Origin of the sequence: Streptomyces sp. NPDC053542, assembly GCF_044544685.1 — a bacterium.
Lineage (GTDB): Bacteria > Actinomycetota > Actinomycetes > Streptomycetales > Streptomycetaceae > Streptomyces.
Genome location: NZ_JBITXL010000003.1, coordinates 772,506 through 825,486, shown reverse-complemented (window position 1 = coordinate 825,486; position 52,981 = coordinate 772,506). Strand labels below are relative to the sequence as shown.

The following is a 52,981-nucleotide window of genomic DNA, read 5'->3' as shown; positions in this document are numbered from 1 at the left end:
GCCCGCGCGGTGCGGGGCCGGGGGGGGGGGCCGGGGGGCCGCCCCCCCCCCCCCCCCCCCCGCCGCGGCGCCGGGCGGGGGGGGGGGGCCCCCCCCGCCCCCCCCCCCCCCCCCCACCACGGCGTTTACCGGTCAGCGCGGCCAGAAGCTGGTCCGCCAGGCGCGCGGGCCCGGGTGCGGAATCCGTCGCGGCACGAGGGACGCCGGGTCGGACCACTCCTCGCCCTGGTCCGGGCCGCCGGGCGCGGCGGCAGCGGCGGCCGCCGCGCGGGCTTGCACCACCGCGACTGCGGCGGCCAGCTCCTCAGGTGTCGGGTTGCCCCGCAGGACCTTGATCACCGTCAGCCTCCTTACAGCAGTCGATCCTGACGTCTTTACAGCGGGATGTTGCCGTGCTTCTTCGGGGGCAGCTGTTCGCGCTTGTTGCGCAGGGTGCGCAGGCCGCGGACGATGTGGCGGCGGGTCTCGGACGGCATGATCACCGCGTCGACGTAGCCGCGTTCGGCCGCCGCGTAGGGGTTGAGGAGGGCCTCCTCGTACTCGGCGATCAGTTCCTGGCGGCGGGCCTCCTGGGCGGCCGGGTCCTCGATGGCGGCCAGCGTGCGGCGGTGCAGGATGTTGACCGCGCCCTGCGCGCCCATCACCGCGATCTGGGCGGTGGGCCAGGCCAGGTTGAGGTCGGCGCCCAGGTGCTTGGAGCCCATGACGTCATACGCGCCGCCGAACGCCTTGCGGGTGATGACGGTGATCAGGGGGACGGTGGCCTCGGCGTAGGCGTAGATCAGCTTGGCGCCGCGGCGGATGATGCCGTCCCACTCCTGGTCGGTGCCGGGCAGGAAGCCGGGCACGTCCACGAAGGTCAGGACGGGGATGTTGTAGGCGTCGCAGGTGCGCACGAAGCGGGCGGCCTTCTCGGACGCCTTGATGTCCAGGGTGCCGGCGAACTGCATCGGCTGGTTGGCGACGATGCCCACCGAGTGGCCCTCCACCCGGCCGTAGCCGGTGACCATGTTCGGCGCGTACAGCGCCTGGACCTCCAGGAACTCCCCGTCGTCCAGCACGTGCTCGATGACGGAGAGCATGTCGTAGGGCTGGTTGGCGGAGTCCGGGATGAGCGCATCCAGCTCGCGGTCGTAGTCGCTGGTCTCCAGGTCGGCCTCCTCGGGGAAGGCGGGCGGCTCGGAGAGGTTGTTGGAGGGCAGGTAGGACAGCAGCGCCTTGATGTACTCCACCGCGTCCTTCTCATCGCCCGCCATGTGGTGGGCGACGCCGGAGGTGGCGTTGTGGGTGCGCGCCCCGCCCAGCTCCTCGAAGCCCACGTCCTCGCCGGTGACGGTCTTGATGACGTCGGGTCCGGTGATGAACATGTGCGAGGTCTGGTCGACCATGACCGTGAAGTCGGTGATGGCGGGGGAGTAGACCGCGCCGCCCGCGCACGGGCCGACGATCAGGGAGATCTGCGGGATGACACCGGAGGCGTGGGTGTTGCGGCGGAAGATCTCCCCGTAGGCGCCGAGGGAGACCACGCCCTCTTGGATGCGGGCGCCGCCGGAGTCGTTGATGCCGATGACCGGGCAGCCGTTCTTCAGCGCGAAGTCCATCACCTTGACGATCTTCTCGCCGAACACGCCGCCCAGCGCCCCGCCGAAGACGGTGAAGTCCTGGGAGAAGACGGCGACGGGGCGGCCGTCGACGGTGCCGTAGCCGGTGACGACGCCGTCGCCGTAGGGGCGGTTGGCCGCCATGCCGAAGTCGGTGGAGCGGTGCCGGGCGAACTCGTCCAGTTCGACGAAGGATCCTTCGTCCAGCAGCAGGTCGATCCGCTCACGGGCGGTCAACTTGCCCTTGGCGTGCTGCTTTTCCACGGCGCGTGCGGAGCCGGCATGCGTGGCTTCCTCGATGCGTCGCTGAAGATCCGCCAGCTTGCCCGCGGTGGTGTGGCTGGCTGAATTGTCAAACGTGGGTGCTTCCGGCTCGGACATCGGGATGCGGCTCCTGCTCGTCCTGGACTGGTGCTCGTACGTGGGGCGCTTCGCTCAGGGGTTGGCTACCGATTCGTAGCGTATCCGCGGCACTGCTCACCGGCACTGCGTCGTTGGCCACACTCCGGCGCCCGGAAGCCTCATAGGCTGGGCATCATGACGCCTCAACCTCCCGTAAACCCCGACAACCCCGAAAACCCCGGCAAAGACCGTGGCGGCCGGTGGGCCGATCTCGACCGGCCCCCGCTGAACGAGACGGCGCTGCGCAAGGCCCTCGTACGCGACGGCTCCCTGTGGACCTCTCTGGACGTGGTCCAGGTCACCGGCTCCACCAACACCGACCTGGCGGCCCGCGCGGCCAAGGGTGAGGCGGCGGCGGGCAGCGTGCTCGTCGCGGAGGAGCAGTCGGCCGGCCGCGGCCGGCTGGACCGCCAGTGGTCGGCACCGCCCCGCTCCGGGCTCTTCTTCTCCGTCCTCCTCAAGCCCGAGGTGCCCACGGAGCGGTGGGGCTGGCTGCCGCTGCTGGCCGGCGTCGCCACCGCCACCGCGCTCTCCCGCGCGGCCGGCGTGGACACCGCCCTGAAGTGGCCCAACGACCTCCTCCTCACGGTGGACGGCGAGGAACGCAAGGCGGGCGGCATCCTCGCCGAGGCGGCCGCCGGCGGCGTCGTCCTCGGCATCGGCCTGAACGTCTCGCTGCGCGCCGACGAGCTCCCGGTGCCCGGCGCCGGCTCGCTCGCCCTGGCCGGCGCGCAGGGCACCGACCGCGACCCGCTGCTCCGTGCCGTACTGCGTTCGCTGGAGCAGTGGTACGGCGACTGGCAGGCGGCCGGCGGCGACCCGGCGGCCTGCGGGTTGCAGGAGGCGTACGCGGCGGGCTGCGCGACGCTCGGCCGCACGGTCCGCGCGCTGCTCCCCGGCGACCGGGAGATCCGCGGCGAGGCGGTGGCCCTGGACGGCGACGGGCGGCTGGTTCTGGCCACCGCCGACGGCGTACAGCTGCCGGTGGCGGCGGGTGACATCGTCCATCTGCGGCCGGCCGAGGACCAGGGCTGACCGGGCGGGGCGCCGCGGAACCGGGTGACGGGAGACGGCAAGTGGTTCTTGACGACATTCCACACCTGCGAATGATGCGTTATGTGTGGAATGTGAGAGTGAGCCAGAGCACACCTGCCGTATCGTTGACGCGATCGGTCCGGCAGCGGGCCGCGGGCGAACAGTGATCGGAAGGGCAGTGCGCAGGGATCGGAAGAGGAGGGCGCGGTGACCCTCGACGACTCGGGCGCATCGCCGCGCGACGCGGAAGCGGTGCCGCGCACCGCCGACACCGCCGACGACGGCTCCGACGGGGAGTCCGGCGACGACACCATCGCCCTCCGCCTGGAGCAGCTGATCCTCGGCTCCGAGCGGCGCTACACACCGTTCCAGGCGGCCCGCAGCGCCGGCGTCTCCATGGACCTGGCCTCCCGTTTCTGGCGGGCCATGGGCTTCGCCGACATCGGCCAGGTCAAGGCGCTCACCGAGGCCGACGTGCTGGCGCTGCGCCGGCTCTCGGGCCTGGTGGAGGCCGGACTGCTCAGCGAGGCGATGGCGGTCCAGGTGGCCCGCTCCACGGGCCAGACCACGGCCCGCCTCGCCGACTGGCAGATCGACTCCTTCCTGGAGGGCCTGACCGAGCCGCAGGACTCCGGGCTGACCCGTACGGAAATCACGTACCCCCTGGTCGAGCTGCTCCTCCCCGAGCTGGAGGAGTTCCTCGTCTACGTCTGGCGCCGCCAGCTCGCCGCCGCGACCGGCCGGGTCGTCCAGGCCCAGGACGACGCCGAGATGGTCGACCGGCGGCTCGCCGTCGGCTTCGCCGACCTGGTCGGCTTCACCCGCCTCACCCGCCGCCTGGAGGAGGAGGAACTGGGCGAGCTGGTCGAGGCGTTCGAGACCACGGCCGCCGACCTGGTCGCCGCGCACGGCGGCCGGCTCATCAAGACCCTGGGCGACGAGGTGCTGTACGCCGCGGACGACGCGGGCACCGCCGCCGAGATCGGGCTGCGCCTCATCGAGACCATGGCCAATGACGAGACCATGCCCGAGCTGCGGGTGGGCATCGCCTTCGGCACGGTCACGACCCGCATGGGCGATGTCTTCGGCACCACGGTGAATCTGGCCAGCCGGCTCACCTCCATAGCGCCGAAGGACACCGTCCTGGTCGACGAGGCGTTCGCCGAGGAGCTGAGCCGGACCGGCGAGGCCCCGGTCTCCGAGGCGGAGGCGGCAGCGGCGGAAAAGGAGGGCGACGGCCCGGTCCCCGCGTACCGCTTCGCCCTCCAGCCGATGTGGCAACGCCCGGTCCGCGGCCTGGGCGTCGTCGAACCATGGCTGCTGACCCGGCGCCAGCCGAAGTCCTGACGGCGGGCCGCCGCCCCCGCCCGGCTACGATCGCTCCCGTAAGCGATCGTTAACCGGGAGGGGCGGTACCCATGGCCGACCAGGACGAGCAGCGGTACGGCGAGCACGTAGCAGTCAAGCGGCACGGCGACCACGTCGCCGAACTCGCCATGGACCGCCCCAAGGCGATGAACGCCGTCTCCACGGCCATGGCCCAGGCGCTCACCGCCGCCTGCGAAGCCCTCGCCGCGGACCGGTCCGTCAGGACCACCGTCCTCACCTCCACGCACGACCGCGCGTTCTGCGTCGGCGCCGACCTCAAGGAGCGCAACTCCTTCACCGACGCCGACCTGATGCGCCAGCGCCCGTACACCCGCGCCGCCTACACCGGCGTGCTGGAGCTGCCGATGCCCACCATCGCCGCCGTGCACGGCTTCGCGCTCGGCGGCGGCTTCGAGCTGGCGCTCTCCTGCGACCTGATCGTGGCCGATGCCACCGCCGTCGTCGGCCTCCCCGAGGTCTCCGTCGGCGTGATCCCCGGCGGCGGCGGTACGCAGCTGCTGCCGCGCCGGGTCGGCGCGGCCCGCGCGGCCGAGCTGGTCTTCACCGCGCGCCGCGTCGAGGCCGCGGAGGCCGCCGAGTTGGGCCTGGTCGACCAGCTCGTCGGCGCGGGCGAGGACCGTACGCAGGCGCTGGAGCTGGCCGCGCGGATCGCCCGCAACTCCCCGGTCGGACTGCGCGCCGCCAAGCGCGCCATGCGCCTCGGGCACGGCCTGGACCTGCGGACCGGCCTGGACCTGGAGGACGGCGCCTGGCGCAGCGTCGCGTTCTCCGGCGACCGGGCCGAGGGCGTGGCCGCCTTCAACGAGAAGCGGACGCCGGACTGGCCGGGCGAGTGACCCCGGCCGTACTCGCCCCCGTACCCCGGTAGCCGGCCGCGACTCCGTAGCCGTCCGCGACTCCGTAGCCGTCCGTGCCCGTAGCCGTCCGTGACCCCATAAGGGGCGAACCGTGGCAAACCTTCCTACTCTGTAAGGTCAAGGCGCGCCTACGGTGACGGATTGTGAGGGCCGGTGACGGGCGAAGCGGTGGGCGGGAGCGAAAACGGGTGCGACGCCCGGCTGCGGGCCGTCGTGGCGCTCGCGCAGGCCATGGCCGCCGCCCACCACCCCAAGGAATCGGCGCGTGCCGCGGCGCACGGCGCGTGCCGGGCGCTGGGCGGCTCCTTCGCCGCGGTCTCCGTCTGGGAGCGCCAGCTCGGCCGGCTGCGGGTCCTGGTGAACGTCGGCGACCTGGCCGACGGCGAGCAGGAGTACCCGGACGACGAGTCCTACCCGGTGCACGAGTTCCCCGAGATCGTCGGCTTCCTGCACGAGCGGTGGGCGGGCGGCGGCGAGCCCGAAGCCTGGGTGGAGACCGCCGACGGGCCGCACGAGGAGGGCTCGTACTGCCATCAGCGCGTGGCCGCGCTGCGCCGCCGCGGCCGGGGCAGCTGCGTGGTCGCGCCGATCGTGCTGCACGGCCGGGCCTGGGGCGAGCTGTACGTGGCCCGGCCGCGCGGCGCGCCGGTCTTCGCCCGGGACGACGCGGACTTCGCCACGGTCCTCGCGGCCGTGGCGGCGGCCGGCATCGCGCAGACCGAGCGGCTGGCCGAGGCCCGCAGGCTGGCCTTCACCGACGCGCTGACCGGCCTGGCCAACCGGCGCGCGGTCGACATGCGGCTGGACGAGGCGCTGGAGCGGCACCGTGCCGAGGGCGCCGTCGTCAGCCTGATGATCTGCGACCTCAACGGGCTGAAGCGGGTGAACGACACCCAGGGCCACGCGGCGGGCGACCGGCTGCTGGAGCGGTTCGGGTCGGTGCTGTCGCTGTGCGGCGCGATACTGCCGGGCACCCTCGCGGCCCGCCTCGGCGGCGACGAGTTCTGCCTGCTCGCGGTCGGTCACCCGGCCGACGACGTGGTGCGGGTGGCGGCGGAACTGTGCCGCCGTGCGGGCGCGTTGGACCTCGGTGAGGGCGTGGCGGTCGGGGTGGCCTCCACCGGTGACCCGGTCGGTGAGGTGCGGTCGGCGCGCCGCCTCTTCCGGCTCGCGGACGCCGCGCAGTACCGGGCCAAGGAGGCGCGTGCGCGGGGCCCGGTGGTGGCGGGCCGGGAGGGCGGCGAGGACGACCCGGTCGTCCGGATGGCCGATGCGCCGGACAGCGGCCCGGCGGCACCGCACGGGGAGCGCCGCCGGTTCCGCCGCTGAGGCCGGCAGCGGCCGGCAGCGGCCGGACCGCGCCGCGGACGCCTGCGTCCTGCGAGGTAAGGGGTGCAGCCGCACCCCACTGATGACATCTGCGCTTTCACTCTCTAGGGTGACTGAATATGGATATGCACACCGTGGTGCTGGGGACGACCGGCACGACCGCTCAGGACGTCATCGACGTGGCCCGTGGCGCCGCCCGGGTCGAGGTCTCAGCGGGCGCGCGCGAGGCCGTCGCCGCCTCCCGCGCCTTCATCGACGACCTCGCCGCCAAGCCGGACCCCGTCTACGGCGTCTCCACCGGCTTCGGCGCGCTCGCCGTCCGGCACATCAGCCCCGAGCTCCGCGCCCAGCTGCAGCGCAACATCGTCCGCTCGCACGCGGCCGGCATGGGCCCGCGCGTGGAGCGCGAGGTGGTCCGCGCGCTGATGTTCCTGCGCCTGAAGACCCTGGCCTCGGGCCGTACGGGCGTCCGCCCCCTCGTGGTCGACACGATGGCGGAGCTGCTGAACGCGGGCATCACCCCCGTCGTCCACGAGTACGGCTCGCTCGGCTGCTCCGGCGACCTGGCGCCGCTCTCGCACTGCGCGCTGACCCTGATGGGCGAGGGCGAGGCCGAGGGCCCCGACGGCGTCGTACGGCCCTCGGGCGAGCTGCTGGCCCAGTACGGCATCGAGCCCGTCGAACTGCGCGAGAAGGAGGGCCTGGCCCTCCTGAACGGCACCGACGGCATGCTCGGCATGCTCGTGATGGCCTGTGCCGACCTGGCCCGCCTGTTCACCTCTGCCGACATCACCGCCGCGCTCTCCTTGGAAGCGCTGCTCGGCACGGACAAGGTCCTCGCGCCCGAGCTGCACGCCATCCGCCCGCACCCGGGCCAGGCCGCCGCGGCCGCCAACATGCTCAAGGTGCTGACCGGCTCCGAGCTCACCGGCCACCACCAGGACGACGCCCCGCGCGTCCAGGACGCCTACTCCGTGCGCTGTGCCCCGCAGGTCTCGGGCGCGGGCCGGGACACCCTCGCGCACGCCCGCCTCGTCGCCGAGCGCGAGCTGGCGGCCGCCGTGGACAACCCCGTCGTCCTGGAGGACGGCCGGGTGGAGTCCAACGGCAACTTCCACGGCGCCCCGGTCGCCTATGTCCTGGACTTCCTCGCCATCGCCGCCGCCGACCTCGGCTCGGTCGCCGAGCGCCGCACCGACCGGCTGCTGGACAAGAACCGCTCCCACGGCCTGCCCGCCTTCCTGGCCGGCGACCCGGGCGTGGACTCCGGCCTGATGATCGCCCAGTACACGCAGGCCGCGCTGGTCAGCGAGATGAAGCGGCTCGCGGCCCCGGCCTCGGTGGACTCCATCCCGTCCTCCGCCATGCAGGAGGACCATGTCTCGATGGGCTGGTCGGCGGCGCGCAAGCTGCGGACCGCGGTCGACAACCTGACCCGCGTCGTCGCCGTCGAGATGTACGCGGCGACGCGCGCGGTGGAGATGCGCGAGGGGCTGGCCCCGTCGCCCGCGACCCGCGCGGTGCTGGACGCCGTACGGGCCGAGGGCGTGCAGGGGCCGGGGGAGGATCGTTTCCTCGCGCCCGACCTGGCGGCGGCGTACGACTTCGTACGGAGCGGCAAGCTGGTCGCGGCCGTGGAGTCGGTCACGGGGAAGCTGGACTGAGGTGCGTGGTCCGGCGCGCGGCGCGGACGGCCGGGAAGTCCCGCGGAGCCCCGCGGGCTCTCAGGCCGTCTCGCCGCGCGAGCGGCGCACGGCGAGGGTGACCAGGGCGGCCCCGATGCCGAGGAAGGCCGTGCCGCCGACGGCGTACGGCGTGGTGTCGAGGGAGCCGGAGTCGGCGAGCCGGACCTCGCCGGTGCCCTGCGCGCCGTCCGTGCCCGCGGCGACCTGCGTACCGGGGGCGACCCGCCCCTGCTGACCGGCGTCCGCGGCCGTGTCCCCACTGGCGTCGGCGGCCGTGTCCGTACCGGCCCGTACGTCCTGGCCCACGGCCGGGGCGGCGGCGGAGTGCCGCATTCCGTCGTCGTGCTCGGCCGTGGCGTTCGCCGACGGTACGAAACAGAGCGCGATCAGCACCGAACCGGCCGCAGCGGCAGTCACCAGTGGTCGGCGTGCGGTCACGGAACGATCCCCCTTCACGGCTCGGCGCGTTGGCCGTTACCCAGATGTTAGTAACAGCCGCGGGTCGCGGGGAAGCCAGGGGCCCTACGTGCTTACGCTCCGTGGCATGAGCAACGGTGACACATCACGGTTTGTCCGCCTGCGCGTCGACCTGGTCATGGAGATCACGGATCCCGACCTGCTGACCGGCGCGGCCCTCGACGGGGTCAGCGACGAGGATCATCTCTCCGATCAGGAGCGCAGCTACGCGCGGCAAGCGGTCCAGGCGGAGCCGGCGGAGGCCGTCGCGCACCTCGTCGACCCCTTCGACCTCGTCAACGACGTCCCCGGCGTCGAACTCACCCAGGCGTCCTGGACCAGCGAGGAGACCGAGTACGACCCCGAGGCCGAGGAGTGGGATCTCGGGGACGCGGGGGACGACGAAGAGCTCGTCTGAGGCCCGCTTCTCCGTCGCGGAGCCTGGGTGTCCTTTCCCACACTTTCCCGTGCATGGAACGGCAAAACGGGAACAGGCGTTCATCATGGGAGCGACTGGGACCAAGTGTGCCCAGATGGCTCGGGGAGGACCTCAGGTTCCGTAGCAATGGAGAAGTGACTGATGACGTACGGCAAGCACCGCAAGGGCTTCATAGCCACCGCCGGGCTGCTGGGCGGCGCACTGGCGCTCGCGGCCTGCGGCGGCGGTGCTGACAAGGCCAGCGGTGACAGCGGCGGCTCCGGGCCGCCAGAGAAGCATCAGAAGCAGGAACAGGTCGACAGGGCGGCCGCCGAGGACGCCTCGGACGCCACGATCAAGATCGTGCCGAAGAGCGGCACGGACGACGCGGGCATCAACAGCGACACCAAGGTCGGCGTCACGGACGGCAAGCTGACCGACGTCACCATGACCTCCCTGGACACCAAGGAGCAGGTGCCCGGCACGCTCGCGCCCGACGGCAAGTCCTGGCAGCCGCAGTCCCCGCTGAAGCGCTCCACGCAGTACCGGATCACCGCGCACGCCGAGGACGCCAAGGGCCGCACGGCGGTCGAGCACTCCACGTTCAGCACGGTCTCGCCCAGCAACAGCTTCATCGGCAACTTCACCCCTGAAGACGGCTCGACCGTCGGCGTCGGCATGCCGGTGTCGCTCAACTTCGACAAGCCGGTCAAGAACAAGGCCGCCGTCGAGTCGAAGATCAAGGTCGCGGCGAGCAGCAACCAGAAGGTCGTCGGCCACTGGTTCAGCGACACCCGCCTGGACTTCCGCCCGCAGGAGTACTGGAAGCCCGGCTCCAAGGTCACCATGGACCTCGACCTGGACGGCGTCGAGGCGTCGCCCGGCGTGCAGGGCATCCAGGACAAGACCGTCAGCTTCGACGTGGGCCGCTCCCAGGTGAGCACCGTCGACGCCAAGACGCATCAGATGACCGTGGTGCGCGACGGCAGGACCGTCAAGCAGATCCCGATCTCGGCCGGCGGCCAGGAGAACCCGACCTACAACGGTCAGCTGGTGATCTCCGAGAAGTTCAAGCAGACCCGCATGGACGGCTCGACGGTCGGCTTCAAGAAGAAGAACGGCAAGGGCGAGTACGACATCCCCGACGTCCCGCACGCCATGCGGCTGTCGGACTCCGGCACCTTCATCCACGGCAACTACTGGGGCAAGGGCATCTTCGGCAAGGCCAACACCAGCCACGGCTGCATCGGCCTGGAGGACGCCAAGGGCGCCAAGGACGACAAGACCGACGGCGCCTGGTTCTACGACCACTCCCTGCTCGGTGACGTCGTGGTCATGAAGAACTCCCCGGACAAGACCATCCAGCCCGACAACGGCCTGAACGGCTGGAACATGGACTGGTCCCAGTGGACGGCGGGCAGCGCCCTGCAGTGACCCGGGCGGCCTGACCTGACCCGACAGCTCACCGATACCTGACGGCTTCCCCGAGCCGCGCGCGGGCGGCGCCCCGGACACCGGTCCGGAGCGCCGCCCGCCGCCGTTTCCGGCCGTACCGTACGCGTCCGTACAGTGACCCGGTGGGCAACAAGGGCGAGGGGCGCGGCGGGCGCCGGGAGAGCGGGGCCGCGCACGGCGCCGAGGAGACCGTGGCACGCGTACTGGGCGCGGTCCGGTACGCCGCGGACGGCAGGCCCGCCGAGGACGCCGTCGAGGCCGGCGCGTCGGCGCTGAGCGCGGACCCGGCCGGCCCCGAGGCGGTGGGCCGGGCCCTGCTGACCGCCGCGGCGGCCACCGTGCGCGGCTGCTGGGAGGGCGGCTGGCACCCCGCCGACCTGGTACGCCTCGTACGGCGCGCGGGCGCTCCGCCCGAGGTCGCCGCCGACCTCGTCGCCGCCGAGCTCCGCCGGTACCCCGCCGAGGAGCTCCCGCCGCGCTGGCCCGCACAGCTGCGCGAGGCGGGCGCCGAGGTCTGGTGGCCGGACGACGGCGGTTACCCGGACGCGCTGGCCCGGCGCCGCCGCACCACCCGCTTCGAGGCGCTCTGCGCCGTCCTGGAGGTGCTGCGGGTCCTCGGGCGGCTGCCCCGGGTCACGCCGACCGGGCCGCTCCCGGGCGTACGGACGGCCGGTACGGCTTCTTCGGGTTTTTCGCGGACCGGCACCCCGTCCGATGAGCCGCGCGTCCTCGGCCGCATCCGCGGCCTGCTCGCCAAGGCCGAGTCCACCGCCTTCCCCGAGGAGGCCGAGGCGCTCTCCGCGAAGGCCCAGGAGCTGATGGCCCGGCACAGCGTCTCCGAGGCGCTGCTCGCGGGCGCCGCCTCCGCCGGCGGTCCCGAGACCCTGCGCATCGGCGTCGAGGGCCCGTACGAGAGTGCCAAGGCGCTGCTGCTGGACGCGGTGGCCGCCGCCAACCGCTGCCAGGCCGTCTGGTCCCCGGACGCCGCCTTCACCACCCTCGTCGGCTTCGCGCCGGACCTGGACGCCGCCGAACTGCTCTACACCTCCCTCCTCGTGCAGGCCACCACGGCCATGAACCGGGCCGCCGACGCGCACCACGGCCGCGGGAAGTCCCGCCGCACGAAGGACTTCCGCCAGTCCTTCCTCGCCGGCTACGCCTCCCGCATCCGCGACCGCCTCACCGACGCCGCCGACCACGTCACCGCGGAGGCGGCCGAGGGGACGCCGGACCTGCTGCCGGTACTGGCCGCCCGCGACCTCGCGGTCCAGGAGCGGACCGGCGCGCTCTTCCCCGAGACCACGGCGGTACGGATGCGGGGTGTACGGGACGCGGAGGGGCTGCACCAGGGGGTGGCGGCCGCGGACAGGGCCCGGCTGGACCGCGGCGGGCGGTAGGTCCGCCGCTCCCGGGGCGGCGCGGGATCGCCGCCTCCGGGCCGCGGGTCGCGGTCAGCCGGGCCGCAGGGCCGCCGCCTCCGGGCCGCGAGGTCGACGCCCCACAGGACCCAACTCCCCCACTGGTACCGTCACTTACCGGTGGCGCGGTATGCGCCGGTACCGGCCGGAAGGGGAACGGGCATGGCCGACGGCCACGGACGCACGGAGTCGAAGCCGAGGTCCCGGATCGACACCGGGACCGCGCACAACGCCCGGGTCTGGAACCACTGGCTCGGCGGCAAGGACAACTACGCCGTCGACCGCGAGGTCGGTGACCACATCGCCGGCCTGTATCCGAGCATCGGCGAAGTGGCCCGCGCCGACCGGGCGTTCCTCGGCCGGGCCGTGCGATACCTCGCGGGCGAGGCGGGCGCCCGCCAGTTCCTGGACATCGGCACCGGCCTGCCCACCGCCGACAACACCCACGAGGTCGCCCAGCGCGTCGCGCCCGACTGCCACGTGGTCTACGTCGACAACGACCCCACCGTCCTCACCCACGCCCGCGCGCTGCTGACCAGCGCCCCGGGCGGCGCCACCGACTACATCGACGCGGACGCGCACGACCCGGACGCGATCCTGCACGCGGCCGCCCGCACCCTCGACTTCGGCCGCCCCGTCGTGATCATGCTCCTCGGCATCCTCAACTTCATGCCCGACACCGAGCGGGCGCGGCGGACCGTGGACCGGCTGCTCGCCGCCGTACCGTCCGGCAGCCACCTCGTCCTCACCCACCCCACCCTCGAACTGGGCGGTGAGGGCAACGCCGAGGCGATGCGCTTCTGGAACGAGCACGCCACCCCGCCGATCACCGCCCGCAGCGGCGCGGAGATCGCCCGCTTCGCCGCGGGCCTGGAGCTGCTCCCGCCCGGCCTGGTCTCCTGCACCCGCTGGCGCCCGGACCCCACCCCCGACGGCAGCCCCGCCGAACCCCCGCAGGTCGCCCAGTACGCCCTGGTGGCCCGCAAGCCCTGAGGGCTTCCTTCTCCCATTTGACCCCGGGCGTTGACGGCCTGGTGTCACCGGGCGTGGAGCGGGCACACCAAGGAAACGCACCCGACAAGTGATCAAGTGATCAGCCGGCGCGGCCGCGGCAGTACGGGCCCGCCGGCGCGGAGAGGAGCAGCGGTGGCCAAGACGCTCGTGGTGGTCGGTGCCGGTCCGGGGCGGGGCATGGGGGTGGCCCGCGCGTTCGGGCGCCACGGTTACCGGGTCGGGCTCGTCGCCCGTACGAAGGACCGGCTGGACTCCCAGGTCGCCGAGCTGGCCGGGCTGGACATCCCCGCCGCCGCGTTCCCCGCGGACATCCGCGACCGCGACGCCCTGGCCGCCGCGCTGGCGCAGGCGACCGAAGCCCTGGGCCCGGTGGACGTCCTCGACTACGCCCCGGGCCCGTCAGGCCCGGTCACCCACGCCACCCAGACCACCGCCGCCGCGGCCACCGCCCAGTTCGATCTCTACGTCCTGGGTGCCATCACCGCCGTGGGCCAAGTCCTCCCCGACATGCTCAACCGCGCCTCGGGCACCCTTCTCCTCACCACGGGCCCGGCGGCGACGGTCCCCGCCCCGGCCCTCGCCAACGCCGGCCTGGCCATGGCAGCCCTCCGTAACTACGCCCAGACCCTGCACGCCGAACTCGCCCCGCACGGCATCCACGCCGCCACGGTCACGGTGACGTCCCCGCCGGCGTCCGCGGCCGCGGCGGACACCATCGGCGCGGCCTACTACGCCCTGCACGAGGACCGCGGCCCGGCCGAAGCCTTCATCGGCCCCACGGGAGCACTCGGCCCCCAGCCGCCTCAGTCGTCCGCCTGAGCCACGCCCACCGGGCAGCTCACGCCCGTGCCGCCGATGCCGCAGTAGCCTGCCGGGTTCTTGTCGAGGTACTGCTGGTGGTAGGGCTCGGCGGGGTAGAAGGGGCCCGCGGGGAGGAGTTCGGTGGTGATGTCGGCGTAGCCGGAGGCGGAGAGGACCTTCTGGTAGGCGTCGCGGGACGCCTCGGCCGTCGCGGCCTGCTCGGGGGAGTGGGTGTAGATCGCGGAGCGGTACTGCGTGCCGACGTCGTTGCCCTGGCGGAAGCCCTGGGTGGGGTCGTGGGACTCCCAGAAGACCTTGAGCAGGGTGGCGTAGGAGACCTTCGCGGGGTCGAAGACGACGCGGACCGCTTCCGTGTGGCCGGTGTGGCCGCTGCAGACCTCTTCGTACGTGGGGTTCGGGGTGTGGCCGCCCTGGTAGCCGACGAGGGTCGTCCATACGCCGTCCGTCTGCCAGAACTTGCGCTCGGCGCCCCAGAAGCAGCCCAGCCCGAAGTCGGCGATCTCCAGGCCCTCCGGGTACGGGCCGAGCAGGGCGTTGCCGAGGACGGTGTGGCGCTCGGGGACCGTGAACTCCGGCTCGGGGCGGCCCTTCAGCGCCTCGTCGGCGGTGGGGAGGTGGTTCTTGAAGCGGGAGAACAGCATCGTGATCAGGCTCCGGAGGGACGAGGAGACGAAAAGGGGTCGGGGGCGGGCGGTGACTCGGTGTCGGGGGAACGTCCCGCGGGGGCGGGGAATTCCGTTCAGAACGGGGGGCGGTCCGGCGGGAGCGTTGCCGGGGTGCCGCCCTGGGACTCCCAGCCGGCGACGGCGAGGGCGCGGTAGGTGGCGTACGCGGCGGCCGGCTGCGGGTGGTACGACCAGGGCACCGCGCCGACATGACCGTCCACCAGGCGCAGCTGCTCCATGGCCTCGGCGTACCGCTCCGCCTGGACGAGGAACCAGATGAGGAGGTGGCGGACGTGCGGCGCCACCGGATGGTCGGCCGGGGCCTGGCGCAGCGCGAAATGCGCGCCCTCGATGGCGCGCTCCACGACCGCGCTCTGGAAGAGGCTGCGGACCATGTTCGCCTCGGGGAGGTGGTCGTACACGGAGAAGAGCGGGAGGGCGGGGAGGAGCGACTTCGCGGGGGCGCCCGCGGCCGCGCGCTCGGTGAACGCGTCGGCGTCCTCCTTGGAGCCGTGCCACTTCTCCGACCAGTACGGCAGGGCGGCCAGATGCGCGCCCATGTGATGCGGGGCGCGCTGGACGACCTTGGACCAGAGCTCTTCGTAATCGGGGCGGCGGTCACCGAGCCCGCGGGCCGCGGCCAGCTCGATGATGTACGGGACCGGGCTGCCGGGGGCCAGCAGCCGCGCCTCGTGGCAGACCGTACGGGCCTCTTCCAGGATCATGCGGAAGTCCTGCGAGCCGGGGTCGCGCAGGGCCTGGACCACCAGGAACTGGGCGTGCGTCTGGGCGCCGCCGGAGTCCTTGGGCTTCTCGGAGCGCCAGGTGCGCAGCCAGATGCCGCCGCGGGAGCCGCCCGGTGTCTCGGAGTGCGGACCCGGCGCGCCGTCCTGGCCGGGCGCCGACGCGAACGCCGCGGCGCCCGCCAGCGACTGGACGCGCTGCCAGCGCCGCTCGTCGCCCTCGGGGGTGCGGGCCAGCAGCTGGGAGGCCGGCCGCCAGTCCTGCGTGCGGGCGATCTCCGCCAGCGCCTCCGCCAGCTCCGGGTCGGGCCCGGGCAGCCGCGCGTCCAGCTGCTCGGCGGGGACGAAGCCGTACCCGGCCATGGGGTCGGCGACCGACGCCAGGCCCCGGCCGGCCTGCTGGAGCGTGCGCCGGCGCCGCGCCAGGGGATAGCCGATCAGCCCCGCGATCGCGAGGAGGGCGATAAGGGCGAGCAGTGCTTCCATGAGCAGTCAGTCGTTTCCAGGTCGGTAGGGCCGGTTGCGTGCGTCGGGTCGGCCGGGTCGGCCGGGTCGGTCGGATGTCGCACGGTGTCTTGTTCTCTTTCCACTCTCCAGCGAAGCAGAAAGTTCCTGACTGCGTGCGAGCCTGTGGACGACTACCCTCGTCAGCCATGAGTGATCAGCGCGGACAGCGCCACCAGCACTTCGAAACTCTCGCCATTCACGCAGGTCAGGAGGCTGACCTGGCGACCGGCGCGGTATCGGTGCCCATTTACCAGGTGTCCACCTACAAGCAGGACGGGGTGGGCGGGCTGCGCGGCGGCTACGAGTACAGCCGCAGCGCCAACCCGACCCGTACGGCCCTGGAGGAGAACCTCGCTGCCCTGGACGGCGGCCGCCGCGGCCTCGCCTTCGCCTCCGGCCTCGCCGCCGAGGACTGCCTGCTGCGGACCCTCCTCGTCCCCGGTGACCACGTCGTCATCCCCGACGACGCGTACGGCGGCACGTTCCGCCTCTTCGCGAAGGTCGCCGAGCGCTGGGGCGTGGAGTGGTCGGTCGCCTCCTCCTCCGACCCGCGGGCCGTACGGGAAGCGGTCCGGCCGCGTACGAAGGCGATCTGGGTCGAGACGCCCAGCAACCCGCTGCTCGGCATCACCGACATCGCCGCCCTCGCCGACGTCGCGCGCACCGCGGGCGCCAGGCTCGTCGTCGACAACACCTTCGCCAGCCCCTACCTCCAGCAGCCGCTCGCGCTCGGCGCCGACGTGGTCGTGTACTCGACGACCAAGTACATGGGCGGCCACTCGGACGTGGTGGGCGGCGCGCTGGTCGTCGACGACGACGCGCTGGGCGAGGAGCTGGCCTTCCACCAGAACGCGATGGGCGCGATCGCCGGGCCGTTCGACGCCTGGCTGGTGATGCGCGGCATCAAGACGCTCGCCGTACGGATGGACCGGCACAGCGCCAACGCGGCGCGGGTCGCGGAGCTGCTGGCCGCGCACCCGAAGGTGACCAAGGTGTACTACCCGGGGCTGCCCGACCACCCCGGCCACGAGACCGCCGCCAAGCAGATGCGGTCTTTCGGAGGCATGGTGTCCTTCCAGGTCGCGGGCGGGGAGCAGGCCGCGGTGGACGTCTGCGACCGGGCGAAGCTGTTCACGCTGGGCGAGTCGCTGGGCGGCGTGGAGTCGCTGATCGAGCACCCCGGCCGGATGACGCACGCCTCGGCGGCGGGCTCCGCGCTGGAGGTACCGGCCGACCTCGTACGGCTCTCGGTCGGCATCGAGTCCGTCGACGACCTGCTCGCGGACCTGACGCAGGCGCTGGGCTAGGACGGCGACGGGCCGGGACGGCGCTGGATCAGGACGGAGCTGGGCCAGGACGCGGGTTCGCGTCACCGGCGGTACGCGTCACCAGCCCTCGAGCGGGGGCGTCGTGCGGGTCGGCGGCGGCATCCACGGCTGCTGGGTGACCGCCCAGACCGTGAACGCCACGGCTGCCAGGAACAGCAGCAGCCAGCCGGCCCGCTCCAGCCGGCGCCGCCGCAGCAGCAGCCGGCGGCCGCGCGCGGCGGCCCGCAGCGCGAGGTCGGGCGGGACGAGGGGGTGCGGCCCGTCGAGCATCCGCCGCACCTCGGCCTCCTTGCGGTCGGGCGGATTCACGACGCCGCCGCCCCGGCCGCGGCGCGCGGGCTCACGACGCCGCCGCCCCGGTCCCCGCGGCGGCGGGCGGCGGCCCGGCGCCGCGTCCGGTGCTGCGCAGCTCCGCGATCGCGTGCAGGCACAGTGCGTGCACGCGCTCGGCGGGCAGGCCCAGCAGGGCCGCGGTCTGCTCCTCGGCGACGCCCTCGTACAGCCGCAGGACGAGAACCAGCCGTTCCTGCGGGGTGAGCCGGTCCAGCAGGCCGCCGCGCGGCCGCCGGTGGCGCCACGCCGTACGGGCGAACTGCCCGGCCAGCTCCTGGCGGGTGCGGTCGTAGGGGTCCTCGCCGCGCAGCCGGTCCCAGGACGCGTACGTACGGGCCAGCGCGACGGTCAGCAGTTCTTCGGCGGCGGGCGCGGGGGCGCCGGACGGTTCGGCCGTCAGCAGCGTGGCCGTGCGCAGCAGCCGGCCCGCCGCGCCCGCCACGAAGGCTTCGAATTCCTGGGCGCGGCGGTGCTCCAGTGCTGCCCGCCGCTCTCGCACAGCGCCTCCCGGCTCGCGGGCCCGGCGGCCCGGCCATGGCTCCATGGCACGGCAGCGCGGGGCAGGAGGTCAAGAGCCGTGCGGCAGGCGGTGCGTCCCGTGCAGCCGTGCCCGGGCTTCGCGGGCTCCGTTCAGGAGGCCGGCGTCCCCGGGGACAGCGAGGCCGTGACCGTCGAGAGCGAGGTGTTGAAGCGGGTCAGGAGCGTGGTGAAGGCGTTGCGCTCCTCCTCGCTCCACTCCTCCGTGACCAGCGCCATCAGCTCGCGGCGCGAGGCGCGTACCTCCTCCAGGCGGGCCCGGCCGCGCTCGGAGAGCTGCAGGACGACCGCGCGCCCGTCCTCCGGGTGCGAGGCGCGGGTGACCAGGCCCGCGTCGACCAGCGGCGCGACCTGGCGGGTGACCGTGGAGGAGTCGATGCCCATGCCGGCGGCCAGGGCCTTGACGCCCATCGCGCCCTCCTGGTCGAGACGGTTGAGCAGCAGGTAGGCGGCGCGGTCCATGGAGTTGCGCGCCTGCCCGACCCCGCCGAGCCGGCTCTGCTCGGCGCGGCGGGCGAAGACGGCCACTTGATGTTGCAGCGCGTCAAGAAGAGCGGGGTCGGTGTGGGTCGTCATGTCCGAAGAGGTGGGCATGGCCGGTTGCTCGCTTCATGGGGGTGCGTACGGATTGGGGGACAGAGTACGCGGCCCGCGCGGGGACCGTACCGGCGCTGACCAAAGATGTACGGCCGCGGGGCGGCTCTCCGGGCCGCGGGCGCCCGCGGCGGCGCGAGCTGTAAGACTGGCGCCATGGCCGATCACACGCCGCAGACGCCCGCTTCCGCCGCATCCGGGGCCACCGGTCCCGCGGCGGCCGCCGCCGTTCCGCGGGCCACCGCAGACACAGGGGTGCTTCCCGCCGTCACGCTTGACGACATCATGGGAGCGCAGAAGCTGCTGTCCGGGGTGAGCCGGTCCACCGCCATGGAGGGCAGCCGTTACCTGTCCGGGCTGGTGGGCGCGCCGGTGCACTTCAAGTGCGAGAACCTCCAGCGCACCGGCTCGTTCAAGATCCGCGGCGCGTATGTGCGGATCGCCGGGCTCTCCGCGGAGGAACGTTCCTGTGGAGTGGTGGCGGCGAGCGCCGGCAACCACGCGCAGGGCGTGGCGCTCGCCGCCTCCCTGCTGGGCGTCCGCTCCACCGTCTTCATGCCGGAAGGGGCACCGCTGCCCAAGGTCGCCGCGACCCGCGACTACGGCGCCGAGGTGCGGCTGCACGGTCAGGTCGTCGACGAGACGCTGGCCGCCGCGCAGGAGTACGCCCGCGAGACGGGGGCGGTCTTCATCCACCCCTTCGACCACCGCGACATCATCGCGGGGCAGGGCACGGTCGGCCTGGAGATCCTGGAGCAGTGCCCCGAGGTCCGCACGATCGTGGTCGGCATCGGGGGCGGCGGGCTCGCCGCGGGCGTCGCGGTCGCCGTGAAGGCGGTACGGCCCGACGTACGGATCGTCGGCGTGCAGGCGGCGGGCGCCGCCGCGTACCCGCCCTCGCTCGCTGCCGGGCGCCCCGTCTCGATCGAATCCCCGGCCACGATGGCGGACGGCATCAAGGTCGGGCGGCCGGGCGACGTGCCCTTCGGGATCATCGGCGAGCTGGTCGACGAGGTCCGTACGGTCTCCGAGGACGCGCTCTCCAGCGCCCTGCTGCTCTGCCTGGAGCGGGCGAAGATGGTCGTGGAGCCGGCCGGCGCGAGCCCGGTCGCCGCGCTGCTGTCGGAGCCGGCGGCGTTCCAGGGGCCGGTGGTCGCGGTGCTCTCCGGCGGCAATGTCGACCCGCTGCTCACCCAGCGCATCCTGCGGCACGGCATGGCCGCGGCCGGCCGCTACCTGTCGCTGCGGCTGCGCCTGACGGACCGCCCGGGCGCGCTGGCGACGCTGCTGGGCGTGCTGTCCGAGGCGGACGCCAATGTGCTCGACGTGAGCCATGTACGGACCGATCCGCGGCTCGGCATCACGGAGGCCGAGGTCGAACTGCACCTGGAGACGCAGGGTCCGGAGCACTGCACGGAGGTCGGCACGGCGCTCCACGAGGCGGGGTACACGGTGATCGCCTGACCGCGCGCGTCCGGGCACTGTCCGGGCGCGCACGCCAGAACACGACATATATCGCTGCGGCCGATGCCCCCCTGGGGCATCGGCCGTTGGCATGTGTCCGAGAGCGCACACGGAGCCACGGGTATCGCGATGTATCGCGTCTGGGTGTAACATCCGTGGAACGGTCGCTGAAAGGCATGCCGGAACGGTCCCGTTCTGTGGCGCAATCGTGGCGTCCCGTGACGCCGGTCGTCCGCTGAGCGGGTGAAGTCCGGCAAACGTAAGATTTCCCTCGAAACCCAACCCCGGGAGTGCCTAGATGCCAGGCGCTATTCACGCCGAGGGTCTCGTGAAGACCTTCGGCGAAGTCAGGGCTCTGGACGGCGTCGACCTCGACGTCCCCGAAGGAACCGTCCTCGGTCTGCTCGGCCCGAACGGCGCCGGCAAGACCACCGCCGTCCGGGTCCTGACGACCCTGCTGCGGCCCGACCGCGGCACCGCGGAGGTGGCCGGGATCGACGTACTGAAACACCCCGACGAAGTGCGGCGCGCGATCGGCCTGTCCGGCCAGTTCGCCGCCGTGGACGAGTACCTGACCGGCCGCGAGAACCTCACCATGGTCGGCCGGCTGTACCAGATGGGCGCGAAGGCGGCGAAGGCCCGGGCCGGCGAGCTGCTCGACCGCTTCCACCTCGCCGACGCGGGCGACCGGCCCGCGAAGACCTACTCCGGCGGCATGCGGCGCCGCCTCGACCTGGCCGCCGCGCTGGTCGTCAGCCCGCCCGTGATGTTCATGGACGAGCCGACCACCGGCCTGGACCCGCGCAACCGCCAGCAGCTGTGGGACGTCATCCAGGAGCTGGTCGCGGGCGGTACGACGCTGCTGCTCACCACCCAGTACCTCGAAGAGGCCGACCATCTCGCGCACGACATCTGCGTGGTCGACCACGGCCGGGTCATCGCACGCGGCACGTCCGACGAGCTCAAGGCGCGGACCGGCGGCGAACGCGTCGAGGTCGTCGTGCACACGCCCGAGCAGCTGAGCACCGCCGACGAGGTGCTGCGCGGCTTCGGCAAGGGCGGCACCAAGGTCGAGCCGCACACCCGCAGGATCACCGTGCCGGTCAGCGGCGGCGCGAAGCTGCTCGCCGAGGTCATCCGCGAGCTGGACGCCCGGGCCGTCGAGATCGACGACATCGGGCTCCGCCGGCCGACCCTGGACGACGTCTTCATCTCGCTGACCGGCCACGCGGCCGAGACGCCGGCCGAAGAGGAGGAGGCCGCATGAGCGTCATGACGGAGGCGTCCCGGCGGGCCGGTGCGCCGCAGCCGGGCGGCTTCGGGCGGTCCGTACGGGACTCGCTCGAGGTCGCCCAGCGCAACCTCATCAGAATGCTGCGCATCCCGGAGGTGGTGATCTTCGGGCTGGTGCAGCCGATCATGTTCGTGGTGCTGTTCAGCTATGTCTTCGGCGGCGCGATCCAGCTGCCGGGGCAGCAGGGGCCGATCGACCCCGCGCAGTACCGTGCCTTCCTGATGGCGGGCATCTTCGCGCAGACCGTCACCTTCGCCACGGCGGGCGCGGGCGCGGGCATCGCCGACGACATGCACAAGGGCCTGATCGACCGCTTCCGGTCGCTGCCGATGGCCCGCGGCGCGGTCCTTACGGGGCGCACGCTCGCCGACCTCGTACAGACCGCGCTCACCCTCGTCGTCATCGCGGGCGTCGCGCTGATCATCGGCTGGCGCACGCACGAGAACCTCGGCAAGGTACTGGCCGGATTCGGTCTGCTGCTGCTCCTCGGGTACGCCTTCTCGTGGATCGGCGCGCTGATCGGGCTGTCCGTGCGGACCCCGGAGGCGGCCACCTCCGGCGGCCTGATCTGGCTGTTCCCGCTGACCTTCGTCTCGAACGCGTTCGTGCCCTCGGACTCCATGCCGGCGTTCCTGCAGCACCTCGCGGAGTGGAACCCCTTCAGCGCCACGGTGCAGGCCACGCGCGAGCTCTTCGGCAATCTGCCGCCCGGCTATCCGGTGCCGGACGCCTGGCCCATGCAGCACCCGGTCCTGGCCTCGGTGCTGTGGTCGGTCGTCATCATCGCGGTCTTCCGCACGCTGGCGGTACGGAAGTACCGGTCGGCGACGGCGTGAGCGGGCGCGGCGCGCTGGAGCGTCCGGGCGCGCCGCGGGGCGCGTGCGGGCACGCCGGGCGCGGCGCGCGGGCACGCAGAAGGGCCCGGGTCTGCCGACCCGGGCCCTCGTTGGTGTGCGGTGCGACCGCCGCGTGTCGCGGGCGCTGCCGTGGTCCGCGGGCTCAGCCCGAGTAGGGCTTGGCCTCCAGGATCTTCACGGCCGCCTTCTTGCCGTTCGGCAGCTCGTACTCAGCGGTCTCGCCGACCTTCTTCCCGTTGACCCCGGTGCCCAGCGGGGACTGCGGGGAGTACGTCTCGATGTCCGAGCTCGCGTACTCCCGCGAAGCCAGCAGGAACGTCAGCGTGTCGTCCGGGTCTCCGTCGAACGCGATGGTGACGACCGTGCCGGGTGCCACGACACCCGCGGCGGCGGGAGCCTCGCCGACCTTCGCGGTTTCCAGCAGCTGCTTGAGCTGGCGCATGCGAAGGTCCTGCTTGCCCTGCTCTTCCTTGGCCGCGTGGTACCCGGCGTTCTCCTTCAGGTCACCTTCCTCGCGGGCCGCCGCGATCTTTTCGGTGATCTCGGCGCGTGCGGGACCAGACAGGTACTCCAGCTCGGCCTTGAGCTGGTCGTACGCCTCCTGGGTCAGCCAGGTGACGTTGTCGCTGGTCTGGGTCACAGGTGCTCCTCGTCGGTACTGGGGATAAATCAAACGCCCTACCAGGAAGGCTTGCGCCTTCTCGGGTGGGCGAAACCACGAGCCTAACAATTACGGCACAAAAGGGGGAGCGGTAAACCGCAAAAAACACGTCACCGCTGGTCAGGGCGGCCGTCAGGCGTTTTCGGGCGAGTCCCGGAACGGGCGCCGCCGGCCGGCTCTCAGCTACTTGCGCCCGGGGCGTCCGAGGCCGTGCAGCCGACCAGCTCGGCGTTGGTCGCCCGGGCCGTCGTCCGGATCGTGATCACCGTGTCGACCTGGCCCTTGGCCTGATCCACCGGGACGTCCTTGCGGCCGACCTCGGCGCCGTCGGCGGACTGCGAGCGCAGCGTGCACACGCCCTTCGCGTCCGCGTCCTTCACGACCTCCAGATGCGCCTGCACCGCCGAGTCGGAGACGACCTTGTACGAGACGAGGCGGCCGCTGAGGTCCTGCCCGGCGATGTAGGAGATGCCGAACCAGGCGATCACGCCGACCAGCGCGGCGCCGAGCACCGCGCCGATGACCTTGAGCTTGCGGTCGGCTCGCTCGTCGGCGGTACGGCCGTACCGTCCGTCGGGCAGTCCGTCGCGCACCGCGGCCATGATCTTCCTCCTGGTAAGGGGGACCTGGAATTAAATGCCCCCTCGCTTCGGTCACTATAGAAGGCGTCGTTCCACGGCGTCCCATGACCCTTGACTGAGGATCGAGTCTTGACTGAGCAGCTGCGAATGATGGCGGTGCACGCCCACCCCGACGATGAGTCGAGCAAGGGCGCGGCCACCATGGCCAAGTACGTGTCCGAGGGGGTGGACGTGCTGGTCGCTACCTGCACCGGGGGAGAGCGCGGCGACATCCTCAATCCCAAGCTCCAGGGCGACCCGTACATCGAGGCGCACATCCACGAGGTGCGCAAGAAGGAGATGGACGAGGCCCGGGAGATCCTGGGCGTCAAGCAGGAGTGGCTGGGCTTCGTGGACTCCGGGCTGCCCGAGGGCGACCCGCTGCCGCCGCTGCCCGAGGGCTGCTTCGCGCTCCAGGACGTCGAGGCCGCGGCCGAGCCGCTGGTGAAGCTGATCCGTTCGTTCAAGCCGCAGGTCATCACGACGTACGACGAGAACGGCGGCTACCCGCACCCCGACCACATCATGACCCACAAGATCTCGATGGTGGCCTTCGATGCGGCCGGTGACCCCTCGAAGTACCCGGACGCGGGCGAGCCCTACCAGCCGCTGAAGCTCTACTACAACCAGGGCTTCAACCGGCCGCGCACGGTCGCGCTCCACGAGGCGCTGCTGGAGCGCGGCATGGAGTCGCCGTACGGCGAGTGGCTGGAGCGCTGGAAGTCCTTCGAGCGGGCCGAGCGCACGCTGACCACGTACATCCCGTGCGCGGACTACTTCGAGATCCGGGACAAGGCGCTGATCGCGCACGCCACGCAGATCGACCCCGACGGCGGGTGGTTCCGCGTCCCGATGGAGATCCAGAAGGAGGTCTGGCCCACGGAGGAGTACGAGCTCGCCAAGTCTCTGGTGGACACCTCCCTCCCCGAGGACGACCTCTTCGCAGGCATCCGCAACAATTGACCTCATGATGAGCGCGACCAGCACCCTCGCCATGACTCATCTCGTCCCCCTTGCCAAGGAGCTGGACGAGAACAAGGTGACCCCCGGAGTCCTTGGCTTCATCGTCTTCGCGGTCATCGGCGGCGCCGTCTGGCTGCTGATGAAGTCGATGAACAAGCACATGCGGAAGGTCGACTTCGAAGAGAAGCCGGACGCGGCGACCGCCAAGGGCGGCGACGCGGCCGGTACCGACGGCGCCGCCGCGGACGGCGGTGACGGGGCGGAGGCGCCGGCGAAGAGCACCGCTGCGCCGGCGGCTCCGGCCGAGGGGGCTCCGAAGACCAGCTGAGCGGGGGCGGCGGCCACCCTCGGTGGCTGCTGCCCGTCCCGTTCCGCGGCCCCGCGCCGCCCGGCCGGTCCGGCATACCGCCCGGCCGGGCTTCGCGCTGCCCTGGGCGGCGGGCCGCCCCCACCCCGCAGCGGGCTGCGCGCTCGCCTGTTGCGGGAGCGCGGCCCGTTACGACGGTGTCGTCCGCGGTCCGTCCGTCCTGCGTATGGACTCCAGCGGAACGCCCATGATTTCGCGGGCGTGGCGGGTCGGGACCATGCCCAGGCGCCATGCCTGCCAGCCGGTCTCCGGCTCGACGCCGCGGTCCAGCAGCACGGCGTACGCCTCGGCGCAGTCCTCCAGCTTGGAGTCGCGGGCCGGGTGCGGGGAGCGCCGCAGCTCCGCCAGCTCCTCCTGGGCGACGGCCGTGCCCACCACCGAGCCGCCCGGCGAGGCCAGCGGCAGCAGTGTGCAGCGCAGGAAGCGGGCCCAGTCCTCGCCGCGCCGGTCGCCGTAGCCCGCGAAGATCTCCGCCGCCTCGTCGGCCAGCTCCAGGGCCTGCGCGCTCCGGCCGTTCCCCGCGTCGATGACCGCCAGCTCCAGGCAGGACCACGCCTCGCTGTGCGGCACCCCGATCCGCTGGAAGTCCCGGCGGGCGTCCTGCAGCAGCTGGCGCGCGAAGCCGCTGTTGCGCAGCGAGCCGGTCTGCGCGGCCCGCAGGTCACGGGTGATCCGCCCGGAGTGGTGCCGGGCGCACGCCAGGCCGTACGCGTCCTGCATCCGGCTGAACATCGTCCGCGCCCGGTCCAGCTGCCGCACGCCCCCGTCCTTGTCGCCGGTCTCCTCCAGCGCCTGGCCGAGGTAGTACAGCGTCCACGCCTCGCCCCGGGCGTCCTCGTGCCGGCGGTGCAGCGGGAGGGCCTGGCGCAGCTGGTCCACCGCGGGGCCCGGGTCGCCGTCCACCAGCCGGGCCCGGGCCAGCTGGGTCATCGCCCACGCCTCGCCGCGCTCGTCGTGCGTGCGGCCGTACAGCTCCAGCGCCTCCTGGAGCTCGCGCTCGGCCCGCGGCACATCGCCCTGGCGCAGGCACGCCTGGCCGAGCTGGAAGTGCGCCCACGCCTGGCCGTGCACGCTCTCGCTCTCCCGGTGCAGCTCCAGCGCCTCGTCGAGCAGCGCGAACGCCTCGGCCAGCTGGGCCCGGTCCCGCTCCACCGCCGCCAGCGCGTGCAGCGTCCACGCGCGGTCGCCGCGCATGGCGTCCCCGCCCTGCATCGCCAGGGCCTCCCGCAGCTTCGCCGCCGCCTCGGTGAGATTGCCCTGCTGCTGGAGGGTGATGCCCAGGTCGCGCAGGGCGCGCGCCGCGCCCGCCGGATGCTCCGCCTCGAAGTACAGGTCGACCACCGAGGACAGCGTCGTACGCGCCTTGTCCAGCTCGCCGAGCTGCCGGGCCGCGACGCCGGTGCGCCACTGGACCGAGCGGGCCAGCAGGCCCTTGTCGGCGGCCTTCGTCAGCTCGTTCAGCTCGCCGAGGCGGTACAGGTCGCCGCGGAGCAGGCAGTAGTCCGCGAGCGCGCCGAGGAGGTGGGAGAGCGTGGCCTGGTCCACGTCCTGGTCGGCGTGGCGCAGCGCGGCCGTGATGAAGCTGGTCTCGTCGTCCAGCCACTGCAGCGCCGCGTCGAGCGAGGTGAAGCCGTGCGAGCCGAAGCGGTCGGCGCGGGTGGAGGTGTTGCCGTCCACCAGGCGGATCACGGAGTCGGCCAGCTCGGCGTAGCTGCGCATCAGCCGCTCCTGGGCGGTGGACCGCTCGGCCGGGTCCTCCTCGTCCAGCAGCCGGGCGTGCGCGAAGCGGTGCACCAGGGAGTGCAGGCGGTACCGGCTGCCGCGGACGTGCTCGACGAGACCGGCCTCGGCCAGCCGGCCCAGCCGCCGCTCCGCTTCCTCCTCCTCGACGCCCAGCAGCGCCGCCGCCGCTGCGGTGCCCAGGCTGGCCCGCCCGACCAGCGCCAGGCGGCGCAGCAGCCGCCGCTCCGTCTCGGACTGATCGGCATACCGCAGCCACAGGGCCCGCTCCACGGGCGTCACCGGGCCGTAGGCCGCGAGATCCGCCGCGAGCGTCGCCGGATCGCGCCGGCCGAGCGAGGAGCCCGCCACCCGCAGCGGCAGCGGCAGCCCCGCGCACAGCTCGCCGATCCGGTCCAGCGCCTGGGAGTCGTACGGCCCGGCCGCGTCCTCGCTCTCCGTACCGGCGGCGCGCAGCAGCTCCTCGACGCCCGCGGTGTCCAGCGGGCCCACCGGCAGCTGGTGCACCCACGCCGGCAGCCCCTCAGGCAGGTCCAGCGGCTCCCGCGCCGTGACCAGCACCAGGGACTCCGAACGGTCCGGCACCAGCGTGCGGACCTGCTCCGGGTCGGTGGCGTCGTCGAGCAGGACCACCACCGGGAGATTGGTCAGATGCTGGTGGTACAGCTCCGTCAGCCGCTTCACGTGCTGCTCGGGCGAGGGCCGCTCGCGGAACAGCAGCTGCTCGCGCGGCGCCCCGAGGCGGTTCAGCAGGTGCAGCAGCGCGTCCCGGGTGGGCAGCGGGGTCTCGCCCGGGGTCTCGCCGCGCAGGTCCACCACGCACGCCCCGCGGAACTGGTCGCGCAGCTGCCGCGCGGCCCGCACCGCGAGCGCCGTCCGCCCCGAGCCCGGCTCGCCGTGCAGCACCACCACCGTCGGCTTGGTCTCCGTACTGGCGCGGGCGGCGTGCACCCACTGGGTGATCTGCGTCAGCTGGGGCCGCCGGCCGGCGAACGGGCCCTGGGGGTCGGGGAGATGGTGGAAGGACTCGGCCAGCACCGACCGCCGGCGGGCCGCCGCGCTGCGGTCGCCGCCGCGCAGCTGCGGCCCGCGCCCGGCCGTCCCGGCGCCCTTGCCGCTGCCCGCCCCGCTGTTCCGCGTCGCCGCCGTCAGCATCCGCTGCTGGTCCAGGAACGGGCGGATGCCGCGCACCTCCAGGGCCGTCAGCCACTGCAGCCGCAGCTGCTCGGGGCCGCCCGGCTGGCCGCGCATCCCCGCCTGCTGGTGCGCGGCCGGCCAGTGCCCCGCCGTCAGCTTCAGGACCGTCGCGGCGGCCCCCGCGACCGCCACCGCGGCGCCCGTGCCCAGCGCGGGCCCCGGGCCCGTGCCGTACGCCAGGTCGGCGGCGACGGCGGTGACCGCCGCGACCAGCGTGACCACCGCCGGCGTGCCGGTCTCCTTGCGGGTCAGCCGCTCCGTCAGCGGCCGCCGCGCCGCCGCGGCCTCGTCCAGCGCGCGCACATACGCGCCGTACTCCTCGGCGGCGCCGGCCGCCAGCTGGTCCAGCGCGTCGCGGGCCCTGCCGAGCAGGACACCCCCGTCGACGCGCCCGCCCGAGCGGCGTACCTCTTCCTCGACCGCGCGCGTCAACAGCGCGTCCGCGTCCGCGCGATGGGCGTCGCGCAGAACAGCCGATGAGCCCGTCATCCGGATCCCCCTCCAGCGATGATCGCTTTGTACGCCCAGTCTCCCGTCTCCCCGTCAATTCCGGCAGCCCTGTGGATAACTCCGCCCGGACGTGTCACATGGACGGCGGAGGCTGATGCCGCCGTGGCTGAGCAGAGACGCCCGAGGCGGACCCGGGGCGCCTGCCGCGGTCAGCCGGCTCAGTCCTCGCGGCCGGTGGCGAGCAGCCCGACGACGGACAGCGCGCCCCAGCCGAGGGACACCGCCACCGCTTTCCGCCGCGTGCCACGGCCGGGCAGGGACGCGCCCAGGAGCGCCGCGTCGCCGAAGTCCGCCGCGATCCGCACCAGTGCGGCCGTCCGGAGCGCCGTCCCGTCGCGCGGCGCGCACAGTATGGCGAGTCCGCTCGCCGCGTCGCGCCAGGCCAGCGGGCGCAGCGCGATGCGGGTCGCCGGTGCCGTCCGGCCGTCGTCGTCCACCAGCCCGGAGGGCTTGGCGAGCAGTTCGGGACGGGCCGCGACCACCAGCCCGTAGACGGCCGTCGCCGCCCCGACGGCCCGCAGAAGACCGACACGCATGCACTGCCTCCTCGTTTCTCTCCGGGCCCGTCCGGGCCCGGATGCGCTCAACCGGCCCGGCCACGGGCCCGTTGGAAACGGTCCCTGCCGTCGGAGAGCGCGACGATGGGATCGGGATAGTCGTACCGGGCCCGCTCCGGTCCCGGCAGTTTCCACGGTTCGTGCACGGCCGCCCCCGCGATTCCGGCCAGTTCGGGCACCCAGCGGCGGACATACGTGCCGTCGGGGTCGTACCGCTTGCCCTGAAGCACGGGGTTGAGCACGCGGTTGGGCCGGCTGTCCGTGCCGGTGCCGGCCACCCACTGCCAGTTGAGCTGGTTGTTCGCGATGTCTCCGTCCACCAGCAGGTCCAGGAAGTGGCGGGCGCCGATCCGCCAGTCGACATAGAGGGTCTTGGTCAGGAAGCTCGCGACGAGCAGCCGCCCTCGGTTGTGCATCCAGCCTTCGTGGGCGAGCTGGCGCATCGCCGCGTCCACCACCGGGTATCCCGTACGGCCCGCCTTCCAGGCGGCGATCTCCCGTGACGCCGCCGGCTGCGACCGCCAGCGGTCGTGCCGGGTCCGGTAGTCCGCGACGGCCGCCGCGGGCCGGGCCGCCAGCACCTGATGGTGAAAGTCCCGCCAGCACAGCTGCCGGACGAACGCTTCGGCACCCGCCCCTCCGGCGCGGCGCGCACGGTGGACGAGCTCCGCGGGGGAGAGCGTGCCGAAGTGCAGATGCGGCGAGAGCCGGGAGGTCGCGTCCCCGGCCAGATCGTCGTGGCGGTCTTCGTACTCCGCGAGGCCGGCCCGCCGCCATGCCGTCGCGCGCTTACGGCCTTCGGTCTCCCCGCCCGCGGCCAGCCCCTCCGACACCCCGGTCACCGACGCACGGGAGGGCAGTTCCTCCGACGCGACGTCACTGGGCACGCGTACCGCTCCCGGAGCGGCCGAGGGAGTCCGCCCGAACACCTGCGACCAGCGGCGGAAGTACGGCGTGAACACCGCGAAGTGGTCCGATCCCGCCGGAGTCACCGCGCCGGGCGGGACCGCGGTGGTCACCGCGTCGTGCACGCGCAGGCGCCGGCCCGCCGACTCCAGGGCCTCCCGGAGCCGGGCCTCCCGCAGCAGCGCGAACCGGCTCACTCCGGCGGCCATGTGCACCTCGTGCGCCTCCACTTCCGCGGCGACCCGGCACACCTGTTCCACCGTGCTGCCCGAGCGCACCACCAGCCGGCCGCCGCGGTCACGCAGGGCCGCATCGAGGTCGGTCAGGCAGTCCGCCAGGAACGCCCGGCGATTCGGCGCGGCGAAGCCCGCCGCTTCGATGGCGGTGTCACGTACGAACAGCGGCAGCACTTCTTTTGAGGAGCCCTTTGAGGAGCCCTTTGCGGAGGCGAGCGCCGCGCGCAGCGGCGGGTGGTCGTGCACCCGCAGATCTGCGGTGAACAGAACGATCGGGACGGTCATCGCGCCACTCCTGGTCGGGGCCGGTCAAGGGGACGGCCCACTGTCAACTGCGCGGGCGCTCGGGCGGTATCGGGGGCCGCGGCTGTCATTCAGGCACTGCGCGGCGCGTTCCGCTGCCTCCGTGACCGGTCGTGGCCCTGGCGGCGGCCAGCGCGATATTGCGGGCCATACCGCCGAACACCGCGGCGTGGAAGGGCGACACGCTCCACCAGTACGCGTGTCCCAGCAGGCCGCGCGGGTGGAAGAGGGCCCGCTGGCGGTAGCGGGTGCGGCCGGCCTCGTCCCGGTCCGCGCGCATTTCCAGCCAGGCCAGGCCGGGCAGCCGCATCTCGGCGCGCAGCCGCAGCAGCCGTCCCGGTTCGATCTCCTCGACGCGCCAGAAGTCCAGGGAGTCCCCCGCCCGCAGACGGTGGGGGTCACGCCGGCCGCGGCGCAGTCCGACGCCGCCGATCAGCCGGTCCAGCCGGCCGCGTACGGCCCAGGCGAGCGGGAAGGAGTACCAGCCGTTGTCGCCGCCGATGCCTTCGATGACGCGCCACAGCGCTTCCGGCGAGGCGTCGACGGCCAGCTCCCGCTGGTCCGTGTACAGGCTGCCGCCGGTCCACTCGGGATCGGTGGGCAGCGGGTCGCTGGGTGCGCCGGGCACCGCGGCGGACGACCAGCGGGTGGTCACCTGCGCATCCCGTACGCGACGCAGCGCCAGCTCGAGTGCGGTGTTGACGGTGACCGGCTGTCCCGGCCGGTCGGGGACGTACCGCGCGATGTCGTGCTCGTGGCAGACGACCTCGTGGCGCAGGGATTCGGTGAGCGGCCGGGCGATCGAACCCGGCACGGGCGTGACCAGGCCGACCCAGAGGCTGGACAGCCGCGGCGTCAGGACCGGTACGGGCACGATCAGACGCCGGGGCAGGCCGGCGACCTCGGCGTAGCGGCGCATCATCGCCACGTACGTGAGGACGTCCGGCCCCCCGATGTCGAAGGCGCGGTTCACCTCGGGAGGCATGGCGGCGCTGCCGACGAGATACCGCAGCACGTCCCGCACGCCGATCGGCTGGATCCGGGTGCGCACCCACTTGGGGGTGACCATGACCGGCAGCCGTTCGGTGAGGTAGCGCAGCATCTCGAAGGACGCCGAGCCGGAGCCGATGATCACCGCGGCGCGCAGCACGGTGGCGGGCACCTCCGCATCCAGGAAGATCCGCCCCACTTCGGCCCGGGAGCGCAGATGCGGTGACAGTTCCCGTTCGGGCACGTCCTGCGGGGTGAGACCGCCCAGGTAGACGATGCGCCGCACGCCCGCGGCGGCAGCCTGCTCGCTGAAGACGCGCGCGGCCTCCCGGTCGGTGGCCTCGAAGCCGGAACCGGTGCCCAGCGCGTGGACCAGGTAGTACGCGACGTCGATGCCCTGCATGGCCGCCCGGACGGACGCCTCGTCGGTCACATCGCCACGGACCACCTCCGCCCGGTCGGCCCACGGGTGGTCGCGGAGCTTTCCGGGCGACCGGGCCAGGCACCGCACCCGGTGGCCGGCCGCCAGCAGCTCCGGCACCAGCCGGCCCCCGATATAGCCCGTCGCCCCGGTCACCAGGCAGGCCGGCCCCGGACGTGTCCGCGACCCCGCGCCCTCGTCGCCCCTCATGAACGCCTCCGCTCGGCTTCGGGTCCTGCCTCCCACTTTTCCCTGCCCTGGACCCTCTGGCGACCGGTGCCGGGGCCCGCCGAATCCGGCAGCCCTGTGGATAACTCCGCCCGGACGTGTCACACGGACCGTGAAACATCCGCCGTGCCGGGCATTGCGGCCCCCGGCGGAACCGTCACGCACCGTCCGGGCGCACCCGTGCGAGAGGATGGCCCCATGCCGAACCGCCTGGCCCATGAAACTTCCCCCTATCTGCTCCAGCACGCCGAAAACCCGGTCGAGTGGTGGCCGTGGTCCACCGAGGCGTTCGAGGAGGCGCGGCGGCGCGGTGTCCCGGTGCTGCTCAGCGTCGGGTACAGCAGCTGCCACTGGTGTCACGTCATGGCGCACGAATCCTTCGAGGACGAGGCCACCGCCGCGCTGCTGAACGAGAACTTCGTGTCGGTGAAGGTGGACCGCGAGGAGCGCCCGGACGTCGACGCCGTGTACATGGAGGCCGTGCAGGCCGCCACGGGGCACGGTGGCTGGCCGATGACGGTCTTCCTCACGCCGGACGCCGAGCCGTTCTACTTCGGTACCTACTTCCCGCCGACGCCGCGTCATGGCATGCCCTCGTTCTCCCAGGTCCTGGAGGGCGTGAAGAGCGCCTGGGCGGACCGCAGGGAGGAGGTCGGCGAGGTCGCGGGGAAGATCGTGCGCGATCTCGCGGGCCGCTCGCTGTCGGCCGGCGGGGTACAGCCGCCGGAGCGCGAGGACCTGCTCGCCGCCCTCATGCAGCTGACCCGGGAATTCGACGCGAACCGCGGCGGATTCGGCGGCGCGCCGAAATTCCCGCCGTCGATGGTGCTGGAATTCCTGCTGCGCCACCACGCGCGCACCGATTCCGAAGGCGCGCTGCAAATGGTCACGGCGACCTGCGAGGCAATGGCGCGCGGCGGCATTTACGACCAGCTCGGCGGCGGCTTCGCACGCTATTCCGTGGACGCGGAATGGGTAGTTCCGCATTTCGAGAAGATGCTGTACGACAATGCGCTGCTGTGCCGGGTGTACGCGCACCTGTGGCGCGCCACGGGCTCCGGCCTCGCCCGCCGCATCGCCCTGGAGACCGCCGACTTCATGGTCCGCGAACTCCGCACCGACCAGCTCGGGTTCGCCTCCGCGCTGGACGCGGACAGCGACGACGGGTCGGGCAGGCACGTGGAGGGGGCGTACTACGTCTGGACGCCCGAGCAGCTGACCGAGGTGCTGGGGGAGAAGGACGCGCAGGTGGCCGCCGACTACTTCGGCGTCACCGAGGAGGGCACCTTCGAGGAGGGCGCCTCCGTGCTCCAGCTCCCGGACACCGACGGCCTGCTGGACGCCGACCGGATCCAGGGCATCAAGGAGCGGCTGCGCGCGGCGCGTGACGAACGGCCCCGTCCCGGCCGGGACGACAAGGTCGTGGCCGCCTGGAACGGCCTGGCCATCGCCGCGCTCGCGGAGACCGGTGCGTACTTCGAACGGCCCGACCTGGTCCAGGCCGCGACCGACGCCGCCGACCTGCTGGTCCGCGTGCACATGGACGGCCGCGCGCGGCTGCACCGCACGTCGCGCGACGGCGTCCCCGGCACCAACTCCGGTGTCCTGGAGGACTACGCGGACGTCGCCGAGGGCTTCCTCGCGCTGTCCCAGGTGACCGGCGAGGGCGTCTGGGCGGACTTCGCGGGCCTGCTCCTGGACACCGTGCTGATCCACTTCCGGGGGCCGGACGGCTCGCTGTACGACACGGCCGACGACGCGGAGACGCTGATCCGCCGACCGCAGGACCCGACCGACAACGCCGTGCCCTCGGGATGGACCGCGGCGGCCGGCGCCCTGCTCTCGTACGCGGCGCTCACCGGCAGCTCGCCGCACCGGGAGGCGGCCGAGCAGGCGCTCGGCATCGTCAAGGCGCTCAGCGGCCGCGCCCCGCGCTTCATCGGCTGGGGGCTCGCGGCCGCCGAGGCCCTGCTGGACGGCCCGCGCGAGGTCGCGGTGGTCGGCCCGTACGACGACGAGGCCACCCGCGAACTGCACCGCGCCGCGCTGCTGGGCACCGCGCCCGGCACGGTGGTCGCCGTCGGCGAACCCGGGAGCGAGGAGGTGGCGCTCCTGAAGGACCGGCCGCTGCTGGGCGGCCGCCCCGCCGCCTACGTGTGCCGCGACTTCACCTGTGAGCGGCCCACCGCCGACCCGGGCGAACTGGCGGAGCGCCTGAAGGAGCACTGACCACAGCGCCTGAAGGAGCGCTGACCGCGGGGGAGCGGGCCCGTCTCCGTACCGGCGTACGGATTCGCGCAACTGTGCGGATTCGTACCGTCGTACGGAGACGGGCACTAGCGTCGCTCCCATGACCATCCGCAGTGAAGTGCCCACCACCCACCGCGAAGTCCGGCTGGCCGCCCGCCCCACGGGTGCGGTCACCGACGCACTCTTCGAGATCGCCGAAGTGCCCGTACCGGAACCGGCGCCCGGTCAGATCCTCGTCCGCACCACCACCATGGGCGTCGCGGCCGTGATGCGCACCCTCATGGACGAGCAGAGCGCCGTGCCGATGCCGCCCTACGAGATCGGCGCCCCGCTGCACGGCGCCGCCGTGGGCGAGGTCGTGGCCGCGCCCGGTACCGACTTCGCCCCCGGTGACCTGGTGGAACACCGTCTCGGCTGGCGCGAGTTCGCCGTCATGGACGCCTCTCAGGCGCAGCGCCTGGAGCCGGACCTGCTGCCCGACCCCGGTGCTTACCTCTCGCAGGGGCCGACCGCCCTGATGGGCATCGGGCGGGGTGCGGACGTGCGCCCCGGGGACACCGTGTTCATCACCGGGGCGGCCGGCGGCGTGGGGTCGCTGGCCGGGCAGCTCGCCAAGCAGCGCGGCGCGGTACGCGTCATCGGCAGTACGGGCTCCCGCGCCAAGGCCGAGCGGCTCATGGACGGGCTCGGTTACGACGCGGTGGTGATCCGGGGCGAGGGGCCGATCCTGGACCAGCTGCGCAAGGCGGCGCCGGACGGCGTCGACGCGCTCTTCGACAACGTGGGCGGCGAGCAGCTGCAGGCCGCCCTCACCCTCGCCAACCGCGGTGCCCGGATAGCGATCGTCGGCGCGCTGGCCGCCCAGATGTCCGCCACCGGGACGGCCATGACGGAGATCGACACGCTGTCGGTCCTCGCGCGCGGCATCACGCTGCGCGGCATGGCCCTCTTCGACCACCTGGACCTCGTCCCGGAGTGGAACCGGCAGTTCGGCCAGGGGCTGCGCGACGGCACGCTCACCTTCCCGCACGTGCGGTTCCAGGGAATCGAGCAGGCCCCGCGCGCGCTGCGCGAGTTGACCGAGGGCCGCCACCTCGGCGCGGTGCTCGTGGACCTGTAAGGCAGCCCGGCCCGCCTCCTGCGGCCGCCCCAGCCGCCCCGACCGCCCCGGCCCCCTCCGGCGGTCTCCCCGTTGTCAGTGGGATGTGTAACGCTCTAAGAGCGCACAGTCACATTCAGTGAGAGCTGGAGGGGGTGTTGCGGATGCGTACTGCCATGCACGGAGCGGTCGTTGCGGCCGCCGCGGTGTGTGTGGGCGGCTTCCTGGTGGGCGGGACCGCGGTGGTCCTCGCCCTGGTGCTGGCCGGGGTGACCGCCGTGACCTGGCAGGTGGCCGCGGGGTCAGGCGTGCGAATAGGCCACCAGCGAGATGCCCACGTAGTGCACGACGAAGGCCGCGAGGGTGAAGGAGTGGAAGACCTCATGGAAGCCGAACCACCGAGGTGACGGGTTCGGGCGCTTGATCCCGTAGATCACGCCGCCCGCGCTGTAGAGCAGCCCGCCGACGATCACGAGCACGAGGACGGCGATGCCGCCCTTCTGCAGGAAGTCCGGGAGGAAGAAGACCGCCGCCCAGCCCATCGCGATGTAGCACGGCGTATAGAGCCATCGCGGCGCGCCGACCCAGAAGACGCGGAAGGCGATGCCGAGGGCGGCGGCCACCCAGATGCCCCACAGCAGAAGATCCCGGCGGCCGTCCGGGAGCAGCAGGATCGTCAGCGGGGTGTAGGTGCCCGCGATGATCAGAAAAATATTGGCGTGATCCAGCCGGCGCAGGATCCCCAGCACTCGTGGGCCCCAGTTGCCCCGGTGGTATATCGCGCTGACGCCGAAGAGCAGGCAGGCGGTGAGCGTGTACACGCCGCACGCCACCCGGCCCCGGGTGCTGTCGGCCAGTGCGGTGAGCATGACACCCGAGAAGAGGACCGCCGGGAACATTCCGGCGTGCAGCCACCCCCGGAGCTTCGGCTTCAAGGGGGTGGCCAGCGCGGAGACCGCGGAGGTCACGGCCTGAGCTGTGCTTTCGGCAGTGCGGGTGTCGGCGGCTTCGGGCGCGGAAGACATGGCCGCCACCCTATCTACGCCACCGTAAGTTACGGATCAGTCCGCTGAGTGGTGACGGTCACGAGGGGGCCCTCTGGACAGAATCCGGTCGGGGACGGATGATCATATGAGTGCGGTCGGCACCGGATGAGCGGTCACGAAGCATCCGGGTCGCAGCCCCCAAGGGGCCAACATCTTCAAAAGCGGACATTGTGCTGATGTTCGTCAACCCCTCATCTAGGAGCGATCGTGGCGCGCGACAACGCGGCTCCCTCCCTCAAGCACCCGACCAACCACCAGGAGCTCATCGCCTGGGTCGATGAGATCGCGTCGATCACCCAGCCGGACCGCATCGTGTGGTGCGACGGCTCTGAGGCGGAGTACGACCGCCTGTGTGAGGAACTGGTCGCCAAGGGAACGTTCAAGAAGCTCGACCCGATCAAACGGCCCAACTCCTACTACGCGGCCTCCGACCCGAGGGACGTCGCCCGTGTGGAGGACCGCACCTTCATCTGTTCCGAGAAGGAGGAGGACGCGGGTCCGACGAACCACTGGAAAGCCCCCGCGGAGATGCGGGAGATCTTCTCCGGTGAGCAGGGCATCTTCCGCGGCGCGATGAAGGGCCGGACGATGTACGTCGTCCCGTTCTGCATGGGCCCGCTGGGTTCGCCGCTCTCCGCGCTCGGCGTGGAGATCACCGACTCGGCATACGTCGCCGTCTCGATGCGCACCATGACCCGCATGGGCCAGCCGGTCCTGGACGAGCTGGGCTCCGACGGCTTCTTCGTCAAGGCCGTGCACACCCTCGGCGCCCCGCTCGCGGAGGGCGAGCAGGACGTGCCGTGGCCGTGCAACTCCACGAAGTACATCTCGCACTTCCCCGAGGACCGCGAGATCTGGTCCTACGGCTCGGGCTACGGCGGCAACGCCCTGCTCGGCAAGAAGTGCTACGCGCTGCGCATCGCCTCCGTCATGGCGCGTGACGAGGGCTGGCTCGCCGAGCACATGCTGATCCTCAAGCTCACCCCGCCGCAGGGTGAGCCGAAGTACGTCGCGGCCGCGTTCCCGAGCGCCTGCGGCAAGACCAACCTCGCGATGCTGGAGCCCACGATCTCCGGCTGGACGGTCGAGACCATCGGCGACGACATCGCCTGGATGCGCTTCGGTGAGGACGGCCGCCTCTACGCGATCAACCCCGAGGCCGGCTTCTTCGGCGTCGCGCCCGGCACCGGCGAGCACACCAACGCCAACGCCATGAAGACCCTGTGGGGCAACTCCGTCTTCACCAACGTCGCGCTCACCGACGACGGCGACGTCTGGTGGGAGGGCATGACGGAGGAGACCCCCGCCCACCTCATCGACTGGAAGGGCAACGACTGGACCCCGGAGTCGGAGACCCCGGCGGCGCACCCCAACGCCCGGTTCACCACCCCGGCCGGCCAGTGCCCGATCATCGCGCCCGAGTGGGAGGACCCCAAGGGCGTGCCGATCTCGGCGATCCTCTTCGGCGGCCGCCGCGCCAGCGCGGTACCGCTGGTCACCGAGTCCTTCGACTGGCAGCACGGCGTCTTCCTCGGTGCCAACGTCGCCTCGGAGAAGACCGCCGCGGCCGAGGGCAAGGTCGGCGAGCTGCGCCGCGACCCGTTCGCCATGCTGCCGTTCTGCGGCTACAACATGGGCGACTACATGGGCCACTGGGTCAAGGTCGGCAAGAACGCCGACCCGGCCAAGCTGCCCAAGATCTACTACGTCAACTGGTTCCGCAAGAACGACGAGGGCAAGTTCGTCTGGCCCGGCTTCGGCGAGAACAGCCGCGTCCTGAAGTGGATCGTGGAGCGCCTGGAGGGCAAGGCCGAGGGCGTCGAGACCCCCATCGGCATCCTGCCGACCAAGGAGTCGCTGGACACCGAGGGCCTGGACCTGCCCGAGGCGGACCTGGACTTCCTGCTCAGCGTCGACAAGGACGTCTGGCGCGACGAGGCGTCGCTGGTCCCCGAGCACCTCAACACCTTCGGTGACCACACGCCGAAGGAGATGTGGGACGAGTACCGCGCGCTGGTAAAGCGCCTCGGCTAACCCTTTTTTGCGGCTGAACCGCCGCCGCTCTCGCGGAGGTGGTTGCTCGCCGCGGGGGTTCCTCAATTGATGGCTGAGGTGGAAGTCCGGGGGCGGGCCGGAGTGAGCACCGCCCGCCCCCGGACGTCTTGGGCCCCTGCCCGGGGCGGGGGTCAGGCCGTGGCCAGCTTCCCCGCTTCGGAGTGTGCCTTCAGCAGCTCGGCGGCGAGCTCCGCGGCCGCCTTGTCGCCCCGGGAGTTCGCCACGACCAGGGCGTTCCCCGCGAGGGTGTGGACGCGGCGGTGGAGCGAGGGGAGCCGCTCCGGGTCGCCGCCGGACGGCCGGGCGCGCAGCGGGAAGTCGCCGCCGCGCAGCCGGGCGACCTGCTCGGCGAGCCGGTCGGCGGCGTCGTCGAGCGAGCCGTCGGGCGTCAGCGCGCGCAGCTCGTCGAGGGTGGTCAGCAGTGCGGTCAGATGCCCGGCGAGCCGGATGTCCAGCTCCTCCTCGCGGGAGCGGTGCGGAAAGTCATCCTGCTCGGCCATGGTGTGGACCGACTTGGTGCGGATCGGCTCGTACATGGAATGGCCTCCTGGCAACGTCAGGAGACCATCCTACCTTGGACTGAGTCTAAAGTTGTCCCGCGTACAGAGAAAGAGCCCGCTCAGTACTGACCGTAACCGTCCAGGAAGCTGCCGATCCGGGTCACCGCGTCCGTCAGATCGTCCTTGTTCGGCAGCGTGACCAGGCGGAAGTGGTCCGGCTCCGGCCAGTTGAAGCCCGTGCCGTGCACGATCATGATCTTCTCGGCGCGCAGCAGATCCAGCACCATCTGCCGGTCGTCCTTGATCTTGTACACCTTCGGGTCCAGCCGCGGGAACGCGTACAGCGCGCCCTTGGGCTTCACGCAGCTGACGCCCGGGATCTGCGAGAGCAGGTCGAACGCGGCGTCCCGCTGCTCCAGCAGCCGGCCACCCGGCAGCACCAGATCGTTGATCGACTGACGGCCGCCGAGCGCCGTCGCCACCGCGTGCTGGGCCGGCATGTTGGCGCACAGCCGCATGTTCGCGAGGATCGTCAGCCCCTCGATGTACGAGGTGGCGTGCGCCTTCGGGCCGCAGACCGCGAGCCAGCCGCTGCGGTAGCCCGCCACCCGGTACGCCTTCGACAGGCCGTTGAACGTCAGCGTCAGCAGGTCGGGGGCGAGGGACGCGAAGGGGGTGTGGGTCACGCCGTCGTAGAGGATCTTGTCGTAGATCTCGTCGGCGCAGACGATCAGGTTGTGCCGGCGGGCGATCTCCGCGATGCCGCGCAGCAGCTCCTCGTCGTACACCGCGCCCGTGGGGTTGTTCGGGTTGATGACGACGATGGCCTTCGTGCGGTCGGTGACCTTCCGCTCGATGTCGGCCAGGTCCGGCATCCAGTCCGCCTGCTCGTCGCAGCGGTAGTGCACGGCCGTACCGCCGGACAGCGAGACCGACGCCGTCCACAGCGGGTAGTCCGGGGCCGGGACCAGCACCTCGTCGCCGTCGTCGAGCAGCGCCTGCATCGACATCTGGATCAGCTCCGAGACGCCGTTGCCGAGGTAGATGTCCTCGACGGACAGCTCGATGCCGCGGGTCTGGTAGTGCTGCATCACCGCGCGCCGGGCGGAGAGCAGGCCCTTCGCGTCGCCGTAGCCGTGCGCCGTGCCGACGCTGCGGAGGACGTCCTCCAGGATCTCCGGCGGGCACTCGAAGCCGAACGCGGCGGGGTTGCCGGTGTTCAGCTTGAGTATGCGATGACCTGCCGCCTCCAGCCGCATCGCCTCCTCAAGAACCGGGCCACGGATCTCGTAGCAGACATTGGCGAGCTTGGTTGACTGGATCACCTGCATGTCCGCCACCTTACGGGCGGGCGCGGACGCCCGCCCGGTGTTATGGGCCACGCCGGGACCTGCCGATACGCAGGTGGCGGGCGGCTTCCCACCCGCCCCACTGCACATTCCAAGACTCGGATGACGCATGGCCGATTTTTCGCATGTGCTCACCATCGAGCGCTTCGTCATCGAAGCCGGACGACGGAATCCGCAGGACGTCCGGCGCGGCGCCCGGAGGCGGTGTGAGCTTCGACTCAGCCGCGCGCCACGGGAGTGCGCCGCACCGACCGGCCCGCGAGGACGTCGGTCCGCTTGCCGTCCTCGATCACGAAGCGGCCGTCGATCAGCACGTGCGGGATGCCCGTCGGGAGCGTCCGCGGCACCTCGAAGGTCGCCCCCGCGGCCACCGTCTCCGGGTCGAACAGCACCAGGTCGGCACGGTATCCCTCGCGGACGAGCCCCCGGTCCGGCAGCCGCAGCCGCGCCGCTGCCCGCCCGGTGAGGTGCGCGACGCACTCCTCCAGCGAGAGGATGCCCAGCTCACGGACGTACTTGCCCAGGTACTGGGGGAACGTGCCGTACGCGCGCGGGTGCGGCTTGGCGCCCTGCAGGATGCCGTCGCTGCCGCCCGTGTGCACGCGGTGCCGCATGATCTGCCGGACGTTCTCCTCGTGCCCGACGTGCTGCAGGATCGTCGAGCCGAGCCGGTCCTCGATGAGCAGCCGGCGGGCCGTCACCCACGGCTCCTCGCCGCGCTCGGCCGCGCTCTGCGCGACCGTCTTGCCGACGTACTCCGCGAGGTCCGGGTTCGAGACGCCGGAGATCTCGATCGTGTCCCACTCCATCGGGACGCCGTGGCAGCCGTCCGCGCCCTCGACCTCCACGACGTGCCGGATGCGGGCCGCCTCGGCGTCGTCCCGCAGCCGCGCGAGGATCGCGTCCGGGCCGCCCTCGCTCGCCCAGCTCGGCAGCATCGCGACCAGCGTCGTACAGCCGGGGGTGTACGGATACGTGTCCAGGCTGATGTCCGCGCCGTCGTCCAGCGCCGCGTCCAGCAGGGCCAGCAGCTCGGGGGCCCGGCCCTTGTTCACGCCGAAGTTCATGGTGGCGTGCGCGAGGTGCAGCGCACAGCCGGCCTCGCGCGTGAGGTCCACCATCTCCTCGTACGCCTGGAGCGCGCCCGCGCCGTACGAGCGGTGGTGCGGGCAGTAGTACCCCTCGTACCGGGCCACCACCCGGCACAGCTCGGCCAGTTCGGAGTCCGAGGCGTACATGCCGGGCGTGTAGGTGAGGCCCGAGGAGAGGCCCACGGCGCCCTGCTCCAGGCCCTCGGCGACCAGCCGCTTCATGCGGGCCAGCTCGGCGTCGGTCGCCGGGCGGTCGTCCCAGCCCATCGCCAGCATCCGGACCGTGCCCTGCGGGATCAGGTACGCGGCGTTGACCGCGATGCCGTGGCCGTCGAAGCCGTGGTCCAGCCGGTCGAGGTACTCGCCGACCGACCGCCAGCTGAAGTCGATGTCCGAGCCGCCCCCGCTCTCGGCTTCGCTCGAGCGGGAGGGACCCCCTCCGTTCCAGCCCGCGATCTGCGCGCGGACCTCGGCGAGGGTGCGGTCGTCGACGGGCGCGTACGACAGGCCGTCCTGGCCGATCACTTCGAGGGTGACGCCTTGTGCGGCTTTCGCCTCGTGCGAGGGGTCTCGCAGAAGCGCCAGGTCGCTGTGGGCGTGCATGTCGATGAAACCGGGCGCCAGCGCCAGGCCGGCTGCGTCGATGGTGCGGCGGGCCGTCGGGCGGTCGCCGCTGCCCTCCCGTACGACGGCGGCGATCCGGCCGCCGTCGAGCGCGACATCGGCGCGGTAGGAGGGACCGCCGGTGCCGTCGATGACGCTGACGTCGCGGAGGACGGTGTCCATGGGGGTTGCCTTTCTTGCGGCCGGTGGACGGGGCACACGGCCTCCGGCCGCGTTGCCCTCAAACGCCGGACGGGCTGGGATGTGGACGGGCGGGCCTCTCAGAAGAACGTGCGGACGAAGTCCGACACCGTGCCGTCGGCCTCGACCAGCGGGATCAGCTGCCACTTGTCGAAGGACGTGCACGGGTGGGACAGGCCCATCCCGATCCAGTCGCCGACCTCCAGCCCGGTGCCCGGCTCGGTGCTGATCCAGGCGTGCTGGTCGGAGAGGCCGGTCACGGCGATGCCGTCGGCGGGGCGCACCGCGCCGTCGCGCGCGGACCGTACGACCTGCGCCTCGGGCAGGTCCAGGTCGTACGCCGCGTCCCGCTTGCCCGCGTTGGCGAACGCCTGCGTGCCGTTGGGGCGCGAGACGACCTGCGCCCACAGGCGGAAGGCGGGCTGCAGGGCGCCCTCGTCGGGGTGGCGGTTGAAGGGGGTGAGGTGGCGGTAGTGGCCGTCGTCGTGCGAGACGTACGCGCCGGAGCGCAGCAGCTTCAGTACCGGCCGGGACAGCTCCGGTACCTCGGCGAAGACCTCGGCGACCGTGTCGAACCACGCGCTGCCGCCCGCGCTCAGCACGATCTCGTCCAGGTCGGCGAAGCGGCCCGCCTTGTCCAAGTCGGTGACGAGCGCGACGAGGCGGCGCAGCCAGGCGGCGATCCGCTCGGCGTTCGCGTCCGGCACCTCGCCTTCGTACCCGGCGATGCCGACCAGCCGGAGGGTGTCGGCCGCGGCGATCGCGTTGGCCAGGTCCAGGCAGGTGGCCTCGTCGCGGACGCCGGTACGGGCGGCGTCGCCCGCGCCCAGCTCGATGACGACGTCCACCGGGCGCGTGGCGCCGGCCTCGCGCAGGGCCGCGTCCATCAGCTCGATGCCGCGCAGCGAGTCGACGTAACAGACGAAGCGGAAGTCCGGGTCGGCGGCCAGCTCGCCGGCCAGCCAGCGCAGCGCGGCGGCGTCCACCAGCTCATTGGCGAGGAAGATCCGCTGGATGCCGAAGGCGCGGCAGACGCGGGCCTGGTGCGGCACGGCGACGGTGATGCCCCAGGCGCCGTGCGCCACCTGGCGCGCGAAGAGCTGCGGGGACATGGAGGTCTTGCCGTGCGGCGCGAAGGCCAGGCCGTGCCGGGTGGAGTAGTCCTCCATCAGGGCGAGGTTGTGCTCGACCGACTCGGCGGACAGGGCCAGGACCGGGGTGGTGAAGCCGCCGGTGAAGAGGTTGCGGCGCTGGGCCGCCAGGGCACCGACCGTGAGTCCTTCCGCGTCCGGGGGGAGGGCCTTGAAGCGGTGGTCCACCCGTTCGTCCGCGAGCTGTCCGATGGGGTGGTCGGACTGGGGATCGGCGGCCATGGGATGTCTCCTCAAATTTCCTGTTGCAGCATCTGCAACGCCCATTGCGCATATCGCTGAATGCTGTCTAGCATCCGTTTCATCGTCGGGTCAATGGTGGGGAAACGCGGGAAACACAGCGCTGAACACGCCCCCGCCCCACCGCCACGGCCCCGCACCACCCACCGCAAGGAGCAGGGAAACACCGTGACCACAGCGACCACGCCACCGCACGTCACCACCGACGTCGTCTGCCTGGGCGAGTCCATGGTCACCTTCCTGCCCGCACGCCCCGGCAGACTCGCCGACGTGCACTCCTGGGACCGCGGCATCGGCGGCGCCGAGTCCAACGTGGCCTGCGCGCTGGCCGCCATCGGGCACCCCGCCCGGTGGATCTCCCGGGTCGGCGCCGACGGTTTCGGCGACCACCTCCTGGAGGCGATCGCCGCACACGGCGTCGATGTCGGCCACGTCCAGCGCGACCCCAAGCGCCCGACCGGCATCTACTTCCGCACGGCGGGGGAGCGGGCCACCGGCGCGGAGCCGGAGCCGGAGACGGAGGCGGAGGCGGACGGGGGACAGGACCTCGCCGAGGTCGTCTACTACCGCGCCGGCTCCGCCGCCTCCGCGATGACCCCCGCGCTCCTCGACGAACAGGCCCTCTGGGACGCCCGCGTCGTCCACGTCACCGGCATCACCGCCGCCCTCTCCGACGGCTGCCTCGACGTCCTGAAGACGATCACCGAGCGTCGTCCGGGCCGCCCGCTCGTCTCCTTCGACCTCAACTACCGCGTCGGCCTCTGGCAGGACCGCGCGGACGCGGCGCCCGGAATCCTCCTCGGCCTCGCCCGCGGCTGCGACCTGGTCTTCGTCGGCGAGGACGAGGCCGCGGCCGCCTGGAACGTGCACGGCCCGGCCGCCGTGCGCACGGCGCTGCCCGAGCCCGGCGTCCTCGTCGTCAAGCAGGGCGGCGAGGGGGCCACCGTGTACGAGCGGCAGCCCGACGGCACCGACACCGTGACCTTCGCGCCCGCGCTCAAGGTCGAGGTGGCGGCCCCGGTCGGGGCCGGCGACGCCTTCGCCGCCGGCTTCCTCTCCGCCACCCTGCGCGGCCTGCCCGTCTTCGACCGCATCCGGCACGGCCACCTCATGGCCGCCGCCTCCCTCACCGTCCCCGGCGACCTCGGCACCCCGCCGGCCCGCGAGCTCACCGACCACCTCGTCGCGCTCGACGCGGCCGCCTGGGAGACACTGCGACTCGGCCCCGGCTGGACGGAGACCGGGGTTGAAGAAGTACGGGTGGAGGTCCCCTCATGAGTGAGCGCAGCGAGCGAATCATCGAAAGGTGCGTGCCCGACTCAGGTCGGGCCTCGCGAAGCGAGGTTCGAGCATGAGTCAGACAGTCGACCGGGCGCTGAGCATCCTGCCGCTCCTCGCGCAGGGACCGGCCAACCTGGAGCAGGTCGCCGACCGGCTCGGTGTGCACAAGTCCACCGCCCTGCGGCTGCTGCGCACCCTGCACGAGCACGGCATGGTCTACCGCCAGCCCGACCAGCGCTACCGCCTGGGCGCCCGGCTCTTCGCGCTCGCCCAGGAGGCCGTCGAGAACCTCGACGTCCGCGACATCGCCCACCCCCACCTCGCCGAGCTCAACGAGAAGGTCGGCCACACCGTCCACCTCGCGGTGTACGAGGAGAACGAGGTCCTCTACATCGACAAGGTCGAGAGCCGCTACCCGGTCCGGATGTACTCGCGCATCGGCAAGCCCGTCGCGATCACCGTCGCGGCCGTCGCCAAGCTGCTGCTCGCCGACCTCCCCGAGCCCGAGCGCCGCGCCGTCGCCGAGCGGCTCGACTACCCCCAGTACACGGCCCGTTCGACGCCCGACGCCACGGCCTTCCTGGCCGAGCTGGCCAAGGTGCGCGAACAGGGCTGGGCCACCGACCTCGGTGGCCACGAGGAGTCCATCAACTGCATCGGAGCACCCATCCGCGGTGCGGACGGCCGGCTGGTCGCGGCGATGTCGGTCTCCGCGCCGAACGTCGTCGTCTCCGCCGAGGAACTCCTCAAACTGCTCCCGCTGGTGCGCCGTACCGCGGACGCCATCAGCCGGGAGTACTCGGGCAACGCCCCGGTAAGAACCCCGCAGGACCACAAGGAAGCCTGAGAGCCACCATGACCGAGAAGACCGCCCTCACCCCGGCCACCCACACCACCCCGCCCGCGAAGTTCTCCCACGGCGTCAAGAAGGGCAACATCCTTCAGGTCGCCGGCCAGGTCGGCTTCCTCCCGGCCGTCGAGGGCCAGGCCCCCACCCCCGCGGGCCCGACCCTGCGCGAGCAGACCCTGCAGACCTTCGCCAACGTCAAGGCGATCCTCGAAGAGGGCGGCGCGACCTGGGACGACGTCATGATGATGCGCGTCTACCTCACCGACGTCGACCACTTCGCCGAGATGAACGAGATCTACAACGCGTACTTCGAGGAGCAGGGCCTGAAGGAGGCGCCGGCCGCCCGTACCACCGTGTACGTCGGCCTGCCCAAGGGTCTGCTCATCGAGATCGACGCGCTCGCCGTCCTGAGCTGACGCCGCTCTCCCCCTGATCTCTCCCCCACAAGCCGTTCGTCGTCACGGCGCGGCGCCTCTGCCCCACGAGGCGCCGTGCCGCGATCCCCCCTGCCCCGAAAGCCCCATGCACTTACGAGGTCAAAGATGTCCCCGTCCCCCCTCGCGGCGCTCGCGGCCGCCCCCGCTCCACCGGCACCACCCCACACCGGCGGCCTGCTCGCCCTGATCCCGGGCACGGCCGGCCTGCTCACCGTCGCCGCCCTCGGCATCGCCCTCCTCCTCGTCCTGATCATCAAGGTCAGGCTGCAGCCCTTCGTCGCGCTGCTCTCCGTCTCCATCGCGGTCGGCCTGGCCGCCGGGCTCTCCGTCACCGAACTCTTCGGCACCGTCCAGAAGTCCGACGTCGTCTCGATGATCGAGAGCGGCATGGGCGGCATCCTCGGACACGTCGCGATCATCATCGGCCTGGGCACGATGCTCGGCGCGATACTCGAAGTCTCCGGCGGCGCCGAGGTACTGAGTGCCCGCCTGCTCCGCCTCTTCGGTGAGAAGCGCGCGCCGCTCGCCATGGGCCTGACCGGCCTGATCTTCGGTATCCCGGTCTTCTTCGACGTGGGCATCTTCGTCCTCGCACCGATCGTGTACGCGGCCGCCAAGCGCTCCGGCAAGTCGATCGTCCTGTACGCCATGCCGCTGCTGGCCGGCCTGTCGATGACGCACGCCTTCCTGCCGCCGCACCCCGGGCCGGTCGCCGCGGCCGGCCTCCTCAAGGTCGACCTCGGCTGGATCATCCTGATGGGCCTGGTCTGCGGCATCCCGGCCGTGCTGGCGGCCTGGGCCTACGCGGCCTGGATCGGCAAGCGCGTCTTCGTCCCGGTGCCGCACGACATGGTCGAGGCGGCCGCGGAGGCCAAGGCCGCGGTCGCCGCGGAGAAGGCGGCGGCCGGCGCCGACACCGACGAGAAGCCCGTCCCGCTCGGCACGGTCCTCGCCATCATCGGCACCCCGCTGATCCTCATCCTCCTCGCGACCTTCTCCTCCATCGCGCTGCAGCCGTCCTCCGGCCGCTCGGTCATCGAGTTCTTCGGCCACCCGTTCGTGGCCCTGACCATCGCGCTGGTCCTGGCGTACTACCTGCTCGGCATCCGCCGCGGCTGGTCCCGCAAGTCCCTGGAGACGGTCTCCACCGCGTCCCTGAAGCCGGTCGGCAACATCCTGCTGGTCGTCGGCGCCGGCGGGATCTTCGGCGCCGTCCTCAAGGGCAGCGGCGTCGCCGACGCCCTCTCCGACACCTTCCAGAACGTCGGCCTGCCGGTCATCGTGCTGGCCTGGCTGCTCTCCGTCGTCCTCCGGGTCGCCCAGGGCTCCGCCACGGTCGCCATCGTCACCACCGCCGGCATCGTGCTGCCCCTGGTCGAGGCCCAGCACCTCTCCCAGCCGCACCTGGCCCTGGTCATCATGGCCATCTCGGCGGGCTCGATCTTCGCCTCGCACGTGAACGACGGCGGGTTCTGGATGGTCGCCAAGTACTTCGGGATCTCCGAACGCGACACCCTCAAGACCTGGACGGTCCTGGAGTCCGTGCTCTCCGTCGCGGGCTTCGTGGTCGCGGCGCTGGTGAGCCTCGTGGTCTGACGGTGTACCCCGTCCGCTGACACCCGCGTCGTCCGACGCAGCCATGACCGTGCACGCGCATTGCCGTGCACGGTCATTGCCTTGGCGCCCCGGTGCCCCGACTATGTGCATGACAACGCCGGAGAGTGAGATCTCTGGTTCGCATATCGGAGAGGACCCCACATGCACAGACCTCTCGTCGGCGCTCTCGCCAGCGCCGTACTCGGCAGCGCGGCTCTGATAGGAGCGGGCGCCGGGCCCGCCGCGGCGGACACGCACCGGGTCAAGGCAGTGGACTTCGCCGGGACCGTGGCGCTCAGCAACTGTTCCGGTTCGCTGGTGCGGATGCCGGACTCGGCGGACACCGACAAGGCACTGGTGATGTCCAACGGGCACTGCGTGGAGTCGGGGATGCCGGGGGCCGGTGAGGTCCTCGTCGACCAGCCGTCCAGCCGCGGCTTCACCGTGCTCAGCGCGTCCGGCGGCAGCAAGGGAACGGTGCGGGCCAGCAAGATCGCGTACGCGACGATGACGGACACCGACGTCTCGCTGTACGAACTGACCTCCACCTACGCCGACATCCAGAAGAAGTACGGCATCAAGGCGTTGCCGCTGGCGACCGAGCACCCCGTGCAGGGGGCCTCGATCAAGGTCGTCTCCGGGTACTGGAAGAAGATCTACTCGTGCAGCATCGACGGGTTCGTGCATGAGCTGAAGGAGGGGGAGTGGACCTGGAAGGACTCGGTCCGCTACACCTCCGCGTGCAACACCATCGGCGGCACGTCCGGCTCGCCGGTGATCGACACGGCCACCGGCAAGGTCGCGGCGATCAACAACACCGGTAACGAGGACGGCGGCCGGTGCACGGTGAACAACCCGTGCGAGGTCGACGAGAACGGCACCGTGACGGTCCGCCAGGGCATCAACTACGCCCAGCAGACCTACACCATCCCGAAGTGCTTCGGTACGGGCAACAAGCTCGACCTGGAGAGGGAGGGCTGCACGCTGCCCCGGCCGTCCGGGGAGTAAGCAGCGGAAGGGGGCCCGCCGCCGGGGAGAGCCGGCGGCGGGCCCGTACGCGGGCGGTGGGGTGGACCCGCGCGCGTGGGGGGCGGCGCTCAGGAGGTCAGAGGCCGTGCACGTGGCCGCCGACCTCGTTCGCGAAGGCGTTGCCGTTCGCCGCGTCCCAGTTGGTCGACCAGGTCATCGCGCCGCGCAGCCCCGGGTAGGTCCGCGGAGGCTTGAAGGAGCCGCAGCCGGTGCCCTTGGTGAGGCAGTCCAGGGCCGCGTTGACCACGTCCGGCGCGACGTGGCCGCTGCCGGCGGCCTTCGGCGACGCCGGGACGCCTATGCCGACCTGCGACGCGTCCAGGCCGTTCTCCAGTTGAATACAGGCCAGTGCGGTGAGGAAGTCCACCGAGCCCTGGCTGTAGACCTTGCCGTCGCAGCCGTTCATCGAACCGCTGTTGTAGTACTGCATGTTGACGGCCGTGAGGAAGTCCTTGATGCCGAGCGCGGTCTTGAAGTACTCGTTCCCCGGCGACTGCATGTCGACGGTCTGCGGCGCCATGGTGACCACGAGGTCGCCGTGCGCGGCGTGCAGGGACTTCAGCGCCTGGGTCATATACGTGGAATTGAGGCCGTTCTCCAGGTCGATGTCGACGCCGTCGAAGCCGTATTCGTCCATCAGCCGGCCGACGGAATCGGCGAAGTTCTTCGCGGAAGCCTCGTCGGCGACGGAGACGGCGCCCTTCTCGCCGCCGACCGAGATGATCACGGATTTACCGGCCGCCTTTTTGGCCTTGATGTCCGCTTTGAAGTCGTCCGTCGAGGCATAGCCGAGCGCCGGGTCGAGGGTGAAGCCGACCTGGCCCGGCGTGCCGGTGGCGTCGGCGAACGCGACCGCGATGATGTCGTAGGCGTCGGGGACGTCCTTGAGCTTCTGGACGGTGGCGCCGTTGTCGAAGTTCTGCCAGTAACCGGTGACCGCGTGCGCAGGTGGGGCGGCCTGGGCGGGCTGGACGGCGCCGGCCGCCGTCAGTCCGGCGGTCGTCAGCGCGGCGGCGGCGAGCGCGCCGAGCAGTCTCTTCGTGAGCGTGAACGTGCGGGGGCGTGGGCGTGCCACGGCAGCCTCCGGTGGGGGGTGTGGGGTGTGACGGAGTGCGCGTTCAGGGGCCCCTGTTGCTGCCCTACAACGTGGTCCAGACCAATAAATCTGTCAAGGGTTCGAGCGGAACGGGAATTGGCGCAGATCACGTTTCGGAGCGTCAATTCCGGGACAGAAGGCGGAATTCCGCAGCGGGCGCTCGCTCTCCGTGCGTGCACCACGGGACCTGGAATTCCCCTAGCAGCGAACGGGCGGCCGGAGTGCCCGGATCGGTATGGAATGGCGGGTCGTGGGTGGGTCGTTACGGGCGGGTGCGCGGTAACTGAGCGTTACATGCCCGTACTTGTGGCTTGATCACGCACATTGTCCGGATGTAACCACCTGCCGACTTGTAAACTTGAGCATTCAACAGTAATGGCTGCGGATAGATCGCCGTTGATCGGTAAATGATCTCCCGAATGGCTACCGTGAGAGCGTTGTGGTGGCGGTCGTCGGAGGCGGCGGAGTGTTTTCTGTTGCCCGGGACGCGGCTAAAGTCTGCGCAGGACAAGACACCGCAGCGAGGGAAGTTGTGGAGCGACTGACGTGGTGAAACGGGGACACACACATGCCGACCGCGATAGCCGTCACCAGCCCTGATCTGGTGCTCGCGCCGCCCGACAGGGTGACGCCCCCCGCGCATGTGCTCGGCCCTCCGGAACGCCAGTCGCTGGACGACGCGCTCTCCCAGATGTACTTCCTCCTGGAGCAGCACGGCCATGTCCTGGTGGTCCACTCCCACGCGGCGCCGCAGGAGCACGTGCGCCGCCTGCAGACCCTCCGTGCCGTCCTGGAAAGTGACCGGATCGCGTTGATCAGTAGCGCATTGCCGCCGCTCGGCGTCGGTCTGCTGGTCCGTCAGTTACGCCAGCTCTCCGCGTGCGACGTGGGCCCCGGCGTGCTCGCCGCGGCCGCGAAGCTGCTCACGTACTACATCCACGCGGGCGCGCTGCTGAACAGCGTGACCCGCCTCGACGCCGTGCCCGTCAGCCTCAAGGCACACGCCAGATCCTGGGTGCCGGGCTCGCAGTTCGCCGTGCTGGCCCATCCGACCCCGGAGCTGGTCATGCTCGGCGCGGACGACGCCCGGCTGTCCGGCCCCGACTTCCCCACCCAGCTGACGGTGGCACAGGGGCAGTTCGTCTCCGAGTGGCCGCGTACCCTGGCCCGCCAGTGGTCCGTCCAGGCCGTGCAGCCGGCCGAACTGCCCGCCGACTCGGCGCGGTGGTGGGGGACCGGCCGGCTGACCGAGTTCGCCGCCGGCATCGCGGACACCGCCGTACTCGCCCGGCTCGTGGCCTCCGTGCACCGCTTCCCCTGCCCCTGGTGCGGCCTGGAACTGATCGGCGACCGCTGCGCGTTCTGTGCTGCCCCGGTGCTCCCCGCGGAGCACTCCAGCCCCTCCGACACCGCCGCCACCCGCGGAGCCGGACCGTCCGGCCGGTCGCGGTAGCGGCCATCCGGTGCGGCGGCCACAGTGGGCACATGGACGGATTACTCGGCGACGGGGGCGGCAGAGGACCCGGTCACGGCCCCATCGCACCCGCACCACCCCTGCGTCATGCCCCGCCCCGCTCACCGTAACCGCCCTGAACGAGGTAGTCCGCAACCATGAACTCACGCCAGCGCCGCGGCATCGTCCTGCTGCTCCTGTCGGTCCTGTGCGCATTCGGCGCCTTCGCCGGCGTCCTCTCGGTGATCAGCGACGTGCAGTCCAAGGTGGGGCCCGAGGTCTCCGCGTACGAGCTGCGCACCGACGTCGCCGCGTACAAGACCCTGAGCGAGGGGCAGTTCCGCAAGGTGCAGGTGCCCGAGCGCTGGCTGCCGAGCACCGCGGTGCGGGACCTGGACCAGGTCGTGGGCAGGATCGCGGTCAATCCGCTGCGGAAGGGCTCGCTGCTCCAGTACGACATGGTCGCCGACCGGCCGGCCCTGAAGCCGGGCCAGCAGGAGATCGCGATCATGATCGACGCGGCGACCGGCGTGGCCGGCAAGATCACCCCCGGTGCCTCGGTCAACATCTACGCCACCTTCGCCGGGGAGGACGGCGAGGCCAACAGCTCCAAGGTGATCGTCAGCAACGCCAAGGTCATCGACGTCGGCCGGCTCACCGCGCTCAAGCCCCGGCCGGGCGAGACGGCCAACGGCGGCGAGGCGGTGCCGATCACGTTCGCGCTCAGGACGCTGGACGCGCAGCGCGTCGCGTACGCGGAGTCCTTCGCCACCCACGTACGCCTGGCGCTGGTCGCGCCGGGCAGCGACGCCACCATCCCGGACGACCAGCGGGACTACACCCTGGCCGGGGACAAGTGAGGTAACGGATGGTCACACGAATCCTCCCGGCCGTCGGCGACGCCGAAGCGGCACGCGCGGTGACGACGCTGCTGAGCCAGCTGCCGGACACCGAGCCGGCGCCGCCCGTCGGCAATTCGACGCTGCTGCTCGACACCCTCGCGCAGCTCGCCGAGGAATCGCTCGCCGACCTGCCGGAGGTAGTCCTCGTCCACGAGCGCGTCGGCCCGGTGCCGGCGCTGGAGCTGATCCGCGAGGTCGCCCTCCGTTTCCCGGCGGTCGGGGTGATTCTGATAACCGCCGACACCGGCTCCGGGGTGTACGCCGCCGCCATGGACTCCGGCGCCCGCGGCGTCGTCGGCCTGCCCCTCTCGTACGACGAGCTGTCGGCGCGCGTGCACGCCACGGGGAGCTGGGCGGCCGGGGTCCGCCGCCACCTGGGCGCGGACGCCGGGATGCCGCCCGGGCCCGGCGGCACGGTCATCACGGTCAGCGGTGCCAAGGGCGGCGTCGGGACCACCACGCTCGCCGTGCAGCTGGCGCTGGCGGCCCGGGCGGTGGGCCGGCACGTGGCGCTGGTCGACATGGACCTCCAGAGCGGCGACGTCGCGTCCTACCTGGACGTGCAGTTCCGCCGGTCCATCGCCGACCTGGCCGGCATCAAGGACATCTCGCCGCGCGTGCTCCAGGACGTGGTGCTGCACCACGAGACGGGCGTCGGGCTGCTGCTCGCGCCGCAGGAGGGAGAGCGCGGCGAGGAGGTGGACGAGCGGACCACCCGGCAGGTCATCGGCGCGCTGCGCAGCCGGTACCACGTGGTGATCGTCGACTGCGGGTCCCAGCTGACCGGCGCGAACGCCGCGGCGGTGGAGATGGCCGACGGCGCGCTGCTGGTCGTCACGCCGGACGTGGT

General features: G+C 72.3%; 47 protein-coding genes (1 of these 47 running past the window's edge). 27 read left to right on the top strand and 20 right to left on the bottom strand.

Annotated features, from left to right (window positions below; translation table 11 throughout):
- Nucleotides 1-132: 132 nt before the first annotated feature.
- Both ACIGXO_RS11560 and ACIGXO_RS11555 read right to left on the bottom strand, forming a co-directional pair.
- Complete coding sequence (locus ACIGXO_RS11560; RefSeq protein ID WP_399783718.1) at nt 133-339, bottom strand: acyl-CoA carboxylase epsilon subunit; 207 nt, start codon at nt 337-339, stop codon at nt 133-135.
- A gap of 35 nt (nt 340-374) precedes the next feature.
- Nucleotides 375-1,982 carry an acyl-CoA carboxylase subunit beta gene (locus tag ACIGXO_RS11555; RefSeq protein WP_399783715.1) on the bottom strand — a complete coding sequence of 536 codons (1,608 nt, stop codon included), beginning with the start codon at nt 1,980-1,982 and terminating at the stop codon, nt 375-377.
- Between the two features lie 156 nt (nt 1,983-2,138).
- Here ACIGXO_RS11555 and ACIGXO_RS11550 point away from each other — a divergent pair, with 156 nt between their 5' ends.
- The 5 genes from ACIGXO_RS11550 to hutH all read left to right on the top strand — a co-directional run bounded on the left by ACIGXO_RS11550 (nt 2,139) and on the right by hutH (nt 8,277).
- A complete protein-coding gene (locus tag ACIGXO_RS11550) occupies nt 2,139-3,038 on the top strand; it encodes a biotin--[acetyl-CoA-carboxylase] ligase (RefSeq protein WP_399783712.1) in 900 nt (299 codons plus the stop codon).
- A 252-nt stretch (nt 3,039-3,290) separates the two neighbouring features.
- Entirely contained in the window at nt 3,291-4,385 is a 1,095-nt protein-coding gene (locus ACIGXO_RS11545; RefSeq protein ID WP_399783904.1) for an adenylate/guanylate cyclase domain-containing protein, read from the top strand.
- Between the two features lie 71 nt (nt 4,386-4,456).
- The gene (locus ACIGXO_RS11540; protein ID WP_399783709.1) at nt 4,457-5,263 is read left to right on the top strand and encodes an enoyl-CoA hydratase/isomerase family protein; all 807 of its coding nucleotides are present in this window, start codon (nt 4,457-4,459) and stop codon (nt 5,261-5,263) included.
- A gap of 252 nt (nt 5,264-5,515) precedes the next feature.
- Entirely contained in the window at nt 5,516-6,613 is a 1,098-nt protein-coding gene (locus ACIGXO_RS11535) for a diguanylate cyclase domain-containing protein (protein WP_399783901.1), read from the top strand.
- A 125-nt stretch (nt 6,614-6,738) separates the two neighbouring features.
- A complete protein-coding gene (gene hutH, locus ACIGXO_RS11530) occupies nt 6,739-8,277 on the top strand; it encodes a histidine ammonia-lyase (protein ID WP_399783899.1) in 1,539 nt (512 codons plus the stop codon).
- A gap of 60 nt (nt 8,278-8,337) precedes the next feature.
- Here hutH and ACIGXO_RS11525 read toward each other — a convergent pair whose 3' ends face one another.
- Complete coding sequence (locus tag ACIGXO_RS11525) at nt 8,338-8,736, bottom strand: hypothetical protein (RefSeq protein WP_399783706.1); 399 nt, start codon at nt 8,734-8,736, stop codon at nt 8,338-8,340.
- 106 nt (nt 8,737-8,842) lie between these two features.
- On the opposite strand from ACIGXO_RS11525, the gene ACIGXO_RS11520 reads away from it, so the two are divergent.
- The 5 genes from ACIGXO_RS11520 to ACIGXO_RS11500 all read left to right on the top strand — a co-directional run bounded on the left by ACIGXO_RS11520 (nt 8,843) and on the right by ACIGXO_RS11500 (nt 13,878).
- Nucleotides 8,843-9,172 carry a hypothetical protein gene (locus ACIGXO_RS11520; RefSeq protein ID WP_399783703.1) on the top strand — a complete coding sequence of 110 codons (330 nt, stop codon included), beginning with the start codon at nt 8,843-8,845 and terminating at the stop codon, nt 9,170-9,172.
- A gap of 162 nt (nt 9,173-9,334) precedes the next feature.
- A complete protein-coding gene (locus tag ACIGXO_RS11515) occupies nt 9,335-10,606 on the top strand; it encodes an Ig-like domain-containing protein (protein WP_399783700.1) in 1,272 nt (423 codons plus the stop codon).
- Nucleotides 10,607-10,749: 143 nt separating this feature from the next.
- On the top strand, nt 10,750-12,024 hold the full coding sequence (locus ACIGXO_RS11510) for a DUF2786 domain-containing protein (protein ID WP_399783697.1): 1,275 nt from the start codon (nt 10,750-10,752) through the stop codon (nt 12,022-12,024).
- A 183-nt stretch (nt 12,025-12,207) separates the two neighbouring features.
- Nucleotides 12,208-13,038, top strand: a complete 831-nt coding sequence (locus ACIGXO_RS11505; protein ID WP_399783694.1) for an SAM-dependent methyltransferase — start codon at nt 12,208-12,210, stop codon at nt 13,036-13,038.
- 153 nt (nt 13,039-13,191) lie between these two features.
- Complete coding sequence (locus ACIGXO_RS11500; RefSeq protein ID WP_399783691.1) at nt 13,192-13,878, top strand: SDR family NAD(P)-dependent oxidoreductase; 687 nt, start codon at nt 13,192-13,194, stop codon at nt 13,876-13,878.
- Here ACIGXO_RS11500 and msrA read toward each other — a convergent pair.
- Together msrA and ACIGXO_RS11490 are read right to left on the bottom strand one after the other, a co-directional pair.
- Nucleotides 13,863-14,522 carry a peptide-methionine (S)-S-oxide reductase MsrA gene (gene msrA, locus ACIGXO_RS11495; protein WP_399783690.1) on the bottom strand — a complete coding sequence of 220 codons (660 nt, stop codon included), beginning with the start codon at nt 14,520-14,522 and terminating at the stop codon, nt 13,863-13,865. The two genes, ACIGXO_RS11500 and msrA, sit on opposite strands and share 16 nt — an antisense overlap.
- A gap of 98 nt (nt 14,523-14,620) precedes the next feature.
- Nucleotides 14,621-15,775, bottom strand: a complete 1,155-nt coding sequence (locus tag ACIGXO_RS11490) for a hypothetical protein (RefSeq protein WP_399783686.1) — start codon at nt 15,773-15,775, stop codon at nt 14,621-14,623.
- A 167-nt stretch (nt 15,776-15,942) separates the two neighbouring features.
- On the opposite strand from ACIGXO_RS11490, the gene ACIGXO_RS11485 reads away from it, so the two are divergent.
- The gene (locus ACIGXO_RS11485; protein WP_399783683.1) at nt 15,943-17,103 is read left to right on the top strand and encodes a cystathionine gamma-synthase; all 1,161 of its coding nucleotides are present in this window, start codon (nt 15,943-15,945) and stop codon (nt 17,101-17,103) included.
- A 78-nt stretch (nt 17,104-17,181) separates the two neighbouring features.
- Here ACIGXO_RS11485 and ACIGXO_RS11480 read toward each other — a convergent pair whose 3' ends face one another.
- The 3 genes from ACIGXO_RS11480 to ACIGXO_RS11470 all read right to left on the bottom strand — a co-directional run bounded on the left by ACIGXO_RS11480 (nt 17,182) and on the right by ACIGXO_RS11470 (nt 18,588).
- Complete coding sequence (locus ACIGXO_RS11480; RefSeq protein ID WP_399783680.1) at nt 17,182-17,433, bottom strand: hypothetical protein; 252 nt, start codon at nt 17,431-17,433, stop codon at nt 17,182-17,184.
- 31 nt (nt 17,434-17,464) lie between these two features.
- Nucleotides 17,465-17,956, bottom strand: coding sequence for a sigma factor-like helix-turn-helix DNA-binding protein (locus ACIGXO_RS11475; RefSeq protein WP_399783678.1), 492 nt, complete (start codon nt 17,954-17,956; stop codon nt 17,465-17,467).
- Nucleotides 17,957-18,087: 131 nt separating this feature from the next.
- A complete protein-coding gene (locus tag ACIGXO_RS11470) occupies nt 18,088-18,588 on the bottom strand; it encodes a MarR family winged helix-turn-helix transcriptional regulator (RefSeq protein WP_223733990.1) in 501 nt (166 codons plus the stop codon).
- A 285-nt stretch (nt 18,589-18,873) separates the two neighbouring features.
- On the opposite strand from ACIGXO_RS11470, the gene ilvA reads away from it, so the two are divergent.
- The 3 genes from ilvA to ACIGXO_RS11455 all read left to right on the top strand — a co-directional run bounded on the left by ilvA (nt 18,874) and on the right by ACIGXO_RS11455 (nt 22,182).
- The gene (gene ilvA / locus ACIGXO_RS11465; protein WP_399783897.1) at nt 18,874-20,052 is read left to right on the top strand and encodes a threonine ammonia-lyase; all 1,179 of its coding nucleotides are present in this window, start codon (nt 18,874-18,876) and stop codon (nt 20,050-20,052) included.
- 298 nt (nt 20,053-20,350) lie between these two features.
- On the top strand, nt 20,351-21,319 hold the full coding sequence (locus ACIGXO_RS11460) for an ATP-binding cassette domain-containing protein (protein ID WP_399783674.1): 969 nt from the start codon (nt 20,351-20,353) through the stop codon (nt 21,317-21,319).
- Nucleotides 21,316-22,182, top strand: coding sequence for an ABC transporter permease (locus ACIGXO_RS11455; protein ID WP_399783671.1), 867 nt, complete (start codon nt 21,316-21,318; stop codon nt 22,180-22,182). The genes ACIGXO_RS11460 and ACIGXO_RS11455 overlap by 4 nt, the downstream gene beginning before the upstream one ends.
- Before the next feature lie 163 nt (nt 22,183-22,345).
- Here ACIGXO_RS11455 and greA read toward each other — a convergent pair whose 3' ends face one another.
- Both greA and ACIGXO_RS11445 read right to left on the bottom strand, forming a co-directional pair.
- Nucleotides 22,346-22,843 (bottom strand): transcription elongation factor GreA, encoded by a 498-nt coding sequence (greA, locus tag ACIGXO_RS11450; protein ID WP_399783669.1) that lies wholly within the window; start codon nt 22,841-22,843, stop codon nt 22,346-22,348.
- Nucleotides 22,844-23,043: 200 nt separating this feature from the next.
- Nucleotides 23,044-23,466, bottom strand: coding sequence for a DUF4307 domain-containing protein (locus tag ACIGXO_RS11445; protein ID WP_399783666.1), 423 nt, complete (start codon nt 23,464-23,466; stop codon nt 23,044-23,046).
- A gap of 108 nt (nt 23,467-23,574) precedes the next feature.
- On the opposite strand from ACIGXO_RS11445, the gene mca reads away from it, so the two are divergent.
- Both mca and ACIGXO_RS11435 read left to right on the top strand, forming a co-directional pair.
- Nucleotides 23,575-24,447: a mycothiol conjugate amidase Mca gene (mca, locus tag ACIGXO_RS11440; RefSeq protein ID WP_399783663.1), complete on the top strand. Its 873-nt coding sequence runs from the start codon at nt 23,575-23,577 to the stop codon at nt 24,445-24,447.
- A 4-nt stretch (nt 24,448-24,451) separates the two neighbouring features.
- Nucleotides 24,452-24,775 (top strand): hypothetical protein, encoded by a 324-nt coding sequence (locus ACIGXO_RS11435; RefSeq protein WP_399783660.1) that lies wholly within the window; start codon nt 24,452-24,454, stop codon nt 24,773-24,775.
- A 168-nt stretch (nt 24,776-24,943) separates the two neighbouring features.
- Here ACIGXO_RS11435 and ACIGXO_RS11430 read toward each other — a convergent pair whose 3' ends face one another.
- The 4 genes from ACIGXO_RS11430 to ACIGXO_RS11415 form a co-directional block, all read right to left on the bottom strand.
- On the bottom strand, nt 24,944-28,240 hold the full coding sequence (locus ACIGXO_RS11430; RefSeq protein WP_399783657.1) for a tetratricopeptide repeat protein: 3,297 nt from the start codon (nt 28,238-28,240) through the stop codon (nt 24,944-24,946).
- Nucleotides 28,241-28,419: 179 nt separating this feature from the next.
- The gene (locus tag ACIGXO_RS11425) at nt 28,420-28,797 is read right to left on the bottom strand and encodes a hypothetical protein (RefSeq protein WP_399783654.1); all 378 of its coding nucleotides are present in this window, start codon (nt 28,795-28,797) and stop codon (nt 28,420-28,422) included.
- A gap of 47 nt (nt 28,798-28,844) precedes the next feature.
- On the bottom strand, nt 28,845-30,245 hold the full coding sequence (locus ACIGXO_RS11420; RefSeq protein WP_399783651.1) for a cryptochrome/photolyase family protein: 1,401 nt from the start codon (nt 30,243-30,245) through the stop codon (nt 28,845-28,847).
- A gap of 85 nt (nt 30,246-30,330) precedes the next feature.
- Nucleotides 30,331-31,884, bottom strand: a complete 1,554-nt coding sequence (locus tag ACIGXO_RS11415; protein WP_399783648.1) for an SDR family oxidoreductase — start codon at nt 31,882-31,884, stop codon at nt 30,331-30,333.
- 216 nt (nt 31,885-32,100) lie between these two features.
- Between ACIGXO_RS11415 and ACIGXO_RS11410 the strand changes: the two genes are divergently transcribed.
- Together ACIGXO_RS11410 and ACIGXO_RS11405 are read left to right on the top strand one after the other, a co-directional pair.
- Nucleotides 32,101-34,131, top strand: a complete 2,031-nt coding sequence (locus ACIGXO_RS11410) for a thioredoxin domain-containing protein (protein WP_399783645.1) — start codon at nt 32,101-32,103, stop codon at nt 34,129-34,131.
- A gap of 121 nt (nt 34,132-34,252) precedes the next feature.
- Entirely contained in the window at nt 34,253-35,272 is a 1,020-nt protein-coding gene (locus tag ACIGXO_RS11405; RefSeq protein WP_399783642.1) for a zinc-binding dehydrogenase, read from the top strand.
- Between the two features lie 281 nt (nt 35,273-35,553).
- Here the strand turns inward: ACIGXO_RS11405 and ACIGXO_RS11400 are convergent, their stop codons facing one another.
- Entirely contained in the window at nt 35,554-36,276 is a 723-nt protein-coding gene (locus tag ACIGXO_RS11400; protein ID WP_399783639.1) for a hemolysin III family protein, read from the bottom strand.
- Nucleotides 36,277-36,504: 228 nt separating this feature from the next.
- On the opposite strand from ACIGXO_RS11400, the gene ACIGXO_RS11395 reads away from it, so the two are divergent.
- Nucleotides 36,505-38,331, top strand: a complete 1,827-nt coding sequence (locus ACIGXO_RS11395) for a phosphoenolpyruvate carboxykinase (GTP) (RefSeq protein WP_399783636.1) — start codon at nt 36,505-36,507, stop codon at nt 38,329-38,331.
- Between the two features lie 152 nt (nt 38,332-38,483).
- Here ACIGXO_RS11395 and ACIGXO_RS11390 read toward each other — a convergent pair whose 3' ends face one another.
- The 4 genes from ACIGXO_RS11390 to ACIGXO_RS11375 all read right to left on the bottom strand — a co-directional run bounded on the left by ACIGXO_RS11390 (nt 38,484) and on the right by ACIGXO_RS11375 (nt 43,469).
- On the bottom strand, nt 38,484-38,888 hold the full coding sequence (locus ACIGXO_RS11390; protein ID WP_399783633.1) for a hypothetical protein: 405 nt from the start codon (nt 38,886-38,888) through the stop codon (nt 38,484-38,486).
- Nucleotides 38,889-38,971: 83 nt separating this feature from the next.
- Nucleotides 38,972-40,183 carry a pyridoxal phosphate-dependent aminotransferase gene (locus ACIGXO_RS11385; protein ID WP_399783630.1) on the bottom strand — a complete coding sequence of 404 codons (1,212 nt, stop codon included), beginning with the start codon at nt 40,181-40,183 and terminating at the stop codon, nt 38,972-38,974.
- Nucleotides 40,184-40,419: 236 nt separating this feature from the next.
- Complete coding sequence (locus ACIGXO_RS11380; RefSeq protein WP_399783628.1) at nt 40,420-42,078, bottom strand: amidohydrolase family protein; 1,659 nt, start codon at nt 42,076-42,078, stop codon at nt 40,420-40,422.
- 98 nt (nt 42,079-42,176) lie between these two features.
- Nucleotides 42,177-43,469 carry an amino acid deaminase gene (locus ACIGXO_RS11375; RefSeq protein WP_399783625.1) on the bottom strand — a complete coding sequence of 431 codons (1,293 nt, stop codon included), beginning with the start codon at nt 43,467-43,469 and terminating at the stop codon, nt 42,177-42,179.
- 246 nt (nt 43,470-43,715) lie between these two features.
- Here ACIGXO_RS11375 and ACIGXO_RS11370 point away from each other — a divergent pair, with 246 nt between their 5' ends.
- The 5 genes from ACIGXO_RS11370 to ACIGXO_RS11350 all read left to right on the top strand — a co-directional run bounded on the left by ACIGXO_RS11370 (nt 43,716) and on the right by ACIGXO_RS11350 (nt 48,659).
- On the top strand, nt 43,716-44,765 hold the full coding sequence (locus tag ACIGXO_RS11370; RefSeq protein WP_399783894.1) for a sugar kinase: 1,050 nt from the start codon (nt 43,716-43,718) through the stop codon (nt 44,763-44,765).
- 73 nt (nt 44,766-44,838) lie between these two features.
- On the top strand, nt 44,839-45,615 hold the full coding sequence (locus ACIGXO_RS11365; protein ID WP_399783622.1) for an IclR family transcriptional regulator: 777 nt from the start codon (nt 44,839-44,841) through the stop codon (nt 45,613-45,615).
- A gap of 8 nt (nt 45,616-45,623) precedes the next feature.
- A complete protein-coding gene (locus tag ACIGXO_RS11360; RefSeq protein WP_399783619.1) occupies nt 45,624-46,034 on the top strand; it encodes a RidA family protein in 411 nt (136 codons plus the stop codon).
- A gap of 126 nt (nt 46,035-46,160) precedes the next feature.
- Complete coding sequence (locus tag ACIGXO_RS11355; RefSeq protein ID WP_399783616.1) at nt 46,161-47,651, top strand: GntP family permease; 1,491 nt, start codon at nt 46,161-46,163, stop codon at nt 47,649-47,651.
- A 162-nt stretch (nt 47,652-47,813) separates the two neighbouring features.
- A complete protein-coding gene (locus tag ACIGXO_RS11350) occupies nt 47,814-48,659 on the top strand; it encodes a serine protease (RefSeq protein ID WP_399783613.1) in 846 nt (281 codons plus the stop codon).
- Nucleotides 48,660-48,756: 97 nt separating this feature from the next.
- Here ACIGXO_RS11350 and ACIGXO_RS11345 read toward each other — a convergent pair whose 3' ends face one another.
- On the bottom strand, nt 48,757-49,755 hold the full coding sequence (locus ACIGXO_RS11345; RefSeq protein ID WP_399783610.1) for a chitinase: 999 nt from the start codon (nt 49,753-49,755) through the stop codon (nt 48,757-48,759).
- 589 nt (nt 49,756-50,344) lie between these two features.
- Between ACIGXO_RS11345 and ACIGXO_RS11340 the strand changes: the two genes are divergently transcribed.
- The 3 genes from ACIGXO_RS11340 to ACIGXO_RS11330 form a co-directional block, all read left to right on the top strand.
- Nucleotides 50,345-51,229 (top strand): hypothetical protein, encoded by an 885-nt coding sequence (locus tag ACIGXO_RS11340; RefSeq protein WP_399783607.1) that lies wholly within the window; start codon nt 50,345-50,347, stop codon nt 51,227-51,229.
- Between the two features lie 158 nt (nt 51,230-51,387).
- On the top strand, nt 51,388-52,089 hold the full coding sequence (cpaB, locus tag ACIGXO_RS11335; RefSeq protein ID WP_399783604.1) for a Flp pilus assembly protein CpaB: 702 nt from the start codon (nt 51,388-51,390) through the stop codon (nt 52,087-52,089).
- Between the two features lie 8 nt (nt 52,090-52,097).
- Nucleotides 52,098-52,981: the 5' portion of a CpaE family protein gene (locus tag ACIGXO_RS11330; RefSeq protein ID WP_399783601.1), read on the top strand. Its footprint extends 430 nt past the window's final position; 884 of the gene's 1,314 nt are visible here — the first part of the coding sequence; the start codon lies at nt 52,098-52,100; the stop codon falls past the right edge of the window.

Coding starts and splice junctions, on each gene's coding strand:
- ACIGXO_RS11350 (WP_399783613.1), top strand. CDS start 47,814: ATGCACAGACCTCTCGTCGGCGCTCTCGCCAGCGCCGTACTCGGCAGC.
- ACIGXO_RS11540 (WP_399783709.1), top strand. CDS start 4,457: ATGGCCGACCAGGACGAGCAGCGGTACGGCGAGCACGTAGCAGTCAAG.
- ACIGXO_RS11415 (WP_399783648.1), bottom strand. CDS start 31,884: ATGAGGGGCGACGAGGGCGCGGGGTCGCGGACACGTCCGGGGCCGGCC.
- ACIGXO_RS11365 (WP_399783622.1), top strand. CDS start 44,839: ATGAGTCAGACAGTCGACCGGGCGCTGAGCATCCTGCCGCTCCTCGCG.
- ACIGXO_RS11555 (WP_399783715.1), bottom strand. CDS start 1,982: ATGTCCGAGCCGGAAGCACCCACGTTTGACAATTCAGCCAGCCACACC.
- ACIGXO_RS11445 (WP_399783666.1), bottom strand. CDS start 23,466: ATGGCCGCGGTGCGCGACGGACTGCCCGACGGACGGTACGGCCGTACC.
- ACIGXO_RS11430 (WP_399783657.1), bottom strand. CDS start 28,240: ATGACGGGCTCATCGGCTGTTCTGCGCGACGCCCATCGCGCGGACGCG.
- ACIGXO_RS11340 (WP_399783607.1), top strand. CDS start 50,345: ATGCCGACCGCGATAGCCGTCACCAGCCCTGATCTGGTGCTCGCGCCG.
- ACIGXO_RS11505 (WP_399783694.1), top strand. CDS start 12,208: ATGGCCGACGGCCACGGACGCACGGAGTCGAAGCCGAGGTCCCGGATC.
- msrA (WP_399783690.1), bottom strand. CDS start 14,522: ATGCTGTTCTCCCGCTTCAAGAACCACCTCCCCACCGCCGACGAGGCG.
- ACIGXO_RS11550 (WP_399783712.1), top strand. CDS start 2,139: ATGACGCCTCAACCTCCCGTAAACCCCGACAACCCCGAAAACCCCGGC.
- ACIGXO_RS11490 (WP_399783686.1), bottom strand. CDS start 15,775: ATGGAAGCACTGCTCGCCCTTATCGCCCTCCTCGCGATCGCGGGGCTG.
- ACIGXO_RS11410 (WP_399783645.1), top strand. CDS start 32,101: ATGCCGAACCGCCTGGCCCATGAAACTTCCCCCTATCTGCTCCAGCAC.
- ACIGXO_RS11470 (WP_223733990.1), bottom strand. CDS start 18,588: ATGCCCACCTCTTCGGACATGACGACCCACACCGACCCCGCTCTTCTT.
- ACIGXO_RS11385 (WP_399783630.1), bottom strand. CDS start 40,183: ATGCAGGTGATCCAGTCAACCAAGCTCGCCAATGTCTGCTACGAGATC.
- hutH (WP_399783899.1), top strand. CDS start 6,739: ATGCACACCGTGGTGCTGGGGACGACCGGCACGACCGCTCAGGACGTC.
- cpaB (WP_399783604.1), top strand. CDS start 51,388: ATGAACTCACGCCAGCGCCGCGGCATCGTCCTGCTGCTCCTGTCGGTC.
- ACIGXO_RS11370 (WP_399783894.1), top strand. CDS start 43,716: ATGGTCACCTTCCTGCCCGCACGCCCCGGCAGACTCGCCGACGTGCAC.
- ACIGXO_RS11425 (WP_399783654.1), bottom strand. CDS start 28,797: ATGCGTGTCGGTCTTCTGCGGGCCGTCGGGGCGGCGACGGCCGTCTAC.
- ACIGXO_RS11460 (WP_399783674.1), top strand. CDS start 20,351: ATGCCAGGCGCTATTCACGCCGAGGGTCTCGTGAAGACCTTCGGCGAA.
- ACIGXO_RS11360 (WP_399783619.1), top strand. CDS start 45,624: ATGACCGAGAAGACCGCCCTCACCCCGGCCACCCACACCACCCCGCCC.
- ACIGXO_RS11405 (WP_399783642.1), top strand. CDS start 34,253: ATGACCATCCGCAGTGAAGTGCCCACCACCCACCGCGAAGTCCGGCTG.
- ACIGXO_RS11400 (WP_399783639.1), bottom strand. CDS start 36,276: ATGTCTTCCGCGCCCGAAGCCGCCGACACCCGCACTGCCGAAAGCACA.
- ACIGXO_RS11420 (WP_399783651.1), bottom strand. CDS start 30,245: ATGACCGTCCCGATCGTTCTGTTCACCGCAGATCTGCGGGTGCACGAC.
- ilvA (WP_399783897.1), top strand. CDS start 18,874: ATGGGAGCGCAGAAGCTGCTGTCCGGGGTGAGCCGGTCCACCGCCATG.
- ACIGXO_RS11435 (WP_399783660.1), top strand. CDS start 24,452: ATGATGAGCGCGACCAGCACCCTCGCCATGACTCATCTCGTCCCCCTT.
- ACIGXO_RS11390 (WP_399783633.1), bottom strand. CDS start 38,888: ATGTACGAGCCGATCCGCACCAAGTCGGTCCACACCATGGCCGAGCAG.
- ACIGXO_RS11520 (WP_399783703.1), top strand. CDS start 8,843: ATGAGCAACGGTGACACATCACGGTTTGTCCGCCTGCGCGTCGACCTG.
- ACIGXO_RS11355 (WP_399783616.1), top strand. CDS start 46,161: ATGTCCCCGTCCCCCCTCGCGGCGCTCGCGGCCGCCCCCGCTCCACCG.
- ACIGXO_RS11455 (WP_399783671.1), top strand. CDS start 21,316: ATGAGCGTCATGACGGAGGCGTCCCGGCGGGCCGGTGCGCCGCAGCCG.
- ACIGXO_RS11485 (WP_399783683.1), top strand. CDS start 15,943: ATGAGTGATCAGCGCGGACAGCGCCACCAGCACTTCGAAACTCTCGCC.
- ACIGXO_RS11515 (WP_399783700.1), top strand. CDS start 9,335: ATGACGTACGGCAAGCACCGCAAGGGCTTCATAGCCACCGCCGGGCTG.
- ACIGXO_RS11380 (WP_399783628.1), bottom strand. CDS start 42,078: ATGGACACCGTCCTCCGCGACGTCAGCGTCATCGACGGCACCGGCGGT.
- ACIGXO_RS11375 (WP_399783625.1), bottom strand. CDS start 43,469: ATGGCCGCCGATCCCCAGTCCGACCACCCCATCGGACAGCTCGCGGAC.
- ACIGXO_RS11535 (WP_399783901.1), top strand. CDS start 5,516: ATGGCCGCCGCCCACCACCCCAAGGAATCGGCGCGTGCCGCGGCGCAC.